General features: G+C 68.9%; 53 protein-coding genes and 2 pseudogenes (1 of these 55 only partly in view). 36 read left to right on the forward strand and 19 right to left on the reverse strand.

Translation table 11 applies throughout. From position 1 onward, the window contains the following. The 5 genes from flgB to Ahu01nite_RS51400 all read right to left on the reverse strand — a co-directional run. A protein-coding gene (flgB, locus tag Ahu01nite_RS20265; RefSeq protein WP_203838138.1) for a flagellar basal body rod protein FlgB crosses the window boundary here: on the reverse strand, positions 1–60 show its 5' portion. Its footprint begins 288 nt before the window's first position; the window shows 60 of its 348 coding nt (coding positions 1–60); the start codon lies at positions 58–60; its stop codon lies beyond the left edge, outside the window. A 216-nt stretch (positions 61–276) separates the two neighbouring features. Continuing rightward, positions 277–627 carry a hypothetical protein gene (locus Ahu01nite_RS20270; RefSeq protein ID WP_239158997.1) on the reverse strand — a complete coding sequence of 117 codons (351 nt, stop codon included), beginning with the start codon at positions 625–627 and terminating at the stop codon, positions 277–279. Positions 628–635: 8 nt separating this feature from the next. Beyond that, positions 636–1,016 carry a flagellar export chaperone FliS gene (gene fliS, locus Ahu01nite_RS20275; protein WP_203838139.1) on the reverse strand — a complete coding sequence of 127 codons (381 nt, stop codon included), beginning with the start codon at positions 1,014–1,016 and terminating at the stop codon, positions 636–638. A 68-nt stretch (positions 1,017–1,084) separates the two neighbouring features. Further along, positions 1,085–2,401, reverse strand: coding sequence for a flagellar filament capping protein FliD (gene fliD, locus Ahu01nite_RS20280; protein ID WP_203838140.1), 1,317 nt, complete (start codon positions 2,399–2,401; stop codon positions 1,085–1,087). A gap of 130 nt (positions 2,402–2,531) precedes the next feature. Next, complete coding sequence (locus Ahu01nite_RS51400) at positions 2,532–3,740, reverse strand: flagellin N-terminal helical domain-containing protein (RefSeq protein ID WP_203838141.1); 1,209 nt, start codon at positions 3,738–3,740, stop codon at positions 2,532–2,534. 250 nt (positions 3,741–3,990) lie between these two features. Here Ahu01nite_RS51400 and flgN point away from each other — a divergent pair, with 250 nt between their 5' ends. Genes flgN through csrA form a run of 5 tightly spaced genes read left to right on the forward strand, consistent with a single transcriptional unit; the run spans position 3,991 to position 7,586 of the window. Continuing rightward, positions 3,991–4,476, forward strand: coding sequence for a flagellar export chaperone FlgN (gene flgN / locus Ahu01nite_RS20290; RefSeq protein WP_203838142.1), 486 nt, complete (start codon positions 3,991–3,993; stop codon positions 4,474–4,476). Then, positions 4,476–5,960, forward strand: coding sequence for a flagellar hook-associated protein FlgK (flgK, locus tag Ahu01nite_RS20295; protein WP_203838143.1), 1,485 nt, complete (start codon positions 4,476–4,478; stop codon positions 5,958–5,960). The genes flgN and flgK overlap by 1 nt, the downstream gene beginning before the upstream one ends. A gap of 11 nt (positions 5,961–5,971) precedes the next feature. Beyond that, positions 5,972–6,859: a flagellar hook-associated protein FlgL gene (flgL, locus tag Ahu01nite_RS20300; RefSeq protein WP_203838144.1), complete on the forward strand. Its 888-nt coding sequence runs from the start codon at positions 5,972–5,974 to the stop codon at positions 6,857–6,859. A 41-nt stretch (positions 6,860–6,900) separates the two neighbouring features. Beyond that, entirely contained in the window at positions 6,901–7,299 is a 399-nt protein-coding gene (gene fliW, locus Ahu01nite_RS20305) for a flagellar assembly protein FliW (RefSeq protein ID WP_203838145.1), read from the forward strand. A 50-nt stretch (positions 7,300–7,349) separates the two neighbouring features. Further along, positions 7,350–7,586 (forward strand): carbon storage regulator CsrA, encoded by a 237-nt coding sequence (gene csrA / locus Ahu01nite_RS20310; protein ID WP_203838146.1) that lies wholly within the window; start codon positions 7,350–7,352, stop codon positions 7,584–7,586. Between the two features lie 53 nt (positions 7,587–7,639). Here csrA and Ahu01nite_RS20315 read toward each other — a convergent pair whose 3' ends face one another. Next, a complete protein-coding gene (locus Ahu01nite_RS20315; RefSeq protein ID WP_203838147.1) occupies positions 7,640–8,467 on the reverse strand; it encodes a peptidoglycan DD-metalloendopeptidase family protein in 828 nt (275 codons plus the stop codon). Positions 8,468–8,582: 115 nt separating this feature from the next. Here Ahu01nite_RS20315 and Ahu01nite_RS20320 point away from each other — a divergent pair, with 115 nt between their 5' ends. The 3 genes from Ahu01nite_RS20320 (at position 8,583) to Ahu01nite_RS20330 (ending at position 11,984) form a co-directional block, all read left to right on the forward strand. Next, complete coding sequence (locus tag Ahu01nite_RS20320; protein ID WP_203838148.1) at positions 8,583–10,133, forward strand: methyl-accepting chemotaxis protein; 1,551 nt, start codon at positions 8,583–8,585, stop codon at positions 10,131–10,133. Between the two features lie 132 nt (positions 10,134–10,265). Continuing rightward, on the forward strand, positions 10,266–11,018 hold the full coding sequence (locus Ahu01nite_RS20325) for a hydrolase (RefSeq protein ID WP_203838149.1): 753 nt from the start codon (positions 10,266–10,268) through the stop codon (positions 11,016–11,018). Positions 11,019–11,093: 75 nt separating this feature from the next. Next, the gene (locus Ahu01nite_RS20330; protein ID WP_239158998.1) at positions 11,094–11,984 is read left to right on the forward strand and encodes an SRPBCC family protein; all 891 of its coding nucleotides are present in this window, start codon (positions 11,094–11,096) and stop codon (positions 11,982–11,984) included. On the opposite strand, the gene Ahu01nite_RS20335 is transcribed toward Ahu01nite_RS20330, so the two are convergent. Continuing rightward, entirely contained in the window at positions 11,981–13,795 is a 1,815-nt protein-coding gene (locus Ahu01nite_RS20335) for a sensor histidine kinase (protein WP_203838150.1), read from the reverse strand. The two genes, Ahu01nite_RS20330 and Ahu01nite_RS20335, sit on opposite strands and share 4 nt — an antisense overlap. A gap of 79 nt (positions 13,796–13,874) precedes the next feature. Then, the gene (locus tag Ahu01nite_RS20340; RefSeq protein ID WP_203838151.1) at positions 13,875–14,099 is read right to left on the reverse strand and encodes a DUF7455 domain-containing protein; all 225 of its coding nucleotides are present in this window, start codon (positions 14,097–14,099) and stop codon (positions 13,875–13,877) included. 273 nt (positions 14,100–14,372) lie between these two features. On the opposite strand from Ahu01nite_RS20340, the gene Ahu01nite_RS20345 reads away from it, so the two are divergent. Together Ahu01nite_RS20345 and Ahu01nite_RS20350 are read left to right on the forward strand one after the other, a co-directional pair. Continuing rightward, positions 14,373–15,956, forward strand: coding sequence for a S8 family peptidase (locus tag Ahu01nite_RS20345; RefSeq protein WP_203838152.1), 1,584 nt, complete (start codon positions 14,373–14,375; stop codon positions 15,954–15,956). Positions 15,957–16,026: 70 nt separating this feature from the next. Beyond that, positions 16,027–16,428, forward strand: coding sequence for a response regulator (locus tag Ahu01nite_RS20350; protein WP_203838153.1), 402 nt, complete (start codon positions 16,027–16,029; stop codon positions 16,426–16,428). On the opposite strand, the gene Ahu01nite_RS20355 is transcribed toward Ahu01nite_RS20350, so the two are convergent. Both Ahu01nite_RS20355 and Ahu01nite_RS20360 read right to left on the reverse strand, forming a co-directional pair. Continuing rightward, positions 16,429–17,190 carry a class I SAM-dependent methyltransferase gene (locus Ahu01nite_RS20355; RefSeq protein WP_203838154.1) on the reverse strand — a complete coding sequence of 254 codons (762 nt, stop codon included), beginning with the start codon at positions 17,188–17,190 and terminating at the stop codon, positions 16,429–16,431. Between the two features lie 27 nt (positions 17,191–17,217). Beyond that, complete coding sequence (locus tag Ahu01nite_RS20360) at positions 17,218–17,994, reverse strand: SDR family oxidoreductase (RefSeq protein WP_239158999.1); 777 nt, start codon at positions 17,992–17,994, stop codon at positions 17,218–17,220. A gap of 157 nt (positions 17,995–18,151) precedes the next feature. Here Ahu01nite_RS20360 and mshA point away from each other — a divergent pair, with 157 nt between their 5' ends. From mshA to Ahu01nite_RS20385, 5 genes are all read left to right on the forward strand, one after another. Then, entirely contained in the window at positions 18,152–19,471 is a 1,320-nt protein-coding gene (gene mshA / locus Ahu01nite_RS20365; protein ID WP_239159000.1) for a D-inositol-3-phosphate glycosyltransferase, read from the forward strand. After that, the gene (locus tag Ahu01nite_RS20370; RefSeq protein ID WP_203838190.1) at positions 19,468–19,962 is read left to right on the forward strand and encodes a type III secretion system chaperone family protein; all 495 of its coding nucleotides are present in this window, start codon (positions 19,468–19,470) and stop codon (positions 19,960–19,962) included. Before mshA ends, Ahu01nite_RS20370 begins: the two co-directional genes overlap by 4 nt. Next, positions 19,959–20,753 carry a GNAT family N-acetyltransferase gene (locus Ahu01nite_RS20375; protein ID WP_203838156.1) on the forward strand — a complete coding sequence of 265 codons (795 nt, stop codon included), beginning with the start codon at positions 19,959–19,961 and terminating at the stop codon, positions 20,751–20,753. Before Ahu01nite_RS20370 ends, Ahu01nite_RS20375 begins: the two co-directional genes overlap by 4 nt. Positions 20,754–21,201: 448 nt before the next feature. Next, a complete protein-coding gene (locus tag Ahu01nite_RS20380; RefSeq protein ID WP_239159001.1) occupies positions 21,202–24,045 on the forward strand; it encodes a methyl-accepting chemotaxis protein in 2,844 nt (947 codons plus the stop codon). Beyond that, positions 24,042–25,529: a chemotaxis protein CheW gene (locus tag Ahu01nite_RS20385; protein ID WP_203838157.1), complete on the forward strand. Its 1,488-nt coding sequence runs from the start codon at positions 24,042–24,044 to the stop codon at positions 25,527–25,529. The genes Ahu01nite_RS20380 and Ahu01nite_RS20385 overlap by 4 nt, the downstream gene beginning before the upstream one ends. Here Ahu01nite_RS20385 and Ahu01nite_RS20390 read toward each other — a convergent pair. Further along, positions 25,495–26,790, reverse strand: coding sequence for an MDR family MFS transporter (locus Ahu01nite_RS20390; RefSeq protein WP_203838158.1), 1,296 nt, complete (start codon positions 26,788–26,790; stop codon positions 25,495–25,497). The two genes, Ahu01nite_RS20385 and Ahu01nite_RS20390, sit on opposite strands and share 35 nt — an antisense overlap. A 156-nt stretch (positions 26,791–26,946) precedes the next feature. Between Ahu01nite_RS20390 and Ahu01nite_RS20395 the strand changes: the two genes are divergently transcribed. Beyond that, on the forward strand, positions 26,947–27,693 hold the full coding sequence (locus Ahu01nite_RS20395) for a phosphoglyceromutase (RefSeq protein WP_203838159.1): 747 nt from the start codon (positions 26,947–26,949) through the stop codon (positions 27,691–27,693). A 55-nt stretch (positions 27,694–27,748) separates the two neighbouring features. Here Ahu01nite_RS20395 and phoU read toward each other — a convergent pair whose 3' ends face one another. After that, positions 27,749–28,405 (reverse strand): phosphate signaling complex protein PhoU, encoded by a 657-nt coding sequence (phoU, locus tag Ahu01nite_RS20400; RefSeq protein ID WP_203838160.1) that lies wholly within the window; start codon positions 28,403–28,405, stop codon positions 27,749–27,751. Between the two features lie 229 nt (positions 28,406–28,634). On the opposite strand from phoU, the gene Ahu01nite_RS20405 reads away from it, so the two are divergent. Together Ahu01nite_RS20405 and Ahu01nite_RS20410 are read left to right on the forward strand one after the other, a co-directional pair. Next, the gene (locus Ahu01nite_RS20405; RefSeq protein ID WP_203838192.1) at positions 28,635–29,930 is read left to right on the forward strand and encodes a sensor histidine kinase; all 1,296 of its coding nucleotides are present in this window, start codon (positions 28,635–28,637) and stop codon (positions 29,928–29,930) included. 29 nt (positions 29,931–29,959) lie between these two features. Then, positions 29,960–30,643, forward strand: coding sequence for a response regulator (locus Ahu01nite_RS20410; protein WP_014447701.1), 684 nt, complete (start codon positions 29,960–29,962; stop codon positions 30,641–30,643). A 52-nt stretch (positions 30,644–30,695) separates the two neighbouring features. Here the strand turns inward: Ahu01nite_RS20410 and Ahu01nite_RS20415 are convergent, their stop codons facing one another. Continuing rightward, positions 30,696–31,535, reverse strand: coding sequence for a DUF3109 family protein (locus tag Ahu01nite_RS20415; protein ID WP_203838193.1), 840 nt, complete (start codon positions 31,533–31,535; stop codon positions 30,696–30,698). Between the two features lie 129 nt (positions 31,536–31,664). Here Ahu01nite_RS20415 and Ahu01nite_RS20420 point away from each other — a divergent pair, with 129 nt between their 5' ends. Then, complete coding sequence (locus Ahu01nite_RS20420; protein ID WP_203838161.1) at positions 31,665–32,489, forward strand: sugar phosphate isomerase/epimerase family protein; 825 nt, start codon at positions 31,665–31,667, stop codon at positions 32,487–32,489. Here Ahu01nite_RS20420 and Ahu01nite_RS20425 read toward each other — a convergent pair. Then, entirely contained in the window at positions 32,476–33,012 is a 537-nt protein-coding gene (locus Ahu01nite_RS20425) for a CGNR zinc finger domain-containing protein (RefSeq protein WP_203838162.1), read from the reverse strand. The two genes, Ahu01nite_RS20420 and Ahu01nite_RS20425, sit on opposite strands and share 14 nt — an antisense overlap. Positions 33,013–33,101: 89 nt before the next feature. On the opposite strand from Ahu01nite_RS20425, the gene Ahu01nite_RS20430 reads away from it, so the two are divergent. From Ahu01nite_RS20430 to Ahu01nite_RS20450, 5 genes are all read left to right on the forward strand, one after another. Continuing rightward, positions 33,102–34,022, forward strand: a complete 921-nt coding sequence (locus Ahu01nite_RS20430; protein WP_203838163.1) for a proline dehydrogenase family protein — start codon at positions 33,102–33,104, stop codon at positions 34,020–34,022. A 184-nt stretch (positions 34,023–34,206) separates the two neighbouring features. Continuing rightward, a complete protein-coding gene (locus tag Ahu01nite_RS20435) occupies positions 34,207–34,422 on the forward strand; it encodes a helix-turn-helix domain-containing protein (protein WP_203838164.1) in 216 nt (71 codons plus the stop codon). A 171-nt stretch (positions 34,423–34,593) separates the two neighbouring features. Next, entirely contained in the window at positions 34,594–34,695 is a 102-nt protein-coding gene (locus tag Ahu01nite_RS20440) for a 30S ribosomal protein bS22 (RefSeq protein ID WP_007465623.1), read from the forward strand. A 153-nt stretch (positions 34,696–34,848) separates the two neighbouring features. Beyond that, entirely contained in the window at positions 34,849–35,931 is a 1,083-nt protein-coding gene (locus tag Ahu01nite_RS20445; protein ID WP_203838165.1) for an NAD-dependent epimerase/dehydratase family protein, read from the forward strand. Continuing rightward, positions 35,928–36,917: a lysophospholipid acyltransferase family protein gene (locus tag Ahu01nite_RS20450; protein WP_203838166.1), complete on the forward strand. Its 990-nt coding sequence runs from the start codon at positions 35,928–35,930 to the stop codon at positions 36,915–36,917. The genes Ahu01nite_RS20445 and Ahu01nite_RS20450 overlap by 4 nt, the downstream gene beginning before the upstream one ends. 78 nt (positions 36,918–36,995) lie before the next feature. Here Ahu01nite_RS20450 and Ahu01nite_RS20455 read toward each other — a convergent pair whose 3' ends face one another. Both Ahu01nite_RS20455 and Ahu01nite_RS20460 read right to left on the reverse strand, forming a co-directional pair. After that, positions 36,996–38,201 (reverse strand): DUF5667 domain-containing protein, encoded by a 1,206-nt coding sequence (locus Ahu01nite_RS20455; protein ID WP_239159003.1) that lies wholly within the window; start codon positions 38,199–38,201, stop codon positions 36,996–36,998. Between the two features lie 181 nt (positions 38,202–38,382). Further along, entirely contained in the window at positions 38,383–39,306 is a 924-nt protein-coding gene (locus tag Ahu01nite_RS20460) for a sigma-70 family RNA polymerase sigma factor (RefSeq protein WP_438874799.1), read from the reverse strand. Between the two features lie 320 nt (positions 39,307–39,626). On the opposite strand from Ahu01nite_RS20460, the gene Ahu01nite_RS20465 reads away from it, so the two are divergent. The 8 genes from Ahu01nite_RS20465 (at position 39,627) to hemB (ending at position 48,494) form a co-directional block, all read left to right on the forward strand. After that, positions 39,627–41,138 (forward strand): AMP-binding protein, encoded by a 1,512-nt coding sequence (locus Ahu01nite_RS20465; RefSeq protein WP_203838169.1) that lies wholly within the window; start codon positions 39,627–39,629, stop codon positions 41,136–41,138. Then, on the forward strand, positions 41,138–41,395 hold the full coding sequence (locus tag Ahu01nite_RS20470; RefSeq protein ID WP_203838170.1) for a glutaredoxin family protein: 258 nt from the start codon (positions 41,138–41,140) through the stop codon (positions 41,393–41,395). The genes Ahu01nite_RS20465 and Ahu01nite_RS20470 overlap by 1 nt, the downstream gene beginning before the upstream one ends. A 10-nt stretch (positions 41,396–41,405) precedes the next feature. Then, positions 41,406–42,047 carry an HAD family hydrolase gene (locus Ahu01nite_RS20475; RefSeq protein WP_203838171.1) on the forward strand — a complete coding sequence of 214 codons (642 nt, stop codon included), beginning with the start codon at positions 41,406–41,408 and terminating at the stop codon, positions 42,045–42,047. Positions 42,048–42,293: 246 nt separating this feature from the next. Beyond that, positions 42,294–43,034: a redox-sensing transcriptional repressor Rex gene (locus tag Ahu01nite_RS20480; protein WP_203838172.1), complete on the forward strand. Its 741-nt coding sequence runs from the start codon at positions 42,294–42,296 to the stop codon at positions 43,032–43,034. After that, positions 43,031–44,326, forward strand: a complete 1,296-nt coding sequence (locus Ahu01nite_RS20485) for a glutamyl-tRNA reductase (protein ID WP_203838173.1) — start codon at positions 43,031–43,033, stop codon at positions 44,324–44,326. Before Ahu01nite_RS20480 ends, Ahu01nite_RS20485 begins: the two co-directional genes overlap by 4 nt. Beyond that, complete coding sequence (gene hemC / locus Ahu01nite_RS20490; protein WP_203838174.1) at positions 44,323–45,252, forward strand: hydroxymethylbilane synthase; 930 nt, start codon at positions 44,323–44,325, stop codon at positions 45,250–45,252. The genes Ahu01nite_RS20485 and hemC overlap by 4 nt, the downstream gene beginning before the upstream one ends. After that, positions 45,249–46,835 (forward strand): bifunctional uroporphyrinogen-III C-methyltransferase/uroporphyrinogen-III synthase, encoded by a 1,587-nt coding sequence (locus Ahu01nite_RS20495; RefSeq protein ID WP_203838175.1) that lies wholly within the window; start codon positions 45,249–45,251, stop codon positions 46,833–46,835. Before hemC ends, Ahu01nite_RS20495 begins: the two co-directional genes overlap by 4 nt. Before the next feature lie 669 nt (positions 46,836–47,504). Continuing rightward, complete coding sequence (gene hemB, locus Ahu01nite_RS20500; RefSeq protein WP_203838176.1) at positions 47,505–48,494, forward strand: porphobilinogen synthase; 990 nt, start codon at positions 47,505–47,507, stop codon at positions 48,492–48,494. Between the two features lie 190 nt (positions 48,495–48,684). Here the strand turns inward: hemB and Ahu01nite_RS20505 are convergent, their stop codons facing one another. Beyond that, positions 48,685–49,707 (reverse strand): GNAT family N-acetyltransferase, encoded by a 1,023-nt coding sequence (locus tag Ahu01nite_RS20505; protein ID WP_203838177.1) that lies wholly within the window; start codon positions 49,705–49,707, stop codon positions 48,685–48,687. An 81-nt stretch (positions 49,708–49,788) separates the two neighbouring features. Continuing rightward, the gene (locus tag Ahu01nite_RS20510; RefSeq protein WP_203838178.1) at positions 49,789–51,186 is read right to left on the reverse strand and encodes a lysozyme family protein; all 1,398 of its coding nucleotides are present in this window, start codon (positions 51,184–51,186) and stop codon (positions 49,789–49,791) included. 379 nt (positions 51,187–51,565) lie between these two features. Between Ahu01nite_RS20510 and Ahu01nite_RS20515 the strand changes: the two genes are divergently transcribed. Next, a complete protein-coding gene (locus Ahu01nite_RS20515) occupies positions 51,566–51,787 on the forward strand; it encodes an FmdB family zinc ribbon protein (RefSeq protein WP_203838179.1) in 222 nt (73 codons plus the stop codon). Positions 51,788–51,937: 150 nt separating this feature from the next. On the opposite strand, the gene Ahu01nite_RS20520 is transcribed toward Ahu01nite_RS20515, so the two are convergent. Further along, positions 51,938–52,093, reverse strand: coding sequence for a hypothetical protein (locus Ahu01nite_RS20520; RefSeq protein ID WP_203838180.1), 156 nt, complete (start codon positions 52,091–52,093; stop codon positions 51,938–51,940). Between the two features lie 862 nt (positions 52,094–52,955). Here Ahu01nite_RS20520 and Ahu01nite_RS52040 point away from each other — a divergent pair. From Ahu01nite_RS52040 to Ahu01nite_RS20530, 3 genes and pseudogenes are all read left to right on the forward strand, one after another. Then, positions 52,956–53,444: pseudogene (locus Ahu01nite_RS52040) on the forward strand (adenylate/guanylate cyclase domain-containing protein); the annotation flags it as partial. Between the two features lie 1,371 nt (positions 53,445–54,815). Next, positions 54,816–55,256: pseudogene (locus Ahu01nite_RS52130) on the forward strand (hypothetical protein); the annotation flags it as partial. 168 nt (positions 55,257–55,424) lie between these two features. Further along, positions 55,425–56,459: a hypothetical protein gene (locus tag Ahu01nite_RS20530; protein ID WP_239159007.1), complete on the forward strand. Its 1,035-nt coding sequence runs from the start codon at positions 55,425–55,427 to the stop codon at positions 56,457–56,459. Positions 56,460–56,495: the final 36 nt, after the last annotated feature.

The following is a 56,495-nucleotide window of genomic DNA, read 5'->3' on the forward strand; positions in this document are numbered from 1 at the left end:
CCGGGCGGACAGGCCGGCGACTGCGACGCGGAGCGAGGACGATGCGACGTCATCGAACACGGCAGTGTTCCTTCCAGTGGTGCGAGGCCGCCGTTCCTTGGCGAGCTGTACGAGCAGTCCGTTGCTCGTACTCTCAGGTTCGGCCTGACCGTCGATCCGCTGAGGCGCAAATGGTTGCCGGACGGTTGCTGTGTCCCTACCCGAGCCTGGACTATCAGTCGGCGGAGCGAAAAACCCGGGACCAGAGCAAACGGTCCCGGGTGTCGTATTTCGTCCCTACATGGCGCAATCGAGGAAGACGGGGCGTTTGGTGGCCTCGCCGGTCTCGATCCTGCTGGTCATCACCTGCTGGACCCGCGTGCTGGTGAGCCGTCGCGCGATCTCCTCGGCGGCCGCGAGCTGACGGGTGAGGATCTCGTCGGCCCGCGGCCTGAGCTCCAGCGGCAGTGCGCCGAGATCGGTCGGCGGTTGCCACAGGTTCGACTCGGGCAGTTCGGCGAGGCGTCGCTCGTCGGCCAGCATGGTCTCGATCGTGACGACGTCGAGCTCGAGCTCGTCGAGCGCGGCGGTCCAGGCGCTTCGCCACTCTGTGGTCACGCTGTTTCCCGCCTCGCTCTGAGTGCTCATCGGTGTGATCAGGCCGGATTGGCCGCTGCCAGCAGGGCTGCTTCGCGCCAGGCGTCGCGCAGCGGTTCGATCATGCCCCGGCAGGTGGCCACGCGGTCGGCGTCCCGGGCGATGTTCGCCCCGATCAGCTCGGTGAGCAGGTATCCGTAGAGGTTGGCCAGCCCGGGTGCACCGGCCCACGCGTCCACGTCGAGCGTGGTACGCAGCTCCAGGATGATCTCCTGGGCGTGGTTCAGCTTGTCGTTCGCGACTTCCCGCTCGCCGTTGCGCAGCGACTCCTCGCCTTGCACCAGGTCCATCACAAGGCGGTCGTAGAGCATGATCAGTAGCTTCGCCGGCGAGGCCGTGTTGATGGAGTCCTGCAGGTAACGGTTCAGCGGAGAGGTCATCAGTTCCCTTTGCTCAGGAATGGGCGGATTCCATGGGCGATCAGGTGCTACTCGGTGCGGAAAACTCGTCAGCCGAGGCTGGCGATCTGGCCGGAGAGCCAGGTGGACTGTGATTTGAGCGTGCCGAGCGAGGTCTCGAGGGCGGTGTACTGCTTCTGCAGTGCCACCTTCTTCGCGGCCAGTCGTACGTCCCAGTCGGAGATCTGGGTGTTCATGGAGTCGATCGCGTTCTTACGGCCGGTGATGGCCGACGTGACGTTCTCGATCTGGGTGTTGGCGACGGCCCGGAAGCTGTCGCCGAGCGCGATGCCGGCGGTCTTGATCGCGGTGGGGTCCGCGTTGTACGAGGCGGTGAACTTCTCGGCGTCGAAGGTCAGCTGCCCGCTGCGGTCGAGCTGGATGCCGAACTTGCTGAGGCTGCCGAAGGCGACGTTGGTGCCGTCCTCCGCCTTGTAGCTCAGACCCTGGCTGACCTTGCTCAGAATGCTCTGGCTCATCTGGCGCACCATGAAGTCGCCGGTCAGCGGCGAGCCCGTGTTGGTGTCGGGGTCGTACTTGGTCTGGGCGGTGACCTCGGTCAGGGTGGCGTTCGCGGCGTCGACGAGGGCCTGGAACTTCGCGGCCATGCCGGAGACGTCGGACTCGGTGTTGAGGGTGACACCGGTTTCCTTCTTGCTGACCGTCACCGTCACCCCGGCCATCAGACCGGTGAACGTGTTGGTGCCGCTGGTGACGGAGTAGCCGCCCTCTTCCTCGGTGCCGCCGACCTGCAGCTTCGCGTCCGTCGCGGCGCTGGTGGCGATGGCGACGTCGTCGAGGCCGGTGATGGTGAAGCCGTTCGCGGTGCCGGGCTTCGAGCTGGTCATCTGCAGGATGTTCTGGGCGCCGCCGGTGGTGACGACGGAGGCCTTCACGCCGATGCCGGCCTTGTTGAGCGCGTCCGAGATGCCCTGCGCCGACTTGTCGGTGAGGCTGATCGTGACCGGGTCACCGGTGCCGATCTGCACGGTGAAGGAGTCCGCTGAGGTGACGTCGCCGCTGGTGGCGACGCGGGCGGTGCTGGACTGGCCCTTGGCGAGCGACACCACGTCGAAGGTGAGGCTGCCGGTGGAGGTGTTCGTGCCGCCGATCGCGGTGGCTGTCACGGAGCTGGAGGTCGAGGTGGGCTTGATGGCGCGCCAGGTCGACAGGGCGCCGACGTCGGCAGCGGCGTTCTTCAGCGCCACGAGCTTCGAGTTGACCGACTGGTACGAGGAGACCACGGTCGACGCCGTGTCGACCTTGGCCTTGAGCCGGGTCTGGGGGGCAGCCTCTACCTGCAGGAGGCTGGTGATCATCGAGGAGGTGCTGAGACCACTGACGAGTCCGTCAACCGAGCTGGTCATCGCGCGCCCTTCCTTCCTTGCCGGGGGATCCACAAAAAATGAATCGGGGGTAGCCGGCGCCGTCTGCCAGCTACCCCCGACTATTCGGTTGTCAGCGATATTCGGTTAGTGCCAGTTGGTAGCGGTTCGGTTAGCGCAGGAGCGACAGAACGTTCTGCGAGGCCTGGTTGGCCTGCGACAGCATCGAGGTGCCGGCCTGGGTCAGGATCTGGTTCCGGGTGAACTGGACCATCTCCTGAGCCATGTCGGTGTCACGGATACGCGACTCCGACGCGGACAGGTTCTCGACCGAGACGTTCAGGTTGTTGATCGTGTGCTCGAACCGGTTCTGGTACGCACCGAGGGTTGCCCGGGTGTCCGAAACCGAGGTGATCGCCTTGTCGAGCGCCTCGATCGCCTTGTCCGCGCCACCCTCAGCGGTCAGGTCCAGGGCATTGGTGCCCAGGGCCGACGAGCTGACGGCGCCGATGGAGATGCTCAGGGTCTCACCACTGTTGGCGCCGACCTGGAACTGGCCGCTGTTGGCCTTCGGGTCGGCGGTGCTGGTGGTGCCCGTGACGCCCACGGCGCTGAGGTCGCCGCTGATCTCGAAGCCCTTCGAGCCGCTCAGGCTGAACGAGGCACCGGTGGCGTCGGCGGCGACCGATGCGCTCACCTTGACCTCGTTGCCCGTGAAGCCCTGGCCGGCCGCGGGACCGCCCGCGGTCTGGTCGGTCAGCGCCGCCTTGATCGCCGTGTTCATGGCGTCCGCGACGTCCTTGGCGGTGGCGGTCGCCGGGATGGCGGCCGTCGTCACGACGATCGGGTTGGCCGACAGGTCCTTGTCGCCGATCTTCGTGATGTTGAACGTCTGGGCGCCGGTCGGCAGCGTCGTGACCTTGCTGCTGCCGTCGATCTTGTTGCCGTTGCCGAAGGAGCCGTCGAGCAGCTTCGACTTGCCGAAGGAGGTGGTGTTGCTGATCCGGTCGAGCTCCTCGTTGAGCTGACTGAACTCCTTCTGCGCCGCACCCTTGGCCTCGGCGTCGTTGGAGCCACCGTTGGCGGCCTGCACGGAGAGGTCACGCATACGCTGGAGGATCGAGGTGGTCTCGTTGAGCGCACCTTCAGCGGTCTGCGCGACGCTGATGCCGTCCTGGGCGTTACGAACGGCCTGCTTGAGACCGCCCACCTGGGAACGGAGACCCTCGGAGATCGAGAGGCCGGCCGCGTCGTCCGCCGCGCGGTTGATGCGGAAACCACTGGACAACTTCTCCAGCGACTTCGACATCTGCCCGTCGGTGACCGACAGGTTCCGGTAGGCGTTCTGGGCGGCGATGTTCTGGTTGATGCGAAGACCCATGGTGTTTCCTCCTTGAGTGGGGTCGTACCGGCTCATCCGTAAGCCGTTGGCGTAACGCCAGTCAGATCGGCGGTCCCCCGCCGGTCATGAGCAGTCTCCGAAATTTCTTCGGGCTTTTCGGGCAAATGCCAGATCCGGCCGTCGCTACCTGCCGGAAACCCCTCAGAGACCGATTCGCTGTGCCGACTGTCCGGATGAGCAGGGAACACGCCGTGTATTGGCCTTCCCGTTAAGGAAGTCGGAGGACCGGGTGAGCCTGACCGACCTGTCCAGCGTCCTGTGGCGAGCCAGGGAGCTGCTGGAACTCCTGCTGTTCAAGCTCGAGGAGGAGCAGTTGCTGCTCGCCTCGAACCGGTCGCGATGGCTTGCGCACGCCACCCGCGAGGTGGAGGTCGTGCTGGACCAGATCCGTCAGACCGAGGTGGCGCGGGCCGCGTACGCCCAGGCTGTCGCTCTTGAACTGGGTCTGCAGGCGGAGGCCTCGCTCGGCCAGCTCGCCGACGCCGCCCCGGCACCCTGGTCCGACCTGCTCCACCAGCACCGTAAGGCGTTCCTGACGCTGACGAGCGAGATCAGCACGATGGCCGACGCCAACCGGGACCTGCTCACCGCCGGCCAGCGCGCGGCCAGGGAAACCATGCTCGCGTTCGCCGGAACCGTGGAAACGTATTCATCTCAGGGCAAGACCGTCAGCGGCGGGGTCCGCCGCCCGAGCCTGGTGGACGAGGCAATCTGATGGGTAGCAGCTTCGGCAGTATCAATACCGCGCTGACCTCGCTCTACGCGCAGCGTCGCGGCCTGGACGTCACCGGGCAGAACATCGCGAACGCGAACACCGAGGGATACACCCGGCAGCGCGTCGACATGCAGGCTTCGGTCGGCTCCGTCGTGCCCGTCAGGTGGGCGACCACCGACGGGCTCGGCACCGGCGTCGAGATCAACGACGTGCAGCGGCTACGGGACCAGTATCTGGAGAACCGCGGGCGCACCGAGCACGGCAACAGTTCGTACCTGACCAACCAGGCCGCGGCGTACAACTCGCTGGAGGATGTCTTCGCCGAGCCGGGGGACACCGCGCTGCAGGCCCAGATCCACGACATGTGGGCGGCGTGGGGTGACGTCGGCGACGAGCCGAACAGCACTGCCGCCCGCTCCGCGCTGGTGCAGCAGAGCAAGGTCGTGTCCGACAACATCAACAGCGCGTACGGCTCGATGGACGCGCAGTGGTCGGCGAACTCCAGCCAGCTGGCCAAGTACGCCACCGAGGTCAACACCACCGCCGGCACGATCGCGCAGCTCAACGACTCGATCGTCAAGGCGAAGGCCACCGGCGTGGTGGTGAACGAGCTCGAGGACCGCCGCGACTCCGCGGTCCTGCACCTGTCCGAGCTGACCGGCGCGACCGCGCAGCTGCGTACCAACGGCTCGATGGACGTCTTCGTCGGCAACTCGCTGCTGGTCAACTACAACACCACGCGGCAGATGTCGGCCACCGCGGGCGTCGCCACGATGGACGCGCAGCGCGACTACAACGACGGGCTGCTTCCGCCCGGCTCCAAGCCCGCCGGTCTCACGTGGACCGACAACGGCGACTCGGTGCAGGCCGGCGGCACGATGGGCTCGATGGTCGACACGATGACCTCGATCCTGCCGAACATGGCGGCGAAGCTGGACAAGGTCGCCAAGTCCATGGTGGACATCGTGAACACCGCGACGAATGCGGCGTACAAGTCGGATGGCACCGCCGGTGGGGACTTCTTCGTCGGTGACTTCACCACCGGCCGGTACGCCCGCAACATGCGCGTCGGGATAACCAACCCGTCGGACATCGCGGTCTCCGGCAAGAACGAGACGAACGCCGACGGTACGCCGAAGCTCGACCCGGTGTCGGGCCTTCCGGTCGGCACGAACGACGGCTCGGTCGCCAACACCCTCGCGTCGACGGCCAAGCTCGCGAACAGCCCGGACGTCTCGTACCAGAGCATGATCGCGGACCTCGGTGTCAACGCGCAGACCGCGACGCGGCGCAGCGAGATCCAGGCGAACGTCACCGACCAGGTGGACGCGGCCCGCGAGGCCGAGTCCGGCGTCAACCTCGACGAGGAGATGACGAACCTGCTCACATACCAGCGGGGCTACGAGGCGGCATCGCGCGTCCTCACCACGATCGACTCGATGCTCGACCAGCTCATCAACCGCACCGGCCTGGTCGGAAGGTAAGGGGACAAGTCATGGCAGGCAGAGTCACCGAGCGCAGCATCCACACCCGGGTGCTCAACAACCTTCAGCGCAACATCTCCAAGGGCGAGAAGATCCAGGAGCAGCTCTCGAGCGGCAAACAGATCAACCGCCCGTCCGACTCGCCGAACGGCACGCTGCAGTCGATGCAGCTGCGTGGCGAGACGCGCGCCAACACTCAGTACGTACGCAGTTCCGGCGACGGACTCGGCTGGCTGAGCACCCTCGACGGCACGCTCAGCAGCACCTCGACGATCCTGCAGAAGGCCCGCTCGCTCACGGTGCAGGGCCTCAATGCCGGCGGGGGCAGCGCCGACTCGCGCGCCGCCATCTCGGCGGAGCTGGACCAGATCAGGACCACAGTCATCGGGTACGCGAACACGACCTACCTGGACCGCCCGGTGTTCGGTGGCACCACGAACGGCACGAAGGCGTTCGACGACACCGGTACGTTCGTCGGCAACGAGGACGCCGTGAACCGCACCGTCGGGCCGAACTCGAAGGTACGCGTGGATGCGAGTGGGACCGCCGCGTTCGGTGAGGGGGACGCCTCGGTCTTCAAGGTGCTGGACGACCTTTCGCAGGCGTTGAGCGACAACGACATGGACGCTCTCAGCAAGGGCCTGGAAAGGCTCGATACCGCGTCCAATAACGTGAAAAACACTCTTTCGGATGTAGGCGCCCGATACAATCGCATTACGCAGATGAAGCAGTCTGCGGAGGACCGGCTGCTGGACGTGACGGCTCAGCTTTCCGAGGTCGAGGATGTCGACCTGCCGAAGACCATCATGGACATGCAGCTCCAGCAGACCTCGTACCAGGCGGCTCTGGCCGCTTCGGCAAAGGTGATTCAGCCCTCGCTCATCGACTTTCTGAGGTGACCATGAGTACTCGCACCGCGTCCCGTCCGATTGGGGCCATCATGACCGACACCGAGCTCGATCTCCCGGTCATCGACATGGCCGTGCCGATGCCCGGGTTCCCGGCCCACCGGCAGTTCGTTCTGGTCCGACTGAACGACGAAGGCCTGCTCTACGCGTTCACGTCCATCGACGACCCCGAGCTGCGCTTCCTGGTGGCGCCGCCCGAGCCGTTCTTCCCGGACTACGCGCCCGAGATCGAGAACGAGGTGTTCGCCGCGCTGAACACCAAGGACCCCGACCGCCTGCTGGTCATGGTCGTCATCACCGCCGGCGTCAACGAGACCACCGCCAACCTGCTCGCGCCGATCATCGTCGACCGGGACAGCCACCGTGCCATCCAGGTGGTCCTCACCGGCAGCGAGATGCCGGTCCGCGCGATCATGCGTAAGACCTACTGACGGCGGCAACGAGCGCAAGGTCCTGTCCACGGATGGAGAGGGGCGGCTAGATGCTCGTGCTGACCAGGAGGGCCGGCGAGAGCGTGATGATCGGTGACACCATCGTCATCACCGTGCTGGAGGCCCGGGGCGACGTCATCCGGATCGGCATCCAGGCCCCGCGCGACGTGCAGGTGCACCGCGAAGAGGTCTACAAGGAACTGCAGGACGCCAACCGTGAAGCGGCATCGCCGACCGAGGACGCCGTCCGCGCGCTGACCGAGATGCTCGAACCCAGAAAACCGTAGGAACGAAGCGGCATTTTCGGCCCGATCCCCACAGGGGACCGGGCCGTAGCCGTTTATGCGGAGCCGAACGTCAGGCCGAGGACCGCCATGAAGTCGATCGGGCTGACGGCGTTGGCGCGGGTGGCCGGCGCGCCCACGTGTACCTCGAAGTGCAGGTGTGGCCCCGAGGAGGCGCCGGACGTGCCGACGTGACCGAGGATCGTGCCGCGGCGGACGACCTGGCCGACGGTCACCGACGGGCGCCGGATCATGTGGCAGTAGCGGGTCACGATGCTGTCGGCGTGCTGCACCTCGACGTACCAGCCGCAGCCGCGCAGGGACCGGCTGCCGTCGACGTCGCAGCTGCCCCTGGAGACGTTGCAGACGACCCGGATCACGGTGCCGGCGCTTACCGCCCGGATCGCGGTGTTGCGGGTGGCGCCCAGGTCGACGCCGTCGTGCACGGGCCGTTCGACGGTGCGGAAGCCGCTGACCAGACCGGCTTTGACGGGCAGCATCCAGGTGCCGGAGACCTCCGGGATCGCCACGGTGGTGGTTGTGCACTTAGGAATGTCGATGGCGTCACGCTGCACGAACGCGTCGGAGATGAAGCTGTTGTCCGTCAACCGGTCCCAGTAGCCGGTGTTGGTGACGGTGCCGCTGATGAACTCGCCGGCTGTGCGGCAGGAGATCGCGATCGGCGTGCCGTTGGTGAGGGTCCCGATGCGCGCGCTGGCCGACGACGGGCCGCTTCGCGCGTTGAGCCCGGTGGTCGCGGTGACGATCGTGCCCGTGGCGGCGATGTCCGGCGTAGTGGGGTCCGCATGGGCCGGGGCCGTGCCGAGCGTCAGGGCGCCGCCGAGCGTTCCAGCGGCGGCGAACAGGGTGGTGGCGCGCTTCATCGCTGTGGGATCCCTTCGCAGTGGCGCGGGACAGTTGCGGCAAAAAACGTGAAACGCCGTCAACACCCGCAATCACCGTAAAAATAGGGGTAATGACCACGTCGAGGAGCCGTAGATGTCCCGATTGATGCAACTAGGGGTCGCCAAGCGAATCGGCCTGATCGTCGCCTGCGGTGTGGTAGGGCTGGCCGTTCTGATGGCCGGGTCCTGGGTCACCCAGGGGCAGCTGGTCACCCAGGCCGACCTGGTGCGAAACCTGGAGGTCGGGCTCGCCGCGCTCAACCACCTCGACACCCGGCAGAGCGAGCTCAAGGTCGACGCCTACCGCTCGGCCCTCGGTGACGACGTCACCAAGGACGTCGCCGACGACGTGACCTCGGCGACCGAGGCCGCGGACGCGGTCGAAGCCGCGGGCCTGCCGGACGATCTCGCCGCGGAGTTCGCGAAGATCCGGCCGAACGTCAACGACTTCGGCACGTTCATCAGCGACTTCGTGACGCAGGCGACCGCGGGCAAGACCCCGGACACGGGTGACATCGCCGATCGCAACAGCGTGGTGGACGACCAGCTCGGTGCGCTGAACGAGAAGGTCGTCGCGGCGGCGGAGCAGGAGCGTGCGGACATGGACAAGGTGGTCGACGCCGCGCGGTGGGGTCTCGCGATCGTCGTGCTCGTCTGTCTCGTCGTGCTGATCGGGCTCGCCGTCCCGCTGACCCGGTCCATCACCCGCCCGGTGGCGCGGCTCGCCCATGTCATCGACGGGCTGGCGAAGGGCGATCTGACCCAGCGCACCGGCATCACCAGCCGCGACGAGGTGGGGCGGATGGCGACCGGCATGGACACCGCGATCGCCTCGATGCACCGGTCGCTGAGCACCATCGGACAGAACTCTGACACGCTGGCCAGCGCGGCGACCCAGCTCTCGGCGGTGGCCGGGCAGATCGCCGAGGCGGCGAGCGACACCGACCGGCAGACCAGCTCGGCGTCGAACGAGGCCGAGGAGATCTCCCGCAACGTACAGACCGTGGCCGCGGGCTCCGAGGAGATGGGCCTGAGCATCCGGGAGATCTCCCGCAACACCAGCGAGGCCGTCCAGATCGCCGGGGTCGCCGTGTCGGAGGCCGCGCACGCCACCGAGACGATCCGGCAGCTCGGCGAGTCGTCGGCGGAGATCGGCAACGTCATCAAGTTGATCACCTCGATCGCCGAGCAGACGAATCTGCTCGCCCTCAACGCGACCATCGAGGCGGCCCGCGCCGGTGACGCCGGCAAGGGCTTCGCCGTGGTCGCCTCCGAGGTCAAGGATCTGGCTCAGGAGACCGCCCGGGCCACCGAGGACATCGGGGCCAGGGTCAACGCGATCCAGGCGGACACGAGCGGCGCGGTCGAGGTGATCAGCCGGATCAGCGAGGTCATCGCCAAGATCAACGACTTCCAGACCACCATCGCCAGCGCCGTCGAGGAGCAGACCGCCACCACCGGCGAGATGTCCCGCAGCATCGGCGAGGTGGCCTCCGGCAGCAGCCGGATCGCGACGAACATCGCCGACGTCTCCACGGCCAGTTCGACCGCGGTGCAGGGGGTGGCCCAGACCCGGCAGGCCAGCGACGAGGTTGCCCGTACGGCGGAGGAGCTGCGTACCCTGGTCGGCGGCTTCAAGCTCTGAGCCCGCGTAAAAGCGGTAAAGACGCGCGCACCCGTACTGCACCTGGCGCGGCCCCGGGTCCACAACACCGGGGCCGCACTGTAACTGGCAGGGCGAGAACACTCGTCCTGCTGGAGCGGCCGGGGAGTCATCGTGGGTGCAGAGCGCGAATCGGTCATGGACGGCACCACCATCGCCGCGGCGGCGGACGTCCTCGATCTGCGCTCGGACGCGCACGTGCACACCGGCTTCGCCGCCGGCCGGGACAGCGTCGGGGTTGTCGTGTCGGCTGCGGACCGCGCCGGGCTCTCCTCGCTCACCTTCGCCGACCAGGTCGGCCCCGACACCACGTGGCTCCCCGCGTACGCGGATGCCGTGCGCCGGGCCCGACACCGCACCGAGCTGGACCTGCGGGTCGGCGCCGAGGTGGAGGTCGTCCGTGAGGACGGCTGGCTGGCCTGGCCCGCGGACCTGGGGCACCTCGAGGTCGTCTCCGTGGCCGTCTCCGGCCTCCCGCTCGCCACCGGCCCCCTCACCCCTCGCGAGGTACGCACCGAGCTCGCCGCCGGCCGCCTCACCCCGGACCGCGTCGCCGAGATCGTGGTGACCGCGACCGTGCGCGGCATCGAGCGCGCCTCCCGCTACGCCCCGGTCCAGCTGTCCCGCCCCCTGAGCCTGCTCGCCCAGGTGGGCCTGGACGACACCGCCGTCACCCCGGAGGTCCTCGGGGTGCTCGCCGGCGCCTGCCGGGCCACGGGTACGGCCGTCGAGGTCAGCGAGGCGTGGCGCAGCCCGTCCCCGCGCGTGGTGGCGCTGCTGCGCGATGCCGGTGTGACCCTGCTGGCCGCGAGTGACGCCCGGTACGCGGCCGAGGTCGGCCAATGGCAGTACCTGCGCCGGGTCTGACCGAAAGACCGATACGAAACGTAGTCGCTTACGTACTCTCTGTCATGCCAGCACTTCAGCATGGGAGAGATTCCGATGAGTATGGTTCAGCAGGCAGTCGAGATCAGCGCGCCGCTGCACGCGGTTTACGAGCAGCTCGCCAAGTTCGAGAACTACCCGCGGTTCATGACCGGCGTCCAGCGGGTCACCCCGGTCGGCAACGACCAGACCCACTGGGTCATGGATGTCGAGGGGCGCCGCAAGGAGTTCGACGCGCAGATCACCGAGCGCTCCCTCGACGAGCGGGTCTCCTGGGCGACCACCGAGGGCCCATTGCTCGCGGAGACGATCACGCTGCGGCCGATGGGTGAGACCCGGACGCAGATCGTCGCCCAGCTCGAGGCCGACGTCGCCTTCCTGCTCCCCAGCGACCGGCACGGCACCGAGACGCTGAGCAAGCGGCTGCGCGCCGACCTGAACACGTTCAAAGGCCTCATCGAGACGGGCAAGCTGGGTGACCCGGGCAGCCTGCGGGGGGCCAGCACCAAACAGCTGACGGGTACGTCCTTCGCGTCCCCCACTTCGGTAGCTACCCGGGCGCACGGCGGACGCCCGCAGCCCGGCGCCGGCTGGGGAACCAGCGCGGGAGAATTCAGCAACGCCAACCCGGACGGGCTCGGCCGGCTGCGCCCCAACGCGGACACCGCGCCGCTCGGTCTGCCGAACGCGGGCACGAACGTGGACATCTCCTCGGCGCCCGGCATCAAGAGCGCACGCGACCTCGACGACGTCCTGGCCCCGGGCCGCCGGATCGTCGGCGCCCCGACCGTCAGCGGCGGCGCGGGCCGCCAGCAGGCGCCCACGGCCCTGAGCGGCGGCGCCGGCCGGCAGTCGGCGGCCACTGCACGGATGGGCGGGAGGTCGGTGGGCGGCCGCGACGTCCGTGGCGACGGCATCATCAGCGAAGAAGAGCGCGGGAGCGCCTAGACCGATGCCGCTTCCCAGGTAGTCACCAGGCAGGCGCCGTGGGGTTCGGTCCGCTCGTAGCGGACCGAGCCCCCGTTCGCTTCCACGAGATGCCGCACGATGAAGAGCCCCAGGCCCGAGCCGCGCATGAACCGGTCGAAGAGCCCCGGCACCAGCTCCTCCGGGATGCCCGGGCCGGCGTCCTCGACGATCAGCACCACGCATTCCCCCTGGCGCTCGGCGCGGACCTCCACCGGCGCCTCGCCGTAGGCCAGCGCGTTGCCGAGCAGGTTGCGCACCACATGCCAGACGTGCTGCCGGTCAGCGAGGGCGGACAGCTCCTCGCCCACGGTCACCTCGACGTCGCCCGCGGCGCGCAGCTCGCTCGTCACCGACGTGACCACCTCGAGGAGGGGCACCGGAGTGCGCCGTGCGGTGACCGAACCGGTGTCGAGCCGGAAGAGCAGTTGCAGGTCGTTCGTCATCTTGATGAGCCGGTTGGTGTTCTTGTCGATCTTCGCGACCAGCTCGAGCCGGATGTCGTCGGGAAGATCGGCCCAGTCCGCGTGGAGCAGCTCGGACAGGCTGGCGATGGAGCTGATCGGCTGCGCCATGTCGTGCGTCAGCATCGAGGTCAGGTCGTTCTTGAAGGCCAGCGCCGCCTCCAGCCGGGTGTTCGACTCCTGGAGCCGCTCGTTGCTCACCGTGAGCTCCGCGGCGCGGCTGCTCAACTCGTCCTCGGCGCGTTTACGGTCGGTGATGTCGACGTAGGTGGCGACGTAGCCGCGCGGCGCCCCGGTGGCATCGGGAATGGTCGCCATCGTGGCCAGCACCAGCACGTCGGTCCCGTCGGCTCGCCGGACGAGCCAGTCGCCCGTACCGCTCGGGGGAAGCGCTGGTGGGTCGGTCGGCCCGGGATGGCCGGTCAGCTCCCGCCAGCGTCTGTTCACGTCGATGACGCGGTAATTGGCGTCGAGGACCATCACGGCCTCGTTCATCGACTGGAGCAGCGTGTCCGCGAAGTCACGCTGCTCGTGCAGCTCGGCGACCAGGGTGCGTTGCTTGCGGTCGGCGCCCTCCAGGGACCGGACCAGAAAACCCACCAGGGCGAGGACGGCGAGAGCGGCCAGGATCGCCCCGGTGCTGATCGCGGCCGCGGGACGGCTTATCCCCGTACGCACAGCAAGCGCACTGACCAGCGCGGCGATGACCGGCACGGCGACGACGGCGGGAAGGGCACGCCGTACCTTGACGCCGGGCCCGGCAACGGCGGCGGTGCGCAGCGGCCCGGCCTCGGGGCGGGCGAGCAGTGCACCGACGGCGAGGGTGAGCAGTGCCCCCGCGTGCAGCGGGGTCATCAGGCTGCCGGGGCCGCGACCATCGGGAAAGGTCGGCGCGAACATCCGCGGGACCAGCGCCACCAGCGTGATGATCGACGCGCCGACGAGCAGCGGGTCCGCGATGCGGTACCGGGCGGGGTCACCGGGCCGCCGGCGCAGCTGGACGTCGAGCCCGGCCAGCGCGAGCCCGGAGAGCACGATGGCGACCCCCGCCGCGGGATGCCGGGACAGGGCGGCGACACCGACGGCGGCGGCGAGCACCGCGAGGACGTAAGCCACGCCGCGGCGGACCCGTCCGGCGCCGGCCGGGGCCAGCAGGCACAGGGCGAGCCCGGCGGCCGGTAGGGCGGCCCCCGGGCTCGACAGGAGTGGTTCGCGATCGTCCGCGGGCGTGCTGAGCAGCCCAGCGGTACCGAGCGCGGCGACGGTGAGCCCGGCGCACCCGGCGAGGAGCCGGGACAGCCTGCCCACGTCCTGCGCCGCGATCTGCACCGTGGAACCCCTCTTAAAATGGGGCGTATCGCCCCAACCGTGAGGGATTGATCATATCGCGGCGGATGGGATCAAGGGGTCACGCCGACGGAGACCGCCCAGCCCATTCGAAGCCCTCCTCGAGGGTGACCTTGGTGGCCATCGAGACGAGCCGCTCCGCGTGCTTGTTGGCGTGGTGCCCGCAGAATGCGAGCGATCCACCGCTGGAGAGGGCGAGCTCCATCTTCGCAGCCGCGTTGCAGCTGTCGCAGCGCTCGGTGAGCTCGGCGGCGGTGACAATCTCGGGCGACAGCAGGCTGGTCATAACGCTCTCCTTGCTCGGTGGCGGCGCCAGCGTCCCATAGGGGCGCAAACGCTCAGTGGCGGTGCAAGCGATCCTGACAGCGGGTACTTCGGCCCGCGGTCCGAGCGACTTAGTCATCGAGGCCCGGATCGCGCGCATGCAACCCACGCGCAACCTGGACGGTCCCGGAGTGGCTCTGTCGCATAGCCAATCTTGCCCCCAGGAGCTTCCCGTATGCCTCTCCCTCCGGGGTGATGTCAGTCGCTGGAAGCAGTAACCAGGAGGAGCCCCCTTATGTTCCGCAACGACGGCCGGCGCCGAACAGCGCGCCTCGCGCTGACCGCCGGTATCGCAACCGTAGCCGCTGTCACCGGGGTTACCGGAAGCGCTTTTGCTGGCACGCCCGAAGCGCTGCCCCTCGGCACGGTCCGGGTCGCCAGTGTTGGGGCGATCACCAACAGCTACATCGTGGTGCTGAAGTCGGCCACCGCGGCCCAGGTGCCGGCCACCGCGCAGGCGCTCGCCAGGCGGTACGGCGGTCAGGTCCTCGAGAGTTATTCCGCGACGGTACACGGATTTCAGACGCGGATGACCGGCCTGCACGCCCGGAGACTCGCCGCGGACCCGGCCGTCGACTACGTGGAACAGGACGCCACCGTGCGCCTCGCGGACGTTCAGACCCAGAACGACCCGGTTTGGGGCCTGGACCGGGTCGACCAGACATCGCTGCCGCTGTCGAAGACCTACACCTACCGGTCGGCGGCAAATGTCACCGCGTACGTGCTGGACACCGGCATCCGGATCAACCACCAGGAGTTCGGCGGGCGGGCGAGCAACGGCTGGGACTTCATCGACAACGACGCCACCGCGCAGGACTGCAACGGCCACGGTACGCACGTAGCCGGCACGATCGGCGGCAAGACCTACGGCGTCGCCAAGGACGTCAACCTGGTCGCCGTCCGGGTGCTCAACTGCCAGGGCGTGGGCTCCTACTCCGCGATCATCAAGGGCATCGACTGGGTGACCCGCAACGCGGTGCTGCCCGCCGTCGCCAACATGAGCGTGGGCGGCACGAAGAGCAGCACGCTGAACGCCGCGGTAGCCAAGTCGATCGCCGCCGGGGTCACGTACGCCGTGGCGGCCGGCAACGACGGCAAGAACGCATGCGCCTATTCGCCGGCGTCGGCCACGGACGCGATCACGGTCGGGGCCACGGACGCCTCCGATGCCCGGGCGAACTTCTCCAACTACGGATCCTGCGTCGACCTCTTCGCGCCGGGGGTGCGGATCACGTCGGCCGCGTATAACTCGACAACCGGGACCGCGGTGATGAGCGGGACCTCGATGGCGACCCCGCACGTCGCCGGAGCGGCCGCCCTGGTCGCCGCCGCGCACCCCGGCTGGACCCCGGCTCAGATCGCCGCCGCGCTGATCGCGCAGACGACCCCGAACAAGGTGACCGATCCGGCCGGAACGCCGAACAAGCTGCTCTACACCGGGTTCCTCAACACGTCCCCGGCGACCACCGCGGCGTGCGGCCCGTTTGTCCTCGGCACCGACGTGGCGATCGCCCGCAAGGGAACCGCCACGAGCTCCAAGACGGTCTCGGGCTGCTCGGGTACCGCGTCGGCGAAGTCGGCCGTCAGCGTGACGGTCAACCACCCCTACCGCGGCTCGCTGGTTGTCATCCTGACCGGCCCGAACGGCGTCAGGTACACGCTGAAGCCGGCGGACAAGGCGGACAAGACCGCCAACCTGGCGCACACCTACCCGATCGACCTGTCGGGAGCCCCGCGCAACGGTAAGTGGACGTTGCAGGTCAAGGACACCTACGGCACCGCCACCGGGGTTCTCGACAAGTGGTCCCTGGCGCTCTGATCTGCCCAAATGCATCCGAGGCGGCCCGCGGCGCCACTAGCGTGTTCGTCACACACCCCAGGAGGCTCTTATGTCGGAGGCTTCGCAAGAGCGTCCCACCGTCCTCGTCGTCGACGACGAGGAAGATCTGCGTGACATCATGCGGCGGATGCTCGAACGCCGCGGTTTCGCGACCCTGGTCGCCGGCGACGCCGACCAGGCGGTCGGGGTCTGCCGGGAGCACCCGGGCCCGATCGACGTACTCGTCACCGACCTGGGCCTGCCCGGGGTCTCCGGTGGCGACCTGGCCCGCAGCGCCTCCGGGTTGCGCCCCGAGATGGGCGTCATCTACATCTCCGGCCTGCCCAAGGACATCGCGGTCAGCAAGGGCCTCATCGCCGAGGACTCCCTGCTGGTCAAGAAGCCCTTCACCTCCGACCTGCTCCTCGAGGCGCTGCGGCTGATCCTCGCGGAGAAGGCGGCGACGGCCTGATCACCCTTGCAGTGACGACCACGGCACGGTCAGTTCACCGCGCCGCCACCGGGCAACTCCGTCGAGTACGGGCCACAGCTCCCGGAACCGCGCCACGCTCGCCAGCCACCGCTGTCTCGGGCCGAACGGTGTAGCGCTCGCGTCCCAGGCGGCGCCGAGCGTGCCGAGCAGGTCATGGACGGGGTGACCGGGCACGTTGTGATGGATGAGCGCCTTCGGTAGCCGCTCGGCGAACGTCGCCGGGTGATCCAGATCGGACAGTCGCGCGGACAGCGTCAACGTGCCCGGCACGCCTGCCTCGACGACCGCCCAGGTCGCTATCCGGCCCAGCTCGTCACAGGTGCCCTCGACCAGCAGGGCGCCTGTGGCGGTCATCGTGTGCCAGGCGGCGTCGACCTCGTCCTCCGGATACTGCCGCAGCACGTTGAAGGCGCGGACCACCGTGGGGGACAAACCGGCCAACTCAAAACCGCCGCGACGGAATTCCAGGACCGGTGGCTGCGCGTACGGCTGCGCGCCCGCAACCCGCCCCGGATCGATCTCCAGCCCGACCACCGCCACGTCGGAGCGGATCGCACCCGCCAGCCGCGCCCGCAACTCGATCGCCGTGATCGGCGTCGCGCCGTAGCCCAGGTCCACGACCAGCGGCTGTCGTGCGGCCTTGAGCAACCCCTCGCAGCGGTACGCGATGAAGTTGTCGACCCGGCGCAGCCTGTTGGGGTTGGTGGTGCCCCGTGTGACTGCACCGAGCGGTTTCATCATGCTCTTACCTCGGTTTTCCGCCGCGGGTCAGATCTGCTCCCGGACCACCTTGTGCTGGGCTGCCTGGGCGATCGGGCGGACCACGAGCCGGTCGATGTTGACGTGCTGCGGGCGGGTGGCGACCCACGCCACGCAGTCGGCGATGTCATCGGCGACCAGCGGTTCCTTGACGCCGGCGTAGACCGAGTCGGCCTTCGCCTGGTCGCCGAGGCGCTTCAGGGAGAATTCCTCGGTGTGCACCATCCCCGGATCGATCTCCACCACCCGCACGGGCTTGCCGGCCAGCTCCAGGCGCAGCGTGCCGACCAGAGCGGTCTGCGCGTGCTTCGCCGCCGCGTAACCCGCGCCACCCTCGTAGACCGTGAACGCCGCGGTCGAGCCGATAGTCACCACCGTGCCGGCGCCGCTCGCCTCCAGCGCGGGCAGCAGTGCCTGGGTGACGCGCAGGGTGCCGAGTGCGTTGACGTCGTACATCCACTTCCAGTCGTCGACCGATCCCGTCGCGACCGGGTCCAGGCCGCGCGCGCCGCCGGCGTTGTTGACCAGCAGGGCAACCTTGCCGTCCAGGGCGTTCACCGCGGTCGCGAGCGCGGCGACCGACTCGTCCGAAGTGACGTCGCACACCACAGCGGTCGCGTCGCCGAGCTCCTTGACCAGTGTTTCCAGCCGGTCGGCCCGGCGAGCCGCTGCCACGACGTGGTAGCCCTCAGCGACGAGCCGGCGGGCGGTAGCTGCCCCGATACCACTGGACGCGCCGGTCACCACGGCGATCTTCTTCTGCACCATGCCCCGATCCTCCCTCATGGCTCGAGCTTCACCCGCAGCGGAAAACCCGGGCAAAGTCGTTACCTGGGTCACCCCGGGGTCGCTGCGTTGGGATTCACGGCCGCGGGATGGGGAAGATGAACGACGGCGTAAAAGTTGAACGTAACGTTTGGGTCGTTTGTCGAAGGGACACCACGTGGCACAGCTGAGGGCCGCCGGCCTCTGGCCAACTCCCCGGCGCATTGCCACCCTGTCGGTGCACACCTCGCCGCTCGAGCAACCGGGCACGGGCGACGCGGGCGGGATGAACGTCTACATCGTCGAGGTCTCCAAACGGCTCGCCGCCTGGGGCGTCGAGGTGGAGATCTTCACCCGGGCCACCTCCAGCGACCTCCCGCCGGTGGTCGAGATGGCACCCGGCGTCCATGTGCGCCACATCACCGCCGGGCCGTTCGAGGGCCTGTCGAAAGAAGAGCTTCCGTCGCAATTGTGCGCGTTCACCAATGGTGTCCTGCGTGCCGAGGCGGCTCACCCACCGGGCTACTACGACCTCATCCACTCGCACTACTGGATGTCGGGTCAGGTCGGCTGGCTGGCCCGGGAGCGCTGGGGCGTGCCGCACGTGCACACCGCGCACACGCTCGCGAAGGTCAAGAACAGGCTGATCGCGACCGGTGACCGGCCCGAGCCCAAGGCCCGGGTGATCGGCGAGGAGCAGGTCATCACCGAGTCGGACCGGCTCGTGGCCAACACCCGCTTCGAGGCGCAGGACCTCGTCAATTGTTACGACGCCGACCCCACGAAGCTCAGCGTGGTGCAGCCCGGCGTCGACCTCGGCCGGTTCCGTCCGAGCTGTGGCGACCCGAGCGTGAGTCGGGCTGCGGACCGGCGCCGGCTCGGCCTGCCGGAACGCGGCCACCTGGTCGCCTTCGTCGGGCGCATCCAGCCGCTCAAGGGTCCCGACGTGCTGATCCGCGCGCTGGCCGCCGGGCCGCTGCGCGACACCGATCTCACCGTCGTCATCTGCGGCGGCCCCAGCGGCAGCGGCCTCGACCGCCCGACCTCGCTGATCGAGCTCGCCGCCTCGCTCGGCGTCTCCGACAAGGTGCGCTTCCTGCCGCCGCAGACGGGCGAAGCGCTCGCCGCGCTCTACCGGGCCGCGGACCTCGTCGCGGTCCCCTCCCACAACGAGTCGTTCGGCCTCGTCGCGATCGAGGCGCAGGCCTGCGGCACGCCGGTGGTCGCCGCGGCCGTCGGCGGCCTGGTCATGGCGGTCACCGACGAAGTCAGCGGCGTCCTGGTCAACGGGCACGACCCGGCCGACTGGGCCCGGGTCCTCGACGACCTGCTGCGCAGCCCGGCCCGGCGCGCGAGGCTTTCGCTGGGCGCCGTCCAGCACGCGGCCAACTTCTCCTGGGACCGCACGGCCGACGGACTGCTGCGCGTCTACCGCGAAGCCGTCTCCGAGCACCGCGCGCTGATCGCCGCCCGTCTGGCAGGCTCCTACTCGTGGTGAACGAGGTCGGCACACTCATCGAACGGGTCTGCGCGGAGCGGGAGCTGCCCTGCGAGGCGACCGGAGCGTCGTCGTGGGTGGTGACCATCCCGGGCACGCACAAGCTCAAGACGGCCTGCAACCTCATCGTGGGCGAGCACGCGCTGCGCGTCGAGGCGTTCGTCATGCGCCACCCCGACGAGAACAGCGAGGAGTTGTGGGCCTGGCTCCTGCGCCGCAACGCCCGCATGTACGGCGTCGCGTTCTCGATCGACGCCGCGGGTGACGTCTACCTGACCGGCCGGGTCAACCTCAAGGGCCTCGACGAGGACGAGCTGGACCGCCTGCTCGGCGCGGTCCTCACGTACGCCGACGAGTCCTTCGACCAGATGCTCGAGATCGGCTTCGGCACAGCGATCCGCCGCGAATGGGAGTGGCGCGTCAAACGCGGCGAGTCCCTGGCCAACCTGCAGGCCTTCGCCCACTTCGCCGACCCCGAGGGCAAACAATGATCCAGGCCGAGACCGTCGAGGCCGAGTTCATGTACGCGTACGAGTCCGGCGTTTCCGGCTCGCCGCTCGACATCACCACCGCACGGATCGGTGGCGGGGTGGCGCTCGCGATGCGCAACGACCCGGCGGGCGGGTACTGGAACAAGGCGCTCGGGTTCGGCGTCTCCGAGCCGGTGACCCGGGAGGTCGTCGGTGCGGTTGTCGAGCACTTCCGGGCGTACGGAAACGGTCGTGCCGTGATCCAGATCGCGCCGTCCCTGCTGCCACCGGATTGGGACGACATTCAGGCCGCCTACGGGATCACCCGGGGTACGTCGTGGGTGAAGCTCGGCGCCCCGGTCGACACCATCGAAGCGGCGCCGACCGACCTGCGGATCGCCCCGGTGACGCCGCGGGATGCCCGGGAGTGGGCCGCAGTCGTGCTGGAGACGTTCGGGATGCCGGCCGGTGGCCTGACGGAAATGCTGGTCGCCTCGGTGGAGCACCCGAGCTTCCACCCGTTCGCGGCGTGGGACGGCGACCGGATCGTGGCCGCGGCGAACCTCTTCGTGCACGGCAGGATGGCTTCGCTGAACACCGGCGCCACCGTGCCCAGCTATCGCGGCCGGGGTGCGCAGTCGGCCCTGATCGCCGCTCGCACCGAGGTGGCCCGCAAGGCCGGCTGCGAATGGATCGGCGCCGAGACCGGAGCGCCCGCCGAAGGTGCCCGCAATCCGTCGCTGGAGAACCTGCGGCGGCTGGGCCTTCGTGATCTCTACATCCGCGACAACTGGATCTTGGCCTTGCAATAGAGGCGGCTCAGAAATAAAGGCTGGCCCAAATGAAGGCTGGCCCAAAAATGAAGGCTGGCTCAGAAGTAAAGGCACCGGCGGCGGCGGGCGACACCCATCCCCATAGGCGTCGCCCGCACTAACCGCCGGTCTCGGGTCGCGCCGTCCCCCAACGGCTGATGCCACCCGTCCCCGAACGCCGGTCCGCGGCGATCCCGAAGGATCAACCCGTTCCCCGAACTAACGGCTCGGCGTCCATCGACCACGCTAGTTGGGGCCGTCAAGGGCCACAAGCCAGTTGGCTGTCTGCCATCTGTCTGAACCGTCACAGGGGGCAACTCCGGCCTCACGGATGATGCGCAAGTCGCCCGTAAGGCCAATTCCCGGCAAAGGTCTGGACCGGCTCAGCAAAATCGCGGCACGGCCGAACGGGGGTGAGAAGACCCGAACGACGACGCCAGGAGCACCTATGGCCCAGCCCGCTTCTCAGCTCGAGGCGGATGCCGCCCTGCAGCAAGCCTCGTTGAACCTGCTGATGCACGAGCGGATCATCGCCACCGTCAATGCCCGCTCGGGCGTCGTGGTCGCGGCGAACGAGCGGTTCTATGACCTGGTCGGCCGCGACGAGTCGGAAGTCGTCGCTAAGCGGCTGAGCGAGATCTGGAACACCTCGGCTTCCTCCGTCGACCGCCTGCTGGACGCGGCCCGCGGTGGCGAATACCTCGAACAGTTGGTCGAGGTGGTCGACAGCTCGGACCGGCACAAGTGGTTGCGCCTGAACTGCGGCCCGGTCGCCCTCGCGCCCGGCGCCAAGGCTTCCGACGGCCAGATCGTCCTGGTCACGGGTTATGACATCACCGAGGATCGGCGGCAGGTCACCGAGCTCAAGGGCAAGTACGCGGCCATCGACCGCTCCCAGGCGGTCATCGAGTTCGACCTCGACGGCAACATCCTGACGGCGAACGAGAACTTCCTGGAGCTGATGGGTTACTCGCTCGGGGACCTCGTCGGCCAGCATCACCGCATCCTCTGCGAGGAGCGCTACGCCGAGAGCCAGGAATACCAGGCCTTCTGGGAGCGCCTGCGCATCGGCGAGGTGGAGAACGGCGAGTTCAAGCGGGTCGGGCGCGGCGGGCGCGAGGTGTGGATCCGGGCCAGCTACAACCCGATCTTCAACCTGGACGGCAAGCCGTACAAGATCGTCAAGTACGCCATGGACGTCACCGAGACCAAACTGCGCAACGCGGAGTACGAGGGCAAGGTCAACGCCATCGGCCGCTCGCAGGCGGTCATCGAGTTCGACCTGTCCGGCGTGATCCTCTCCGCCAACCAGAACTTCCTGAACACGATGGGCTACACCCTCGACGAGGTTATCGGGCAGCATCACCGGCTGTTCGTCACCGAGGAGGAGGCGCGCAGCGCGCAGTACCGCAACTTCTGGCAGGCCATGGCCCGTGGCGAGTTCGAGTCCGGTGAGTACAAGCGGGTGGCGAAGAACGGCCGCGAGATCTGGCTGCAGGCCTCCTACAACCCGATCTTCGATCTGGACGGCCGGCCGTTCAAGGTCGTCAAGTACGCCTCCGAGGTGACCGAGGCCAAGATCAAGAGTGCCGAGTACGTCGGGAAGGTCACCGCCATCGGCCGTGCCCAGGCCACCGTGGAGTTCGACCTCGACGGCCGGATCCTCGAGGCCAACGAGAATTTCCTCAGCGTCGTCGGCTACAAGATCGACGAGGTGCGCGGCCAGCACCACCGCATCTTCATGGAGGCCGAAGCCGCCCGCAGCGCCGAGTACCAGCGGTTCTGGGAGCGCCTGGGCCGCGGTGAGTACGAGGCCGGCGAGTACAAGCGGATCGGCAAGGGCGGCAAGGAGGTGTGGCTGCTCGCGTCGTACAACCCGATCTTCGATCTCGACGGGCGGCCGTTCAAGGTCGTCAAGTACGCCACCGACGTCACCGAGGGCAAACTGCGAAACGCGGAGTACGAGGGCAAGGTCGACGCTATCGGCCGCGCCCAGGCCGTGGTCGAGTTCGACCTCAAGGGCAAGGTGCTCAACGCCAACCGCAACTTCCTCGACACCACGGGCTACAGCCTCGACGAAGTGCGGGGCCAGCACCACCGCATATTCGTCACCAAGGAAGAGGCTGCGTCCCCGGAATACCTGCAGTTCTGGGAGAAGCTGGGCCGCGGGGAGTACGACGCGGGCGAGTACAAGCGGGTCACCAAGGGCGGCCGGGAGATCTGGCTCCAGGCGACCTACAACCCGATCCTCGACCTGGACAGCCGCCCCTACAAGGTGGTCAAGTACGCCACCGACATCACCGACGCCAAGCTTCGCAACGCGGAGTACGAGGGCAAGGACGTCGCGATCAACCGCGCCCAGGCGGTCATCGAGTTCGACCTCGAGGGCCAGATCCTGACGGCGAACGAGAATTTCCAGCGCACGCTCGGCTACTCGGCACGCGAACTCGTCGGCCAGCACCACAGCATGCTCTGCTCCGGTGAGTACGTGACCTCCGCCGAGTACCGCGACTTCTGGCTGCGGCTGCGCAAGGGCGAATACCTCACCGGGCGGTTCCACCGGATCGGCAAGTTCGGCCGCGACGTGTGGATCCAGGCCACGTACAACCCGATCTTCGACATGCAGGGCAAACCGTTCAAGGTCGTCAAGTACGCCCACGACATCACCGATCAGGTGCAGCTGGAGCAGTTGCTGTCCTCCAAGACCCGGGAGATGAGCCAGTCGATCAGCGAGCTCACCGGCTCGATCGACGAGATCGTGGTCAGCGCCCGGCAGGCCAGCTCGCTGGCGGGGGAGACCCAGCACAACGCCCAGGAGGGCTACGAGGAGCTGCGCAAGTCCATCGAGGCGATCGACCTGATCGAGAAGTCCTCGGACCAGATCGCGGCCATCGTCAACGTCATCGGGGAGATCGCCAGCCAGACCAACCTGCTGGCCTTCAACGCCTCCATCGAGGCGGCGCGGGCCGGCGAGCACGGCGTCGGGTTCTCCGTCGTCGCGGGTGAGGTGCGCAAGCTGGCCGAGCGCTCGTCCGAGGCGGCCCGCGAGATCACCACGCTCATCCACGAGTCGGCGCAGCGGGTCGGGCAGGGTTCCACGGTCTCGCACCGCGCCCAGAGCGCGTTCGGCCAGATCCTCAAGAGCGTCGCCTCCACCAGCGAGTCGATCACGCGGATCGCGGACTCCACCCAGCTGCAGCAGAAGGCGTCCCGCTCGGTCAACCAGCTGATCAACGACCTGATCGGCACCGACGCCGCGATGGCGCCGGAGGGCACCCAGGTCACGTCATGAGCAGCATCGAGGCTCTCTACGGGGTGTTCAACACCGGCCGGGTCCGGGTCGCGCTCCCGCTGGACGAGCTGCGCGAGGTCATCATGCGACCGTCGAGCTTCACCGCGTTGCCGGTCACCGCGGAAGGCCTGCTCGGTGCGGTCAACCTGCGCCACGTCGTGATCCCTGTACTGGACCTGTGCCGGCTCGCGGGTTACGAGGAGACCGACGAGTTCGGCAAGGTCATCGTCATCGTCTCCCGCGGCGATCAGCTGTTCGGCCTGCTCGCCGAGGAGATCGAGGGCGTCACCCGGATCACCGAGGAGGCCCTGCTCGAGACGTCGGTGGCCGGTGACCGGCCGGCGCTGTTCTCGCACACGTTCGAACGGCCCGAGGACGGCGAGGTGGTGTCGCTGCTCGACGCGCAGGCCATCTCCCAGCTGCCCGGTGTACCGGTGGTGAAGGACAGCGGGACGCGCGGCACGGGGATCGAGATCGGGGACATCAACAGCGACAGCTCCCGGCGTACGGTGCTGCTGTTGCGGTGTGGTCCGATCGGTCTCTGTATCGACGTGGGGCACGTGCACTCGGTCATCCCGCAGCTCACCGTGCATCCCTCGCCGTTGGACGGTGGCACGTGCCGGGGCGTGGTTCACCTGCACGACAAAGCGGTGCCCGCCGTGGACCCCCTGCAGATGCTGGGGCTGGGCAGCGTCCCGGACGACGGGAACCTGCGTGGGCTGGTCATCGCCCTGCCCCGGGGCCTGGTCGTGCTGACCGTCTCCGACATCGCCGACATCGCGTCCGTGCCGGTAGGGGACGTGCTGCCGCTGCCGCCGGTCGGCATGCGCAAGGACGGCTTCCTCACCGGGGTGCTGCGGATCGAGACGGGCGACCAGCACCTGCTGCTCGACGGCGAGGCGCTGCGTGCCGACGCGGAGCTGGACGCCCTGAGCAACCTGGGCGTGACCCTGCCGGGCAAGGAGAAGGTCGCGCCGCCGGTCTCCATGGCCACCAAGGTCGCGGAGGAGAACGAGGGCCCCGACGGGCGCCGGGTCGTCCCGAGCGTCCGCAAGTTCCTGACCTACAACGTGGGGATGGAGGCGGCCACGCCGCTGGGCCAGATCACCGAGATCGTGCCCTACCCGCAGCACGCGATCGCCCTCGACGGCGGCGGCCCACTGCTCGGCATCTTCACACACCGCAGGCTCTCGGTCCCGCTGCTCTCCCTGCCGGCCCTGCTCGGCATCACGGAGCCACCCGACCCGGCCACCGCCCGCGTCCTGCTGATCGACGCGCCGACCGGGGAACTGCTCGGTTTCGTCGTGCCCGCTCTGCACGCCATCGAGGACTCGGTCTGGGAGGAGAGCGCCCAGAAGGAGCACGCCGACCCGAGCGCGATGCTCCAGCGCGGTCCCCTGGTGAAGATCGGGACCGAGGCTCAGGGGCGGCTGCTGCCCAACATCGACCTCACCGAGCTGGCCGCGGCTGAGCTGGTGGCGTGACGTCCTCCTCGTGCCGGACCTCCGTCGCGACCGGCGCCGGCATCGCGCTCGGCTCCGAGCCCTGCAGCTCACGGGCGCGACGCTCCCGGGCCGGCCCCGACAGCAACTGACCGACGGCGACCACGCCGCCGATCGCCGCGCAGGAGAGCCACAGCACCGTGTTGCCCGCGTGCTGCTGGACGAAGCCGCCGACGATCGGGGCCAGCGCGCCGGCCGCCGACCACGACAGCGAGTTGACGCCCACGTAGCGCCCGCGCAGCAGCGACGGGGACAGCTCGGCGACCAGGGCCGAGTTGGACGGGGTCTGCAGCATCTCGCCGAGCGTCCAGATCACCACGGTGACCACGTAGATCGAGACCGTGCCCGCGAACGCGTTGAGGCCGAAACCGGCACCCATGATGACCGTGGCCAGCGCGAGCACCCGGGACCGGTTGTGCCCCTCGACCAGCTTGGGGATGAAGAGCTGCCCCAGCACGATCATGATGCCGTTGACGGCGATGACCCAGCCGTACGTGGCCGGGCTGAGGCCGTCGGCGGCCATCGCGATCGGCAGTGTCGACATGTGCTGCATCATCACGAGGACGATGAAGAAGTTCAGCGCCAGGAAGCCCACGAAGACCCGGTCCCGGAAGACGGTGCCCAGCCCCGGGCCGCCACGCACCCGCCGCACCGCCGCCCGGACCGGTCGCGTCTCGGCCAGGAAGATCAGGCTGATCACGGCAGTGATCAGCGTCGTGCCGGCGTCGACGACGAAGAGCAGCAGGAAGTCGAACTTCGCGGCGATGCCGGCCAGGACGGCCGAGGTGGCGAACCCGAGGTTGATCGCCCAGTAGTTCAGCGAGTAGGCCCGCACCCGGTCCTTGTCCGGCACGACGTCGATCATCATCGCCTGGAACGCGGGCCGGACGCCCTCGGCGAACGTGCCCAGCAGGAACGTGCCGATGACCAGCTGCCAGAAGCCCTGCGCGAAGCCGAGCGTCAGCATCAGGGCCGCCGCGCCGAACTGGGCGGTCAGCATCGTCGGCCGGCGCCCCCAGCGGTCGGCGAGCACGCCGCCGGTCAGCGTGCCGGCCGCGCCGCCCACGCCGTAGGCGCCCAGCACCAGGCCGGCCGAGCTGGGGGTGAAATGCAGGTCCTGGGTCAGGTAGATCGCCAGGTAGATGACGACGAACGAACCCAGACGGTTGATCAGCGTCCCGGTCCAGAGGAACCAGAACTGCCTCGGCAGCCCGCCGGCCGCTTCCCGCAACCACCCGCGCACGTGGTGACCCCCTGTGTTCGTGTAAGTACCGATAAACCTGGCAGGACTTACACGCTAGTGATCTACGCCCCGGCGCGCAGCCCGGTTTTGTTGTGGTGGCCGCCACCCTGCAGGGTCGGCGCACGTCGCGCATCGTGCTGGGGCAGGATGGAGGTCATGACTGGGACTCTTGTGCTGCTGCGCCACGGCGAGAGCGAGTGGAACGCCAAGAACCTCTTCACCGGCTGGGTCGACGTCGACCTGAACGCCAAGGGGGAGACCGAGGCCCGCCGAGGCGGCGAGCTGCTCAAGGAGCAGGACCTGCTGCCGGACGTCGTGCACACCAGCTTGCTGCGTCGCGCGATCCGGACCAGCGAGATCGCCCTGCACACCGCCGACCGCCACTGGATCCCGGTGAAGCGGTCCTGGCGGCTCAACGAGCGGCACTACGGCGCGCTGCAGGGCAAGGACAAGAAGCAGACGCTCGAACAGTACGGCGAGGAGCAGTTCATGCTCTGGCGCCGTTCGTACGACGTCCCGCCGCCCCCGATCGAGGACGGCAACGAGTTCTCCCAGTTCGCCGATCCGCGCTACGCCGCACTCCCGCCGGAGCTCAAGCCCCGCTCCGAGTGCCTCAAGGACGTCCTGCTGCGCGCGCTGCCCTACTGGTACGACGCGATCGTCCCCGACCTGATCGCCGGTAAGACGGTGCTGGTCGCGGCGCACGGAAACTCGCTGCGCGCGATCGTCAAGCACCTCGACCAGATCTCCGACGAGGCCATCGCGAAGCTCAACATCCCCACGGGCATCCCGCTGCGCTACAACCTGGACGACGCCCTGCGTCCCCTCAACCCCGGCGGCGAGTACCTCGACCCCGAGACGGCCAAGGAGGCCGCTGCCGCGGTCGCCAACCAGGGTCGCTGAGGATCCACAAAAAGCCGGGATGCCCCGTGGCATCCCGGCTTTTCCGTGTCTTCGGTCAGTCTTCCTGAGCGGTCACCGGCTGACCGGTGATCAGGTAGATCATCTGCGCGCCGGAGTTGACGGCGTGGTCGGCGTAGCGCTCGTAGAAGCGGCCCAGCAGGGCACCGTCGATCGCGGTCTCGGCGCCGTAGGGCCAGTCGTCGGCAAGCATGACCTTGAAGAGCTCGCGCTCCAGGTCATCCATCGCGTCGTCGTCCTTGTCCAGCTCCGCTGCCAGGGCGGCGTCGGGTGTGGCGAGGACGGTGGCCATCTTCTCGGCCATCCGGTCCGCGACATCGCCCATCTGGCGGAATACCGGGCGCAGCTCGGCGGGCACGGCCGGCGACGGGTGGCGGCGCAGGGCCGTCTTGGCGACGTGCTCGGCCAGGTCACCCATCCGCTCGAGGTCGGCGGAGATGTGCAGGGCGGTGATGACCATTCGCAGGTCGGAGGCGACCGGCGCCTGGCGGGCGATGGTGTCGGCCACCTTCGTCTCCACCTGGGTGTAGATCTCGTCAACTTCGGCGTCGCGGGCCAGGACGGACTCGGCGGCCTCCCGGTCGGCGGTCAGCAGGGCGGTTGTCGCCTTGCGAAGCGCAGCGCGCACCGCCTCTGCCATGGTCACCAGCAGGCGACTAACCTCGGTGAGGTCGGCCTGAAACTCCTCGCGCATGTTGTATTCCCGGGGTCGTGGGCCGCCCGCCGGTGTGGCCGGCAGCCGTGGTGAGCAGGGCTTGCATGGGTGCTGCAGGGGTCACGCTATGAGGGTCCGGCGGCGTGGACGTGAACGGCGGTGAACGACGCCGGACCGGGTGATGAACATTCTTCGAAGCGCGCCGGATTTGTCCGGTTAGCCGTACGGTCCAGGTAAACAATGACCCTACGATCGCTGCGTGGACACGGTGCTCGGCATAGCCCTTCTTCTCATCGCGCTCGCCGTCGGTGTGGCGGCGGGGCTGTTGCTGTCCCGCATCGGCAGGTCCGGCTCGCCCGAGCGAGCCGCCGACCCGACGCCGTCCAAGCCGATCGAGGGGGGACGAAAGATCGACACCGAGGATGAGCGCGGCGGGAAGTCCGGGCTCAAGGGCCTGGGCCGCAAGAGCCTCGACTCGCTAAGAGTAGGCGTGGTCGTGCTCGACGGCGAGGATCAACCCGTTCTCGTCAACCCCGCCGCACGGGCGATGGGGCTGCTCCGCTCCGGCGGCGCCCCGGGCACGATCGCCGCGCACCCGATTCTGCGTACGCTCGCCGGGCAGGTCCGCCGCACCGGGGTTCGTCGCGAGGTGGAGCTCGATCTGCCCCGCGGCCGGGCCGGCAGCGCCAGCGCCCCGCTCGGCCTGCACCTGCGCGCGGTCGCCCTCAACTCGACGCACGTCGCCGTCGAGGCCGCCGACGTGACCGAGTCGCACCGCCTGGCCAGGGTCCGGCGTGACTTCGTGGCCAACGTGAGTCACGAGCTCAAGACCCCGATCGGTGCGCTGCAACTGCTGGCCGAGGCGCTGCTCGACGCCACCGAGCTGCCCGAGACCCCGCCCGAGGAACGATCGGAGGACCTGATCGCCGCCCGGCGCTTCGCCGAGCGGATCCACCACGAGTCCGCGCGGATGGGCCGGCTGGTCAACGAGCTCCTGGAGCTCACCCGGCTGCAGGGTGCGGAACCACTGCCGACGCCCGAGCCGGTCGCCCTGGACTGGGTCATCGCCGAGGTTGTCGACCGCACCCGCACCACCTCGTCGGCGAAGAACATCGAGGTCGTCTATACCGGCCCGAAGGGTGCCACGGTCTGGGGCAGCGACAGCCAGGTCGCCACCGCGGTCACCAACCTGGTGGAGAACGCGATCGCTTATTCGGGTGAGGACACCCGGGTCGCGCTCACCATGCGTCAGGACGAGGACTGGATCGAGATCGACGTCACCGACCAGGGCATCGGCATCGCGCCGCACGACGTCGACCGGATCTTCGAGCGTTTCTACCGCGCTGACCAGGCACGATCCCGTTCCACCGGCGGCACGGGGCTCGGCCTGGCCATCGTCAAGCACATCGCTACGAACCACGGTGGCCGGGTCGCGGTCTCCAGCACACTTGGTGGTGGTTCGACGTTCACCCTGCGCCTACCGGCGCGACCCCCGGAATCCCCGCTGCCGTTACCGGCGGCTATTGAGATCGAGTCCGGCGCGGCCGGACTTCCTTCGGCCTGACGGCCGGCGGAGTAGGAAAGGAACCCCCATTGGCTCGCGTGCTCGTGGTCGAGGATGAGGAGTCGTTCTCCGACGCCCTGTCGTACATGCTCCGCAAGGAGGGCTTCGAGGTATCGGTCGCTGCGACCGGCACCTCGGCGCTGACCCAGTTCGACCGGACCGGCGCCGACATCGTGTTGCTCGACCTGATGCTGCCCGAGATGTCCGGCACCGAGGTGTGCCGTCAGCTCCGGCAGCGCTCCGCCGTACCGATCATCATGGTGACCGCCCGGGACAGCGAGATCGACAAGGTTGTCGGTCTCGAAATAGGTGCCGACGACTACGTCACCAAGCCCTACTCGCCCCGCGAGCTGGTCGCCCGCATCCGGGCGGTCCTGCGCCGCCAGGGCACCGAGGCCGCCGAGGTGACGACGCCGACGCTGGCGGCGGGCCCGGTCCGGATGGACGTGGAACGGCACGTCGTGACGGTTGACGGCGCCGGGGTGCAGTTGCCGCTGAAGGAGTTCGAGCTGCTCGAGCTGCTGCTGCGCAACGCCGGCCGGGTCCTGACCCGCGGTCAGCTCATCGACCGGGTCTGGGGAGCCGACTACGTCGGCGACACCAAGACGCTGGACGTGCACGTCAAGCGGCTGCGGTCCAAGGTCGAGCCGGAGCCGTCGGCGCCGCGCTACATCGTGACGGTGCGTGGTCTGGGCTACAAGTTCGAACCGTGATCGTCATGTGAAAACGGGGGCACCGATCGGTGCCCCCGTTTTTTCGTCAAGGTCAGATCGGCGGGGTCGCCGGTTCCTTGCCGCCGGGTTGCTTCGCCGCGGCGATGGCCCTCGCGGCCACGGTCGCCGGGTGCTCCGCGACGAGACCGGCCGCCAGCCGGGCAGCGCACAACCGGGAGAGCTCGTCGTACGCATCCTGGCCGACCAGCGCGATCAGCTCCGGGCCGTACGACTGGTACATCGGCTCGGTGCCCACGTGCGCGTCCGGTGAGGACGTGCACCACCAGTCGAGGTCGTGCCCGCCCGGACCCCAGCCGCGCCGGTCAAACTCGGTCAGCGTCGAGAGCAGGTACTTCGTGCCGTCCGGCCGCTTGGTCCAGTCCTGCTCGCGGCGCACCGGGAGCTGCCAGCAGACGTCCGGCTTGTAGGTCAGCGGGTGCACGCCGTCGCGCAGTGCCTGGGCGTGCAGCGCGCAGCCACCCCCACCGGCGAAATCGGCGTCGTTGAGGAACACGCACGGACCGTCCGCGGACGGGGTGGCCGTGCGGCGGGCCGGTTTCGACCCGTCGATCGTGTCCATCTCGGTGTAGTTCTTGAACCCGCGCCGGTAGTGCTGCCAGGTCTCGGGCGTCAGCTTGGCGGCCGCGCTCTTCGTCCTGGTCTCGTCGTCGGCGTCGGTGAAGAACGCGCCGTGCGAACAGCAGCCGTCCTGCGCGCGGCCCGCGATGATGCCGTGGCACGCGGACCCGAAGACGCAGGTCCAGCGGGACAACAGCCAGGTCAGGTCGGCGCGGACCACATGCTGGTCGTCGGCCGGGTCGGTGAACTCGATCCATTCGCGAGGGAAGTCGAGATCGACCTCTCGGGCGCGGGCGGCGGCCGCGTCATCCATCACGATGCGAAGCTGGGTGCGGCGACTCACCTGGCACAGCGTACGCGCGTCTGCCCTGCACAACCGCGCAGCGGGGCCCTTCCGCGCAGGACAGTGGCGGGGGTGACCGGCCGGACTACCCTTTGATACGTGACTTCGGATGTCCCCGTACTCCTGTCCAGTTCCTCGGTCTTCCCCGAGCCGACCTCGGCTGCGTTCGAGATGGCGGCCACGGTGGGTTACGACGGCGTGGAGGTCATGGTCTGGACCGACGCGGTCAGCCAGGACGCCGGTGCCCTCCAGGGCCTGGCCAAGCACTACGGCGTGCCGGTGCTCTCGGTCCACGCGCCGTGTCTGCTGGTCACCCAGCGGGTCTGGAGCCCGGACCCCTGGGAACGGCTCAACCGCGCGGCCGAGCTCGCCGAGTCGCTCGAAGCCCCCACGGTCGTGGTGCACCCGCCGTTCAGCTGGCAGCGGGACTACGCGCGCAACTTCGAGCCGGGGCTGGCCAAGGTGCAGGCCCGGCACCCGGACATCACTTTCGCGATCGAGAACATGTTTCCCGTGCGAATGGCGGGGCGGAATTTTGTGCCCTACACCCCGGGATGGGATCCGACGGAGGTCGGCTTCGACGCGTACACGCTGGATCTGTCGCACTGTGCGGCTGCGCGCATCGACTCGATGGAGCTGGCCGACCGGATGGGTGCCGGTCTCAAACACGTGCACCTCGGTGACGGCACCGGCGAGGGGCGCGACGAGCACCTCGTGCCCGGCCGGGGCACGCAGCCCTGCGCCGAGCTGCTCCAGTCGCTGTCGGCCCGGGGGTTCCGGGGCTCGGTGGCGCTCGAGGTCAGCACCCGCAAGGTGGCCAACCGTGAGGTACGGGTCCAGGACCTGCGCGAGTCGCTTGAGTTCGCCCGACGGCACCTCGCGCCGGCACCCTCGGGAAGCCCGGCGTTTTCTACGCCGGCGTGAGCGTGGCTGCGCGCTTGCGGGCCCGATGGGCGGCGACGTGGGAGCGGGTCGCGCAGCGCTCCGAGCAGAAGCGGCGGCAGTTGTTGGACGACGTGTCCAGATAGACATTGCCGCAGCGCTCGTCCGCGCAGATGCCGAAGCGCGCGCTGCCGTATTCGCACAGCCACACCGATAGGCCCCAGACCGCGCCGGCCAGATATTCCGCGCTGACCAGCGCGCCACGCCCGGTGACGTGCATGTGCCAGTCCCCGGCGTCGTGCCCGGAGATGCGTGGCTGCACCGGGTAGGCCTCGAGCAGGGAGTTGAGCTCGGTGACGGCCTCGGCGTCGCGGCCGCTCGTGCCGTACTCGAAGACGTCGTGCAGCCGTCGCTGGGCCCGGCGCAGCGCTGCCAGGTCCTTGTCGGTGACCTCGGCGCCCATCCAGGCCAGTTCGCCGTCGAACATCGCCTTGAGCCCATCGAGGTCGTCCAGGCCGGCGTTGACGAGGTCGACGGCCGTACGCGCGTACGCATCGAAGTTCACCCGACAACCGTAGCCGCCCCCATCCGTTACGAACACGGTCGAGACATGGTTACCGCGACCCGGAGCGGCCCGGGTTATACGCTCGGCACATGCTCCGATCCGTCTTTCTCGCCGCCGCCGGGTCGTCCCGGATGGAGCGGCTGATCTCCTCGGTCCCGGTCAGCAAGGGGATCGTCCAGCGGTTCGTCGCGGGGGCGGGGGTCGACGACGCGTTGCGGACCAGCCGGGTGCTCGCCGACGACGGCCTCGCGGTCAGCCTGGACCACCTCGGCGAGGACACCCTGACCGCCGAGCAGGCCGCCGCGACCAGGGATCAGTACCTGCTGCTGCTCAGCCGGCTCAAGAGCGCAGGACTGACCCCGGCGGCCGAGGTGAGCCTCAAACTCTCGGCCGTCGGCCAGAAACTCGACGACAAGATGGCGTACGAGTACGCGAGCGCGATCTGCGCCGCCGCGGCCGAGGCGGGCACCACGGTGACCCTCGACGCCGAGGACCACTCGACCACCGATTCGACGCTCGAGATCCTCTCCGAGCTGCGCAGGGACCATCCCAGCACCGGTGCTGTCCTGCAGGCCTACCTGCGGCGCACCGAGGGGGACTGCCGCGAGCTCGCCACCGCCGGGTCGCGGGTGCGGCTCTGCAAGGGCGCCTACGCCGAGCCTGAATCGGTCGCGTACCAGTCGGCGCTGGATGTCGACAAGGCGTATGTGCGCTGTCTCAACATCCTGATGTCCGGCGAGGGCTACCCGATGGTCGCCACGCACGATCCCCGGCTGATCGCGATCGCGGAGGACAGGGCGCGCTGGTTCGACCGTCAGTCGGACGAGTTCGAGTTCCAACTGCTTTTCGGCGTACGCCCGGAGGAGCAGACCAGGCTCGCCGCAGCCGGCCACACCGTCCGGGTCTACGTGCCCTACGGCGACCAGTGGTACGGCTACCTCATGCGCCGCCTCGCCGAGCGCCCCGCCAACGTCGCCTTCTTCGGCAAGGCCTTGACCTCCAAGAAGTAAGAAGTCGGTCCCCTTTGGGGGACTTTGCTGGCGTGGCGTCTTGACTTCTCGGGTGCGATTTCACGGAACGTAGCCCGGTGGTCACAGAGGTCTCGATACCGTACTGAAGACACGCGCGCCCATCAGCCACGTCGCGACAGTCCAGCGGTGGTGAGGGCGCCTGCGAAAGGATCGGTGCGAGGAGATGACGGGTCCAGCAACCCAGACGGAGGAGCGCCTTGCTGAGGTGCGCTTCCTCACCGTCGCCGAGGTCGCCGCGCTCATGCGGGTCTCCAAGATGACCGTGTATCGGCTGGTGCACGGCGGCGAGCTCAGTGCGGTACGGGTGGGCCGGTCGTTCCGGGTGCCCGAACACGCGGTTCACACGTACCTGCGTGGGGCGTTCTCGCAGACTGCTTGAGGGGCCGTGTTGGTCCCGTGCGGGAGGGGCGGCTACGCTGGTGCGGTTCGCCCCGTGATAGCTCGTGTGCGTTTGGCGCCGCGGCTGAGGGGCAAACCGCTAGCAGTCCGGTCGGTGCGTGTTTTCACGCGCGCCGCGGCCGGCCCCACATGGTTTCGAGAGGCATGACGTATGGGCTCCGTGGTCAAGAAGCGTCGCAAGCGTATGGCGAAGAAGAAGCACCGTAAGCTGCTGCGCAAGACCCGCGTTCAGCGTCGCCGTCTGGGCAAGTGATGACCGGCCGGGCGATCTGCCCGGCCTGCTCACTTGCCGATCCCGGCTCGGCCGCACCGGTTGTCTTCGGTGTTCCGGCAGAGCCGTCACCAGGCTGCGTTGCTGTCTAGGCATAGCCGTTCTCGACCGAAGCCGCATGTGAGAGGCGCGCCCGTGGTCTCGTCCGAAGCCGCGGCCCCGCCGCGGGTCGTCGTGGTCACCGGGGTCAGCCGCTTCCTCGGAGCTCGCGTCGCGTCCCGGCTCGCCGCCGACCCTCGTGTCGATCGCGTCATCGGCCTGGATCCGCACGAGCCGCCGCCTGCCCTCGCGGGCCTGCTGGCGGACGTCGAACTGATCCAGGCCGACGCGCGGGCCGCCACCGGTGTCGTCGCCGACCTCGGTGCGGAAGCGGTTGTGCATCTCGCGGTCACAAGCGCGCCCGACCCGCAGCACGGTGGGCGCGCGGCCATGAAAGAGCAGAACGTCATCGGGACGATGCAGCTGCTCGCGGCCGCGCAGAGTGCCGGTCGGCTGCGCAAGCTGGTCGTGCGTTCCTCCACGGCCGCTTATGGCGCGTCCTTTCGCGACCCGGCTGTCTTCACCGAGGAGACCGAGCCCCGTGCGGTGCCGCGTGGCTCCTTCGCGCGCGACATCCTCGACATCGAGGGTTATGTGCGCGGCTTCCGGCGCCGTCGTCCCGGGGTGGCCGCCACTGTTCTGCGGTTCGCGCCGTTCATCAGCGAGACCGCCGACACCACCCTCACCCGCTACTTCGCGCAGCCGATGGTGCCGACCGTGCTCGGCCGCGACGCCCGGCTCCAGTTCGTGCACGTCGACGACGCGCTGGAAATCCTGCACCGCTCGGTCATCGAGGACCATCCCGGCACGTTCAACGTCGCCGGTGCCGGGGTCCTCGCGCTCTCCCAGGCCGTGCGCAGGGCCGGCCGGATCTCCGTGCCGCTGCCCGAGGGCACGCTCTCCTCACTCGCCGCGGTCGCCCGCTCGGTCGGTGTCGGTCAGATCGGCCTCGACCAGGTGGACCTCTTCGTGCACGGCCGGGTGGTCGACACGACCCGGCTGGTCAAGGAGTTCGGTTTCACGCCACGCACGACCGCGGCCGCCTTCGACGACTTCATCAAGGGTCACAGCAACGGGTCGTCGCTGACCGCCGACCGGCTCGAGGCGGCCGAGCGGGCCATCCTGGACGGCGTCCGGCAGCTCCGCGCGGCGGCGTCCTCCGGGGGTGTCGAGTCATGAGTCAGGACGAATACCACAAGGCGCTGCCCGGGCATGCCAACTTCGCGCTGCCCAAGGAGAAGCCCTACAAGCCGCTGAACGGCAAGCGCCCGATTCCCGAGAAGCCCGCGCCTGTCGTCGAGGAGGCCCCGGCGCCGGATCCGGTGGACGTGTGGGATCAGCGCGTCGCCGGCGGGCTGGCCTTCCTGCGGCGCCGGCTCGCGGGTGCGTACGACGTGGACGAGTTCGGTTTCGACCGTGAGCTCAACGACAGCGTCTTCCAGCCGATGCTGCGGGTGCTCTACCGCGACTGGTTCCGCACCGAGGTGTTCGGCGTCGAGAACATCCCCGACACCGGCGGCGGGCTCATCGTCGGCAACCACTCCGGCACGCTGGCACTCGACGCGCTGATGCTGACCACCGCCCTGCACGACAAGCACCCTCTTCAACGGCACCTTCGGTTGCTCGGTGCCGACCTGGTCTTCCGGATGCCGGTGCTCTCCGAGCTCGCCCGCAAGGCCGGCGCCACGGTGGCATGCAATCCCGACGCCGAGCGCCTGATGAGCGAGGGCGAGCTGGTCGGCGTCTTCCCGGAGGGCTTCAAGGGCATCGGCAAACGCTATTCCGAGCGGTACAAACTGCAGCGTTTCGGCCGGGGCGGCTTCGTCTCCGCGGCACTGCGCACCGGCACCCCGATCACGCCGGTCGCCATCGTCGGTGCGGAGGAGATCTATCCGATCCTCGCCGACCTCAAGCCGCTGGCCCGCCTGCTCGGCATCCCGTACTTCCCGGTGACCCCGACATTCCCGTGGCTCGGCCCGCTCGGCCTGGTCCCGCTGCCGAGCAAGTGGCTCATCGAGTTCTGCGAGCCGATCCCGACCGCGCACCTCACCGAGTACGCCGACGACCCGATGGTGGTCTACAACCTCGCCGACCAGGTCCGCGAGACGATCCAGGCCACTCTGCACACATTGCTGGAAAAACGGCCGGATCCGTTCGGGCGCTAAACCGGTACAATAGACACTGAGGGGCGGCCCCGACTCTTGAAGTCGGCACCGCCCCTCGCCATGTTTTTGGTGGGTGTGTCAGTCCTTGCCGAACAGGTTCCCCAACAGGCCACCGAGCAGACCTTTGTCCTCCGCCGACGGCGGGGTGACGGGATCCTCGGAGACCATCGGTTCCGGGTCGGCCGAGACGCTCTTGGACGGCTCGGCCTCCTCCGCCTGCTCAGCGACCGAGGCCTTGCCACCTGTGGTCGCCGTCGGTTCAGCCGTCGGTTCGTCGGTGGCTTTCGGGTCGGACTTGCTCTTCTTCTTGTCGTCCGTGGTGTCGCTGTCGCCCTTGGACGACGATTTGTTCTTCTCGCCGCCGGTGCTCTGCGTATGGGTCTGGCCCTGACGGCGCTCGCCCGAGGATGACGAGGTCTCGGAGCCCGCCTTGCAGGAGCTCAGCGACGGCCCGAGGGGGTCGCTCGGCGCCAGTTCGGCATCGCAGGCCAAGCCGTCGCGGATGTGCTCCGAACGGTCCTGAACCCGGTCGAGCAGGTCCAGCGACGCGAGAGCCCGCTCCCGGTTGGCGGTATTGAGCCGTTCGAGGGCCGGGGTCAGCACGCGGCGCTGGGTGTCCACGAACGAGTCGACGTAGTTGAGGCCGGTCGGGTCCTCGCGGGTCACAGCCGAGGTCGTGAGCAGCTTGACGCCCTGCGTGGCGTCGGCGTCCATGTCGGCCAGCGCGGCCGGGAACTTGACGTTGTCACCGTCCATCGAGACCGCCTCGGAGAGCCTGTTCCGGGCGAACGTCAGCGACAACTGCCCACGGGTGATGTCCGAGCCGGCCATCGCCAGCTGGGCCCGCTCGGTGGAGCGCTTGACGCCGTAGAGGGCATCACCCGGCGAGGCGTTCTCGCTCGCCGCGGAGATCCCCGAGACGGCCATCGCCCCGGCGGCGACACCGATGACGATCGCGCCGCGGGCCCGGATGCGTCGCCCGCCCTGCCCCAGCAGCTTGCGGACAGGTGCGGTGGCCTCGGGCTCGTCATCGGTGGTCGCCGCGCCCTCCCCGATCCCGTCGCGTTCTGCCGTGGCGACCAGCATGGCCCGCAGCCCCATCCGGAACTCCGGTTCCACCTGGACCCCGGGTCGTGGCGCGGAGAGGCGGTGCCCGATGGCGACCAGTTCGGCGAGCTGTTCGTCGGCCCGGCCCCGGGTGTGGTGGCGACGGCCCGCGCTCGTCTCGTCGAGAAGCTCCGCGAAGCGCTCGGCGCTCCGGCGATCCAGGAAATCGAACTTCACCGGGGGCACCCCCCTTCGCTCGTGACTGACCCGCCGACGACGGTGTCAGCGGGCGCGACAGAAATGGCGGACCGTTGGTCCACCACGGGTCGCACCCGGACAAACGCTTGACGGGCATGCGCGGTTACGGGTGGAACCGGCGTCGTTGAGGCCGCAGAGATCGACAAGGTCAGGCTTCCCATCACCACTGGAACCCTTCGGGCAGCAGCCGGGCCAGCGCTCGGACGGCCCGGTACTGCAGGGCCTTGATGGCGCCTTCGTTCTTGCCCATGGTCTGTGCGGTCTCGGCGACGGAGAAACCCTGCAGGAAACGGAGCACGATGCACTCCTGCTGCTCGGGATTGAGCTGCTTCACCGCCGTGAGCAGCGCCACGTTGGTGATGTGGTCGACGACGGCCGCCTCTGGGCTACCTTCTGGGCCACGATCTTCGCGATCGGCGTCGAGCACGTCGCCGGTGGTCACCTCGAGCCGGTAACGCCCCGACTTGAAGTGGTCGGCGACCAGGTTGCGGGCGATGGTGACCAGCCAGGCGCCCAGGTCACGGCCCTGCCAGGTGAAGCTGCCGATGCGTTTGAGCGCCCGCAGGAAGGTGTCGGAGGTCAGGTCCTCGGCGAGTTGGCGGTTGCCGACCCGGAAGTAGACGAAACGGAAGACGGTGTCGACGTAGCGGTCGTAGATCAGCCCGAAGGCGGCCGAGTCGCCGCCCTGGGCCCGCTCGACGAGCGCCCAGACCTCCGCGGCGGCGTCGCCGGGGTCGGGGCGGGCGGGATATTTCGGTGGTTCCGACTCGCTGGGCGGGCCGGTGGTGCTCTGGGTCGGTACGACGACGGTCTGATCGGCGTCGGTAACGCTCGCCCGGCGCTCAGGCCCGGGTTGCTGCGGTGTTTGCGGCCGGCCGGGGGCGACTACACGGCCGCCCTTCGAGTTCCCGGTGCCGGGCAGGTGCCGGCTCGGTGACTCGTTGATGTGGGGCCGGTTCCGGGTCCGCTTGGGTCCGTCGCCCCGGATGGCATTGGCGACGCCCTTGCCGAGCGCGCTCAGTTTCTCCGGCACGCTCGGATAAGCCGCGAAAATGTCGCGATTGAACGGATCGCCGGCGTACACATGACTCACTGCGCCTCCTTGACCCGGCGGGCCGTCGTTGAGGGGGTGGCCGAAAGGCCGTCCACAACAAAACGGGGTGAAGCGGCCAGGAACTTGGCAGGCCGACCTCACCCACGGATGTGGACTCCGTTACACAGGGGCGAAGTATTGCCGTATCTGTGCACACCAAGTCGCACAGTGTGTGCGTTGCCCGAAAATAGTACGAAGTGGCGCAGACCGGGCGGAGCGTCCTTCTGTCACGATGAACGACGCACTGGCGGCGGCCATAGGCCGATCTGCGTCACAGCCGCCGTCCGGGACATGTGCCAGACTCGGGCGTCGTGGGAGACCTCTCCGCGAGCCCGGCACCCGATCCGGTCCGAGCCGCCGCACGACAGACGCCCGACCGGCCCGCACTCATCGCCGGTGACACCGTTCTGACCTGGTCCGAGCTGGACGAACGCGTCGAGAGTGCGGCGCGGTACCTGGCTGCGGGCAGTGCTCCCGGTGATCGGATCGCGATTGTTCTGGGTAATACGCCCGGCTTCGCCATCGCGTATTTCGGCGCGCTCCGGGCCGGGCGGGTGGCTGTTCCCTTGAATCCGTCGTACGCCGATGACGAGATCGAATTCGCGCTTGCCGACAGCGGGGCGGTTCGTGTTGTCGTGGCGAACGCAGGACGGGGTCCTGTGCGTTTGTCGGATGTGGAGCGCGTACAAGAAGAATCGCTGGAGCAAGGCGGACCGCCACTCGCGACGCCCGGGCCGGCCACCGATGATCTCGCGGTTCTGCTCTATACGTCCGGGACCAGTGGGCGGCCGAAGGGTGCCATGCTCACGCACCGGGCACTTTCCGCGAACAATGAGCAATTATCGCGTATCGAGCCGCCCGTTATCGGTGCCGACGACGTGGTGCTGCTCGCCATTCCGTTCTTTCATGCCTACGGCCTCAATACCGGGCTCGGCGCCGTTGCCCAGCATGGCGCCTGCGGTGTTCTGGCGGAGCGTTTCGATCCCGCCGAAACGCTCGCGCTGATTGCAGAACACCAGGTCACGGCCGTCATTGGTGTTCCTTCGATGTATGCGGCCTGGTCGTTGATGCCCGATGTCGACCTCGGTTCTGTGCGCACCGCTGTTTGTGGCGCGGCGCCCTTGGACCCGGCCGTTGCAGCGCGTTTCACCCTGGCGACGGGCAAGGGCATTCTTATCGGGTACGGCCTGACCGAAGCGGCACCGGTGCTGACGACCACGGCAGTGAGCGACCGGGCGAAAGTCGGGTCGATCGGCCGTCCGTTGCCGGGCATTTCGTTGCTTCTCCGTTCGGCTGACGGCGCGGTTCTGTGGCGCGACGGCGTCACCACCCCGGCGGAGGACGACGAACTGGAGCTCGACCTGGCTTCGGAGGGCACCGATCCCGGCGAGATCGTGGTGCGTGGCGCGAATCTCTTCTCGGGATACTGGCCCGGCGGCGAGGACGGTCCTTCCTCCGACGGCTGGTGGGGGACCGGTGATATCGCCTATGCGGACGCCGGCGGTGACCTCGTCCTGGTCGACCGGATCGGCGAGCTGATCCTGATCAACGGCTTCAACGTGTACCCGGCCGAGATCGAGCGCGTCCTCGACGCCCACCCCGGGGTGCTCGAAGCCGCGGTGATCGCTGTGCCCGACGAGCGCACCGGCCAGGCGCCGTACGCGTATGTCGTTCCCGCCCTCGACCCCGCACCCACCCCGGCCGAGCTGCACGCCTACCTCGGGACGCAGCTGGCCCGGTTCAAACTGCCGGCCGGTATCGAGCTGGTGAGTGAGTTGCCGCACTCCGCGATCGGCAAAGTACGCAAGGGAGCCCTCCGATAATGGATCTGTCGCCTCGTTTGACCTTGATCAGCCGCGCCGGATGCCACCTTTGCGAGGAGGCCGAGCAGGTGCTCGACCGGATCGCGCCCGCTGGCTGGACCAGGGTGGAGGTCGAGGGCTCGATCGAGCTGGAGCGTGACTACGGCGACCGGGTGCCGGTGGTGATCCTCGACGGCAAGGAGCACGGCTACTGGCGGGTCGAGGAGGAGCGGTTGCTCCGGGATATGGCTCGACCTCCGGGGGCCCCTCGGCTGTAACGTCACGGCCGTGGCTCGAAATCATCTTGTCTGGGACTGGAACGGCACCCTGCTCGACGACCTCTCGCTGGTCGTCGCCTCCACCAATGAGACGTTCGCCAGAGTCGGCGGCCGCAGCGTGGACTCCGACGAGCACCGCTCGCGGTTCCGCCGCCCGGTCGCCGAGTTCTACGCCGAGATCCTCGAGCGGGCGATCAGCGACGACGAGTTCGAGGAGCTCGACCGGATCTTCCACGACGCCTACCGGCTCGGCCTGACCACCATCCCGCTCGCGGCGGACGCCGAGGCGGCGATCAAGGCCTGGCAGGGCACGCAGTCGCTGCTGTCGATGTGGTTCCACAGCGAGCTGATCCCGGCGGTCGAATCCCGGGGCCTGGCCGGAGTCTTCGCCCGCATCGACGGCCGCCCCACCGAGGTCGACGGCGGTCTCAAGGCCGCTCATCTGGCCCGGCACCTCGCCGAGCTGAAGATCCAGGGCCCGGATTGTGTGCTGATCGGGGATTCCATCGATGACGCGGATGCCGCGGTATCGGTCGGCGCGGCCGCCGTGCTCTATACCGGTGGTTTCACCGACCCGAATCGGCTGCGCGCATCGGGCGTTCCGGTCGCGGACTCATTAATGGAAGCGGTGTCGATCGCCAAGGCACTGTGATACTCGTCGTCGGGATCGCGACGTTGTTGGCAGTGGGGCCTCGGAAGCGGTAATACTCGGATGGATGTCGGCGTGCGAGTAGCACGCTGACTCGATCTTTGTCCAGTTCCGCTATCAAGATCGCGATTTGTGCACGCCTTCACAAGCGCCTACTCTGTGACTCCGACGAGCCCCGCTACCACAGCCGGTCAATCCGGGCCACAGAGGGCTCACCGCAGGTTCGCCACCTTGTCGGCACGGAGTCAGATGAGTCAGCAGCGTCATGGAAACACGCCCGGCAACGCCGGCGCAGTGCCCGCCTTCCCGGATCTTCCGGAAGCGACGATCGCGCGACTGCCGGAGTACCTCCGCGCTCTGCACAACCTCGCGGAAGCCGGCTCCGACACGATCTCCAGCGAGGGTCTCGCCGCCGCGGCGGGAGTCAACTCGGCCAAGCTCCGCAAAGACCTGTCCCACCTCGGGTCCTACGGCACCCGTGGCGTCGGTTACGACGTCACCCTGCTGATCGACCAGATCGAATACATCCTCGGCCTCGACCAGCGCCGCGCCGTCGCCCTCGTGGGCGTCGGAAACCTGGGCCACGCGCTGGCCGGCTACGACGGGTTCGCGAGCCGCGGGTTCCGCATAGTCGCTCTCTTCGACGCCGATCTCGAACAGGTCGGCAAAGCGATCAACGGGCTGACCGTGCGGCACGTCGGCGAGCTGCGCCGTTCCGTCGTCGAGGACGGCATCACCATCGGGGTCATCTCGACCCCGCCGAGTGCAGCGCAGGGCGTTGCCGACGATCTGGTGGCCGCGGGGGTCACCAGCATCCTCAACTTCGCACCCTGTGTGCTCTCGGTCCCGGCCGGTGTCGACGTCCGCAAGGTGGATCTCGCCATCGAGCTGCAGATCCTGTCGTTCCACGAACACCGCAAGGCCTCGCTGACCGCCCTGCCCGGCGGGCTGGTCGGCGAGGGCGAAAACCAGGAGGCGGTCGGATCGTGAACCTGCTCAGCGTCGGCGCGTCCCACAAGACAGCCGGAGTCGGCACCCTCGAGCGTCTCTCGATAGCCGGCCCGGACATCCCCGCCATACTGCAGAAACTCGTCGCCCAGCCGTATGTCGGCGAGGCGGTCGTCCTCTCCACCTGCAACCGGGTCGAGGTCTATGCGGCGGTCACCGGCTTCCACGGCGGTCTCGGCGACGTCTGCAACGTGCTCGCCGAGGAGTCCGGCATCGGGGCCAACGAGCTCGCGAGTCACCTCTACGTGCACTACGACGAGGCGGCCGTGCGCCACTCGTTCCGGGTCTCCTCCGGGCTCGACTCGATGGTCGTCGGCGAGGCGCAGATCCTCGGCCAGCTGCGTGACGCCTACCACGCGGCGACCGAGGCCGACTCCGCCGGCCGGCTCCTGCACGAGCTCATGCAGCAGACGCTGCGGGTCGGCAAGCGCGCGCACGCCGAGACCGGCATCGACAAGGCCGGCCAGAGCGTGGTCAGCGCCGCCCTCGAGGTCGCGGCCGACGCGTTCGGCGGCGACCTGACAGGCCGCAAGGGCCTCGTGATCGGCGCCGGTGCGATGGGTGCCCTCTCCGTGGCGACCCTCACCCGCTCCGGCGTCGGCCCGCTGAAGATCACCAACCGCGGCGCCGACCGGGCCGCCCGGCTCGCCGAGGCCTACGGCGCCACCGCGGTCCCCTTCGACTCCCTCGACGAGGCGCTGGCCGAGGCCGACCTGGTGGTTTGCGCCACAGCGTCGACCGAGCCGGTGCTCACCGCGGAGCGCCTCGCGGGCCGCTCACGGCAGCTCGTCGTGCTCGACCTGGCAGTGCCGCGCGACGTCTCGCCGGAGGTCGCCGCGCTGCCCCATGTGACCGTCGTCGACATGGACGGGCTCGCCGCCAGCCGCCGCGCACTGCCGGCCGCCGCCGACACCGCCGCGGTCGAGCAGATCGTAAGTACCGAGGTGGATCAGTTCCTCGGATGGCTGCGCGGCGCCGAGATCGCCCCGACCGTCGCCGCCCTGCGCACCCGCGCCGACGAGGTTGTCAGCGCCGAGCTGCGCAAGCTCTCCTCGCGCCGTCCGGAGTTCACCGACGAGCAGCGCTCCGACGTGGCCCGCACCCTGCACCGCGTCGTCCAGCAACTGCTGCATTCGCCCACCGTCCGGGTCCGGCAACTTGCGGCGGAGCCCGGCGGCGACCAGTATGCGGCCCTGTTGCGTGAGTTGTTCGACCTCGACGTCCCGCATGCGACCCAGGCGGACGCCGTGCCGGAGATCGGAGGGAAAGCGTGACCACCCCGCTACGTCTCGGCACCCGTGGCAGCAAGCTCGCACTCGCCCAGAGCCAGATGGTGGCCGACGAGCTGACCAAGCGCACCGGCACCCCGGTCGAGCTGGTCCGCATCATCACCGCCGGTGACCGCTCGGCCGCCCCGGTGGCGGAGCTGGGCGTCGGCGTGTTCGTCTCCGCGCTGCGCGACGCGCTGCTCAACAATGAGATCGACTTCGCGGTCCACTCGTACAAGGACCTGCCGACCGCGTTACTACCCAGCCTGCACATCGCGGCTGTGCCCGAGCGGGAGGACCCGCGCGACGCGCTCGTCGCCCGTGACGGCAAGACCCTCACGGAGCTCTCCGCGGGGTCGACCATCGGCACGGGCGCGGTGCGCCGAATCGCGCAATTGCATGCCTTGGGCCTACAGTTGCAGGTCACGCCGATTCGCGGCAACATCGACAGCCGAATCGCGCGGGTGCTCGGCCCTGAGGCCGACCTCGACGCGGTCGTCCTGGCGAGGGCCGGCGTGATGCGTCTCGGCAGGGCCGCCGAGATAACAGAGACGCTGGATCCGATGCTCATGCTGCCCGCACCCGCCCAGGGTGCGCTGGCCGTCGAGTGCCGGTCCGGCAACACTGACCTGGTCGAGCTGCTGGGGGCACTCGACCACGCACCGTCCCGCTTCGCCGTCACGGCGGAACGGGCGATGCTCGCCACGCTCGAGGCCGGGTGCTCCGCCCCGGTCGCGGCACACGCCGAGCTCGCCGAAGGCGAGCAAGGCGACGAGATCTACCTGCGCGGTGCGGTGATCAGCCCGGACGGGACCCGAGCTGTCCGGTTGTCGCGCACCGGTACGCCCGCCGCCGCGGCGGAGATCGGCAAGGCGCTCGCCGCCGATCTCCTCGAGGCCGGCGCCGACACCCTGATGGGGAGCACAGAATGACCACCCGCACCGCCCGCAACCGCGCCGGACGCATCGCGTTCGTCGGCGCCGGACCCGGCGACCCGGGGCTGCTGACGCGCCGGGCCCACGACACCCTCGCCGAGGCCGACCAGGTCGTGTACGACCGAGGTGTGCCCGAGTCGCTGCTTGCGGCGATCAAGGCGGAGGCCAAGGACGACACCCAGTTCAGCCCGGCCGAAGGCGCACCCGGCGATGTCGCCAAGGTGCTCCTCTCGGCCGCGAAGTCCGGGCTGTCCGCCGTCCACCTCGTCGCCGGCGACCCCTTCGGCCACGAGTCCGTCGTCCACGAGGTGCAGGCTGTCGCCCGCACCGCGGTGCACTTCGAGGTCGTGCCGGGCCTCGGCCAGGCGGAGGGCGTCGCCACCTACGCGGGCGTCCCGCTGCCGGCCGTGCGCACGGTCGCCGACGTCGACGACGTCACCGCCCTCGACTTCGACGCCCTCGCCGCGGCCGCCCTCAAGGGCTCCTTCGCGGTGGCCGTGGACGCGGGCGACCTCGCCGCCGTCCGCGACGGCCTCCTCGCCTCGGGCGTCGAGCCGGGCACTCCCGTCGGCGTCACCGGCGACGGCACCGGCGAAACCCAGTACACCACCACCTCCACGGTCGACAGCTTCGTCGCCGCAGCCCTCGGCTTCACCGGCCGCGTCGTCCTCACCGTCGGCGGCGACGTCGCCGAGCGCGACAAGCTCAGCTGGTGGGAGAACCGCCCGCTCTACGGCTGGAAGGTCCTCGTCCCGCGCACCAAGGAGCAGGCAGGCGCAATGAGCGCCCGGCTCCGCGCGTACGGCGCCATCCCGTGCGAGGTCCCCACCATCGCCGTCGAACCCCCGCGCACCCCCGCGCAGATGGAACGAGCGGTCAAGGGCCTCGTCGACGGCCGCTACGCCTGGGTCGTCTTCACCTCGGTCAACGCCGTCCGCGCAGTCTGGGAGAAGTTCGCCGAACACGGCCTCGACGCCCGCCACTTCGGCGGCGTCAAGATCGCCTGCATCGGCGAAGCCACCGCCGACGCGGTCCGCGACTTCGGCATCCAGCCCGAGCTGATCCCCGCCGACGACCAGTCCAGCGAAGGCCTCCTCGCCGAGTTCTCCCCCCACGACGAGATCCTCGACCCGGTAGGCCGCGTCCTGCTCCCCCGAGCCGACATCGCCACCGAAACCCTCGCCGCCGGCCTCATCGAACGAGGCTGGGAAGTCGACGACGTCACGGCCTACCGCACCGTCCGCGCCGCCCCGCCGCCGGCCGACATCCGAGACGCCATCAAGTCAGGCGGCTTCGACGCGGTCCTCTTCACCTCATCCTCCACGGTCCGCAACCTCGTCGGCATCGCAGGCAAGCCCCACGCCCGCACCGTCGTCGCGGTCATCGGCCCCAAGACAGCCGAGACGGCCACGGAATTCGGCCTCCGAGTCGACGTCCAGCCCCAGCACGCCTCGGTCCCCGACCTCGTCGAAGCCCTCGCTTCGTACGCGATCGAGCTCCGCGAAAAGCTCGCAGCAATGCCCGCCAAGCAGCGCCGCGGCTCGAAGGTCCAGGGCCCCACAGCCCTCCGCTTCCGCTGACCGTTTCGCCCGACCGTTTCGCCCGACCTTTTTTCCGCTGGGCGATCGGGCGGTGGCATGACCTGCGGTCCCGCCTCGGCGGGCCGCTGAACGGCTGAACCGGGCTGGTGCTCTCCGCGCCGGCCCATCCCCGGGCTGGCGCTCTCCGCGCCGGCCCATCCCCGGGCTGGTGCTCTCCGCGCCGGCCAGGGACGGGCTGGTGTTTTTCGCGCCGGCCCATCCCCGGGCTGGTGTCTGTTCGCACCGGCCAGGGACGGGCTGGTGTTTTTCGCACCGGCCAGGGACGGGCTGGTGTTTTTCGCACCGGCCAGGGACGGGCTGGTGTTTTCGCGCCGGCCCATCCCCAGGTTGGTGTTTTTCGCACCGGCCTGGCCCGGGTTGGTGTTTTTCGCACCGGCCTGGCCCGGGTTGGTGTTTCGCACCGGCCTGGCCTGGGTTGGTGTTCCTCACACCGGCCCGGCCCGTCGGGCAGCTCGCCGGGTTCTCCGGGTGAGCTTGCTGGTCTGCCGGCCTTCCGCGCGGCAGACTTTGCTGGTCCGGTCGTCCGCCTTGACCGGCGACCTGGTTTATCGCCGACCTGCTAGGGCCGGTTTGGTTTATCGCCGACCTGCCTGGGCCGGTTTGGTGCTTCGCCGGCCCACTGTGGCCGACCTGGCTGAGGGAGTGAGCATGTCGTACCCCGACATTCGCCCGCGCCGGCTTCGGCGTTCGGCTGCCATGCGCCGCCTGGTGGAGGAGACCCGCATCTCGCCCGCCGAGCTGGTGCTCCCGGTCTTCATCAAGGAAGGCCTCGCCGAGCCCCGCCCGATCTCCTCCATGCCCGGCGTCGTGCAGCACTCGCGTGAGTCGCTGCGCAAAGCCGCGCACGAGGCCGTCCGGGCCGGCGTCGGCGGGATCATGCTCTTCGGCGTGCCGAAGAACGAGAACAAGGATGAGACGGGCTCGGGCGGCATCGACCCGGACGGCATCCTCAACGTGGCCATCCGCGACGTCGTGGCCGAGGTCGGCGATTCCACGGTCGTCATGGGCGATCTGTGTCTTGATGAGTTCACCTCCCACGGTCACTGCGGCGTGCTCACCGCTGACGGCACGGTGGACAACGACGCCACCCTCGATCTCTACGCCCGGATGGGCGTCGCCCAGGCCGAGGCCGGGGCCCATGTCGTCGGACCCTCCGGAATGATGGACGGCCAGGTCGGCGTAATCCGCCGAGCCCTCGACAAGGCGGGCCACCAGGACACCGCGGTCCTCGCCTACGCGGTGAAGTACGCGGGTGCCTTCTACGGCCCCTTCCGCGAGGCCGTCGAGTCGACCCTGCAGGGCGACCGCCGTACCTACCAGCAGAGCCCTGGCAACATCCGTGAAGCTCTGCGCGAGGTCGACCTCGATGTCGCCGAGGGCGCGGACATGGTCATGGTCAAGCCCGCGCTGCCCTACCTCGACGTCGTGGCGGCCGTCCGTGACCGCGTGGACGTCCCGGTCGCGGCCTACCAGGTCTCCGGTGAGTACGCGATGGTCGAAGCCGCCGCCGCGAACGGCTGGATCGACCGCCAGGGCGTGATGCTGGAGACCCTCACGTCGATCAAGCGTGCGGGTGCCCAGATCGTGCTCACCTACTGGGCCACCGAGGCGGCCCAGCTCCTCCGCGATCGCTACTGAGCCATTCATTGCGGCCTGTGTGCCGGGTTTTCATGCGGCTAACGTACTCGGCTGTCGAGCCCGGATTTGGGTTATCCACAATGCGGCTCTGTCCACAGGCCGCCCAGCGCTGATCCGCTGATTCGGGCACTCTGGCCGGGTGCTCAGAGGCGTACTGGATGAAGGAGCCCACGGATTCGGCCCATGGCCGTCAGTCCGTGGGTTCCAACCGCTGCACCAGTTGGGCGACGTCGGCGGCGTATTCGTACCAGTCACGGTCCGACTGAAATCCCAGCTCCGCGTTGACCTTCAACATCGACTCGTTGTGCTGCGCGTTCCACGTCTGCACCTGCCGCAGGGTGGGCTCGGCCGTCCGCAGTTCGAAGAGCATCCGGGCCTTGATAGCCCGGTCGATGCCATAACCGCGGTGCTTGCGCACGACGATGGTGTCGTACTGATCCGCGCGCTCCGGGTGCTGCGCCGGCACAACCAGCTCGGTGAGACCCGCGACCTCGCCGGTTTCCTCGTGGATCGCCAGCACGACATAGGGCTTGAGACCCCTGCGGTGCAGCGTGTCGAGGCTGTCCCGCAGACGCTGCGGGTCCGCGGAGCTCGGGCGGCTGTCGGGATCGTTCTCGTCGCCGTCCTGTGCCTCGAGCTTGGCCTGGGCGTATGCCTCCAGCAGCGGCTGCGACGGGCCGCCCGGGTGATACTCCACCCGGTAACCCGGGCTGATCCCGTTCGCCATGGCGCTCAAGGAGCTCCAATCCACGCTGGACAGGTTGAGCACGCTGCGTGTCTCGACATAGTCCTTCGAGAAGCTCATCGACTCGTAAAAAGCGATTGCGGACGTGCCACCGATCGCCTCGACGCTGATCGACGAGAAGCCTTCGAGGTAGGCGCGACGAGCGGCGACCGCCACCAACTGCTGGCCGAGGCCACGGCGACGCAGATTCGGGTGCACGAGCACCTCGAGCACTCCCGCGTTGCCGAGCAGCAGCAGCGTCACATGCCCGAAAACCTGGCTCTCACCCTCGGGGAGACGGTCGTCCTCGGCCACCCAGCTGATCCTGCGCTCGCCCGGCATCGTCTCGGCCAGGTATTCCCTGACCTGGATCTCCTGCCATGGTGGATCGTCCGGAAGGTCTGTGGCCAGCACCCTGTTCAACGTCTCCACGAGCGATCGGATCTCCTCGTCCGACGCAGACCGGGGATCCCATTCACGCACCCTCACGAGTACAGCTTGCCGGTATCTCGACCATCAGGGAAGTGCTGGCCCGGCAAATGTACGCGAACCGTCACTGTCGGTTGCGGATTAACCCCGGCTCAGCTGCCCATATTGGTTGGCCATCCGGTAGACCTCCTGGGCGTACGGGCGGACCGCGTTGTAGGTCAAAATGGCCTCCCACCAGGCGTCCGGCTTGGACATGTCGCGTCCGCCCTTGCACAGATAGGTGGCTGTCGCGAGTGCCGCGTCGTCGATGTCGTTCGGGTTCGAAATTCCGTCATTGTCGGCGTCCACAACGTTACCAACCGCGAGCTCGTTCCAAGTCTGCGGGATGAACTGCATCGGCCCGACCGCCCGGTCCCACGTGGCGTCCTTGTCGAGCAGGCCCTGATCGGTGTCCCGGATGGCCTGTCGGCCGCCTTCACCGTTGAGCTGCAGGCCGAAGATGTCCGGCGACACCGTGCCGTCGGTGTTGAGCACAGAGTTCCCGGTGCTGCCGTGATCCGACTCGACCTTGCCGATCGCGGCGACCGTGGTCCAACTGAGATTGCAGGTCGGCGTCCGGCGGGCAGCGACAAGCTGGGCATAGCCATATGCCTGGACGGCGACGACCGGGATGCCGGCGCGGGTGCCGGTCTCCTGAGCCCACCCGGCGAGAGCATCGGCGGGCCGTGCCCCGGTCACGGCGCCCGGGGTCGTGGCCGTGGGGACCCCCGTCGGCAGCGCGGGCGGGGTAATCACCCCGGCACCGGTGCTCAGGCTGGGCAACGGCGCAGCGGAAGCCGACGTCACCGGCACTCCCGCGTCCTGACCGAAGCCGGGGGTCACGGTGGGCGTGGGCGCCGACTCCAGAGCCTGCGGAACGAGGTACGCCCCGGCCGTCCCCGCGGCGCCGAGCAGCAGCACAGTGACGACGGCCGGAAGAATGAACCTGCCGGTAGGACGCTTCGCCCATTCGGAGGTGCTACGGGCCATCCGGGCAGGGCCGGCCTTCCGCAGGCCACGAGAGGCGGACCCACGGGAGGACGGCGTCCGGGAGGCGAGCGCGAGAGCTGTCACCGAGGGCGGAGCCATGCTTCCGACATAGGAGTCCTTGTTCGGGCCGCCCCTGCCGGCCTTGTCCCCAGCAGCCGACTTGGCATCATCGGCGTCGCTTTTGCTGGCGTCGCTTTTGTCCGCCTCGCTCTTGCCTGTGTCGTCCTTCTTGCCTGTGTCGTCCTTGTTCGCGTTTTTGGTCGGGGGCGTTTTGTCGGCCGGCGTGACCTGGACTGCCTTGTGGGGGGCATCGGCGGCAGTGGCGTCGGTGGCGGTGGCGTCGGCTCCGGCCTTTTCTTTCGCTTCGGGTTTGCTCGCTTCGAGGCCCTTACGCTTCGGGTCCGGGGCGGGGAGGCTCGGGGCGGGGAGACTCGGGCCCGCGGGCTCTGCGGCTGTGGGCGTTATGTTCTGGGTGGGCTTCGGCTCGGGAATCTCACGGGATTTCGGCACCGCGCCACCTGCGGGCACCGTTTCGCCCTCAGGCCCAGTGCCGCCCTCAGGCCCAGTGCCGCCCTCAGGCCCAGTGCCGCCCTCAGGCCCAGTGCCGCCCTCAGGCCCAGTGCCACCCTCAGGCCCAGTGCCACCCGAAGATCCAGTCCCGCCCGCGGACAACGTGTCTTCCTCGGGCGCCGCGCCGGAGCTGCCGAGGGGGCCTCCGAGGTGCGGTGCCGCCGGACGATGAGGAGGTGTTTTCTGCCCGTCAGCCACCCGCAAGAGAGTACCGGGCGAACGCTTGGACGCAGGGTATGGATCAGACTCGATGAAGGTTTCCGACAACCGCGCAACTGCGTTGCAGCGGATCACCGCGTCGAGCCCCTACCCTGTGCGGATGCCGCGATACGACTTCCGGTGCCGCGCCTGCGGCGACACGTTCGAGATCAACCGCCCGATGGCAGAGTCCGCTGCGCCGGCAACCTGCCCGCAGGGCCACGCCGACACTGTCAAACTCCTCTCCACCGTTGCCGTTACGGGCCGCGGTGGCGGAGCTTCGCCGACCCCGATGGCGGGAGCCGGCGGCGGTGGCTGCTGCGGCGGCGCCTGCGGCTGTTAACCCCGGGGGCTCTGGCCATGACCGTGCCTCCGGTTGGCAGGCCCACGGGATCAAGGTCACCACCTCATCTCGCGCGGCGCACCACCATCGGACCGTGCACCGCAGACATCTCGCCCGCGCAGCAGGCGAAGCCAGACGTCTTTCCCGCTGCTACCGGGTCTCGCTGGGCAGCGCCGCGCAGTGCTGCTGACAGTGCGCTGCCGGCTTTGTGTCCGACAGCACTGCCTCGCCCCCGAGCCGGATCTCGCCGCCCTCGGTGCCGTGCGGTGCCTGTCGTAGGCGACCGGTGGGCTTGGTCCTGGACATGGAACTGGGTCTGGTCTTGCGAGCAGGGCCCGGTCCAGGCCTCCGGGGTCACATCGAGGCTCGGGTCTGGCGGGGTCACGCCGAGGCTCGAGTCCAGCAGGGTCACGCCGAGGCTCGAGCCTGGGTTCCGAGGCTGCACTGAGGCTTTGGTCTGGTCTTCGGGCTGAGCCGAGGCTTGGGCCTGGTCCCCGGGCTGCACCGCTGGGGGCTTCGTTGCGGTGGGTTACGGATCTACGACGCGGATGGCTGATGTTGCGCGGTGTTACCGGGGTGGTGGGTGGCTGGTTCGGTCTTCTCGCGGGGGTGATGTGGGGTGGGCGGGCTGGGGTGGCGGGCACGGAAGGGGTCCACCTTATGGGTGGCGCTTGCGTTTGGCGGGAGGCCGTTGAGCGGGGTTGGGGAGTCTGTGTCGGCTCGTTGACCAGAAATGGCATGGGTGTGCGGTGAGCAGGCCGCTCGCAAGATCGATGCGGTCGGATCTTGTTGACGGCTGTGGTGAATGTGGTCTGAACTGGGCAGGTTCGGGTTGCGGGCGGCCGGTGGGGGCTGGGTTGGTTGCCGCAACCTTTGGGGCTTGCTTGGCGTTCGGCTTGGGGCGGGCGCTGCGGTGGGGCTGTGCAGCGAGGGCGATCTCTTTTGGTGATCAGGTGGTGACCTTGTGGAGTCGCACAGGTAATCGCACTGGGCGACCCTTGTGGGGACGTACGTTCGGGTCGGCGGAAGTGGCCGACTGCCGCGTGACTGGAATATGAACCGCGTCGTTACGTCACTCGTAGTGCCGTACGGGGTATCGACGGCTCGTCCGCAGGTCGGCCTTCATGGGGCGGCTGTGGTGGGTGGATGGTTACCGACCGTTTCTACGATGTCCGGCGTGATTGCGGTGCGGCAGCATGAAACGCGACTTCCCGAGGGGGCGGAGGTTCATACCGTGTTGGGACGGACCGAGCTGCCGAGTGGGCTGGTGACCTTCGTGTTCACCGACATCGAGGGCTCGACGCGATTGGCCCGGATGCTCGGTGAGGGTTACGGCAGCGTGCTCAACGCTCATCGAGACCTGCTTCGAGAAGCTCTGCGTAATCACTCCGGTGTGGAGCTTTTCACGGAGGGTGACTCCTTCTTCGTGGCCTTCGGGGATGCCACGGACGCGGTTGCTGCTTGCGTAGCGTCACAACGGGTGCTCGACGCGTACCCGTGGCCGAGTTCTGATGCGGCACCTCGGGTGCGCATGGGTATCCATACCGGGTGGGCCACGCCGCGTGCCGGCGAATACACGAGCACCGAAGTGCACCGCGCCGCTCGGGTGGCAGCGGCGGCCCATGGCGGCCAGATTCTGTGCTCGGAATCGACGGCGCTCGCAGTGACAACATGGTCGGGGACACTCCAGCCCGACCGGCACGCCGGATCTGCGAAAGCGCCCGACCGACATGCCGAATCCGCGACGGCGCCCGTTGTGCGCACCGAATCTGGGACGGCGCCCGATGTGCGCACCGGATCTGGGACGGCGCCCGTTGTGCGCACCGGATCTGGGACGGCGCCCGAGGTGCGCGCCGGATCCGAAAAGGCGCCCGTTGTGCGCGCCGAGTCTGCGAAGGCTCCCGGTGCGCAGGAGGGGCCCGGAATCGGGACCTTCGCCGGGGCTCGTGCGGCAGGGATCGTTAAGGCTGATGTTCCGGTCACCGGCCGCGGCGAGCGGGACGACATTCTGGTCTCGCTCGACCTGCTTGACCTCGGGCTGCACGTGCTTCGGGGGTTCGACGACTCCGAGCGGCTCTTCCAGGTCGTCGCGCCGGGGCTTGAGCGTTCGTTCCCGCGGCCCAGGACGCCGGGGGCGCCGGTGCACAACATTCCTTCGGCGGTGACTCCGTTCATCGGGCGGCAGTCGGAGGTGGCTGAGCTTCGTGGGGTGCTCGGGCGGCACCGGATTGTCACTGTTGCGGGGAGTGGCGGGGCGGGGAAGACCCGGGTTGCGCTTGAGGCTGCTCGGGGCGTGCTGACGGCGTACCCGGAGGGGGTCTGGGTTGTCGATCTTGTTGATGGGAGTCCGGAGCGGGCGCTCGCCGCTGCGATGGGGGTGCGCTCCGAGCCGGCGCGGCCGATTATCGAGTCGATTGTCGAGCGGTGCGGGAACGGGCGGATTCTCGTGGTTCTCGACACCTGTGACGCTCAGCCGGCCGAGGCGAAACGGCTCGCGCGGCGGCTACTCGCGGCTTGCCCCCGCCTCGATGTGCTGGCGACGTCGCGGGCGCCGGTTGGCGTACCAGGGGAAATGATCTGGCGTCTCCCCGGGCTGGCGCCGGCCGATGCTTACGCCCTGCTTGCGGAGCGCGCCGAGACGGCTCGCGGCGGCCGGCCCGGACCGTACGACGAGCCTGCCGACCTGGCACGGGTGGCCTCGAAGCTGGACGGGCATCCGCTGGCCATCGAGCTTGCGGCTGACCGGCTCCGGTTGCTCTCGGCGGCTCAGCTCGCGCCCCGCTTGGACGACCCGATCGCGGCTCTCGACGCCGGGCGTCCCGGCGCGGATCTCGGCGGCGGACGGTTCGGTGGGGTTCTTGACTCCGGGCGGCCCGGTGGGGTTCTTGACGTTGGTCGGGCGGGGGCGTCATTTGATCTGGGCCGGTCGGGTGCGGCTGTGGGCTCCGGAGCTTCGGGCCCTGCCCTTGGAATCGGTCGGCTGGGTGTTGCCGATGTGGACTCGGCCGGCGAAAGGCCCCTGGCTCGGATGGCCAGCGCGGGCTCTCGACGAGCGGCATCAGAGTGGCGAGCGGCATCAGAGGGCCGAGCGGCATCAGAGGGGCGAGCAGTATCAGAGGGCCGAGCTGCGTCGGAAGGGCGAGCTGCGCCGGAAGGGCGAGTGGCCTCGGAGGGGCGAGCGGCGGCCGAGGGGCGGGTGGCTTCGGATGGGTGGCTTGGTTCGGGTGGGCGGCTCGGTATTGAGCGGGCCCGGACCGATGTTGTGAGCACGTGGGATGCGCGGGCTCGTCATGACAGTCTTACCGAGAATCTTGATTGGTCGTATCGGGGGCTTTCCGGGCCGGCTGCCGCGCTGCTGCGGCGGTTGGCTGTGTTTGCGAATCCGGTTGAGCTCTCCACTGTCGAGTGGTCCGGCGACGATGGGTTCGGGGCGCTTTCGGAGTTGGCTGACCGGTCCTTCGTTGACATTGTCAGTGGGCCTCGTTATCGGCTGTCGGAGCAGGTCAGGTCTTATGCTGCCCGGCGGCTCAGCGGTGCTGGGGAGGAGCGGGCTGCGCGGGAGCGTCATGTCTTGTGGTCGCTGCACATCCTTGACGGGGTTGTGGTTGATACGGACGGGCAGCCGCGGACGGTTTCGTTGACGGAGCTGTCGCCGTACGTGAAGGAGTGGGAGGCTGCGCTCCGCTGGTCGGTCACCGCGGGCAGTGTGCGGGCGGGACTGCGGCTTGCCGGTGCCCTCGACCCGTGGTGGCGTGAGCATGGCGGTGCCCGCGACGGGCGGGACCTGCTTTACCGCCTGTACGGCCGGGTGCCCGACGGCGGCGATGCGCCCCGGCGGATCAGTGGCGACCCGGGTCAGCCGTTCACCGATGACGATCCCGACGGCATCACCGCTGACGAGCTGGCTTCCGCGTACCTCATGCATGCGGGTCTGGCGGCCGACCGGGAGGAGCGGACCCGGTTCCTGAAACGTGCGGAGGCTCTTGCGCGGCAGGCCGGCAATCCTGCTCTGCTCGTACGCGCGACGGCCGGTCACCACGTCTCGCTCCTCGAAGCGGGCCTGGTCGATGAGGCTGAGCAGCTGTGCCGTGACGTCATCGCCCAGGCTGAACGTTCCGGTGTGGCCGGTGCGGCCCTGCCCGTAGTGGTCGCGCTGGCTGAGCTGCTCTGGCGCCGGGATGCCCTGGACGAGGCTGCGGAGACGCTCGGTGGTGCCAGGGTGCTGGAGGCGGGACGGCCCGAGGACCGCGGACGGCGTACGGTCGACTGGCTCCTGGGTATGGTCGCGTTGCGCCGCGGTGACCTGGTCGCCGCGCATGACCATCTCGTGGTGGCACTCCGATCGCGGCTGCGGCACGGGTTCCGGGGCGCGGCGGCGGATGCCGTGGCGGCTATCGCGGTCCGGTGCGCGCTCGGCGGCGATGCGACGACCGCGACCCTGCTGTTCGGTGGTGCGGAGTCCGTTCGCGGGGCTCGGCGGGCGACCCAGTTCGGGAGCTTCTGGGCCGCGCAGCAGGCAGCCCTGCGGCGGACCCTCGGCGACGCTGCCTTCGACGCGGCCTACGCGGACGGCGCGGACAGCGGCTTCACCACAGCCGTCGCCACCGCCCTCGCGGTCGAACACCCCGACATGGAACACCCCGCCGCCCGCTTCGCCCAAACCCTGCGCTGACCAGCCCGCCCAGCCCGGCCCGGCCCGGCCCAGCGA

It is taken from the genome of Winogradskya humida (assembly GCF_016862215.1).
Lineage (GTDB): Bacteria > Actinomycetota > Actinomycetes > Mycobacteriales > Micromonosporaceae > Actinoplanes > Actinoplanes humidus.

Coding starts and splice junctions, on each gene's coding strand:
- Ahu01nite_RS20270 (WP_239158997.1), bottom strand. CDS start 627: ATGAGCACTCAGAGCGAGGCGGGAAACAGCGTGACCACAGAGTGGCGA.
- fliS (WP_203838139.1), bottom strand. CDS start 1,016: ATGACCTCTCCGCTGAACCGTTACCTGCAGGACTCCATCAACACGGCC.
- fliD (WP_203838140.1), bottom strand. CDS start 2,401: ATGACCAGCTCGGTTGACGGACTCGTCAGTGGTCTCAGCACCTCCTCG.
- Ahu01nite_RS51400 (WP_203838141.1), bottom strand. CDS start 3,740: ATGGGTCTTCGCATCAACCAGAACATCGCCGCCCAGAACGCCTACCGG.
- flgK (WP_203838143.1), top strand. CDS start 4,476: ATGGGTAGCAGCTTCGGCAGTATCAATACCGCGCTGACCTCGCTCTAC.
- flgL (WP_203838144.1), top strand. CDS start 5,972: ATGGCAGGCAGAGTCACCGAGCGCAGCATCCACACCCGGGTGCTCAAC.
- fliW (WP_203838145.1), top strand. CDS start 6,901: ATGACCGACACCGAGCTCGATCTCCCGGTCATCGACATGGCCGTGCCG.
- csrA (WP_203838146.1), top strand. CDS start 7,350: ATGCTCGTGCTGACCAGGAGGGCCGGCGAGAGCGTGATGATCGGTGAC.
- Ahu01nite_RS20315 (WP_203838147.1), bottom strand. CDS start 8,467: ATGAAGCGCGCCACCACCCTGTTCGCCGCCGCTGGAACGCTCGGCGGC.
- Ahu01nite_RS20320 (WP_203838148.1), top strand. CDS start 8,583: ATGTCCCGATTGATGCAACTAGGGGTCGCCAAGCGAATCGGCCTGATC.
- Ahu01nite_RS20330 (WP_239158998.1), top strand. CDS start 11,094: ATGAGTATGGTTCAGCAGGCAGTCGAGATCAGCGCGCCGCTGCACGCG.
- Ahu01nite_RS20340 (WP_203838151.1), bottom strand. CDS start 14,099: ATGACCAGCCTGCTGTCGCCCGAGATTGTCACCGCCGCCGAGCTCACC.
- Ahu01nite_RS20345 (WP_203838152.1), top strand. CDS start 14,373: ATGTTCCGCAACGACGGCCGGCGCCGAACAGCGCGCCTCGCGCTGACC.
- Ahu01nite_RS20350 (WP_203838153.1), top strand. CDS start 16,027: ATGTCGGAGGCTTCGCAAGAGCGTCCCACCGTCCTCGTCGTCGACGAC.
- Ahu01nite_RS20355 (WP_203838154.1), bottom strand. CDS start 17,190: ATGATGAAACCGCTCGGTGCAGTCACACGGGGCACCACCAACCCCAAC.
- Ahu01nite_RS20360 (WP_239158999.1), bottom strand. CDS start 17,994: ATGAGGGAGGATCGGGGCATGGTGCAGAAGAAGATCGCCGTGGTGACC.
- Ahu01nite_RS20375 (WP_203838156.1), top strand. CDS start 19,959: ATGATCCAGGCCGAGACCGTCGAGGCCGAGTTCATGTACGCGTACGAG.
- Ahu01nite_RS20380 (WP_239159001.1), top strand. CDS start 21,202: ATGGCCCAGCCCGCTTCTCAGCTCGAGGCGGATGCCGCCCTGCAGCAA.
- Ahu01nite_RS20385 (WP_203838157.1), top strand. CDS start 24,042: ATGAGCAGCATCGAGGCTCTCTACGGGGTGTTCAACACCGGCCGGGTC.
- Ahu01nite_RS20395 (WP_203838159.1), top strand. CDS start 26,947: ATGACTGGGACTCTTGTGCTGCTGCGCCACGGCGAGAGCGAGTGGAAC.
- phoU (WP_203838160.1), bottom strand. CDS start 28,405: ATGCGCGAGGAGTTTCAGGCCGACCTCACCGAGGTTAGTCGCCTGCTG.
- Ahu01nite_RS20415 (WP_203838193.1), bottom strand. CDS start 31,535: ATGGATGACGCGGCCGCCGCCCGCGCCCGAGAGGTCGATCTCGACTTC.
- Ahu01nite_RS20430 (WP_203838163.1), top strand. CDS start 33,102: ATGCTCCGATCCGTCTTTCTCGCCGCCGCCGGGTCGTCCCGGATGGAG.
- Ahu01nite_RS20435 (WP_203838164.1), top strand. CDS start 34,207: ATGACGGGTCCAGCAACCCAGACGGAGGAGCGCCTTGCTGAGGTGCGC.
- Ahu01nite_RS20440 (WP_007465623.1), top strand. CDS start 34,594: ATGGGCTCCGTGGTCAAGAAGCGTCGCAAGCGTATGGCGAAGAAGAAG.
- Ahu01nite_RS20450 (WP_203838166.1), top strand. CDS start 35,928: ATGAGTCAGGACGAATACCACAAGGCGCTGCCCGGGCATGCCAACTTC.
- Ahu01nite_RS20470 (WP_203838170.1), top strand. CDS start 41,138: ATGGATCTGTCGCCTCGTTTGACCTTGATCAGCCGCGCCGGATGCCAC.
- Ahu01nite_RS20480 (WP_203838172.1), top strand. CDS start 42,294: ATGAGTCAGCAGCGTCATGGAAACACGCCCGGCAACGCCGGCGCAGTG.
- Ahu01nite_RS20495 (WP_203838175.1), top strand. CDS start 45,249: ATGACCACCCGCACCGCCCGCAACCGCGCCGGACGCATCGCGTTCGTC.
- hemB (WP_203838176.1), top strand. CDS start 47,505: ATGTCGTACCCCGACATTCGCCCGCGCCGGCTTCGGCGTTCGGCTGCC.
- Ahu01nite_RS20515 (WP_203838179.1), top strand. CDS start 51,566: ATGCCGCGATACGACTTCCGGTGCCGCGCCTGCGGCGACACGTTCGAG.
- Ahu01nite_RS20520 (WP_203838180.1), bottom strand. CDS start 52,093: ATGTCCAGGACCAAGCCCACCGGTCGCCTACGACAGGCACCGCACGGC.